The organism is Cryobacterium cryoconiti, assembly GCF_004403065.1.
In the GTDB taxonomy this organism is placed as follows: domain Bacteria; phylum Actinomycetota; class Actinomycetes; order Actinomycetales; family Microbacteriaceae; genus Cryobacterium; species Cryobacterium cryoconiti.
Map to the genome: position 1 here is coordinate 170,841 of NZ_SOHA01000005.1, position 57,671 is coordinate 228,511.

General features: G+C 68.0%; 52 protein-coding genes (2 of these 52 cut by a window edge). 43 read left to right on the forward strand and 9 right to left on the reverse strand.

Features of this window, described 5'->3' with window-relative positions:
- From E3T49_RS02170 to E3T49_RS02180, 3 genes are all read left to right on the forward strand, one after another.
- Nucleotides 1-429, forward strand: partial view of an ROK family glucokinase gene (locus E3T49_RS02170; protein WP_134423051.1) — the 3' portion only. Its footprint begins 519 nt before the window's first position; 429 of the gene's 948 nt are visible here — the last part of the coding sequence; its start codon lies off the left edge, out of view; its stop codon occupies nt 427-429.
- A 27-nt stretch (nt 430-456) separates the two neighbouring features.
- A complete protein-coding gene (locus E3T49_RS02175) occupies nt 457-1,146 on the forward strand; it encodes a lysophospholipid acyltransferase family protein (protein ID WP_134423053.1) in 690 nt (229 codons plus the stop codon).
- Nucleotides 1,147-1,239: 93 nt separating this feature from the next.
- Nucleotides 1,240-2,610, forward strand: coding sequence for a class II 3-deoxy-7-phosphoheptulonate synthase (locus E3T49_RS02180; protein WP_420898522.1), 1,371 nt, complete (start codon nt 1,240-1,242; stop codon nt 2,608-2,610).
- 197 nt (nt 2,611-2,807) lie between these two features.
- On the opposite strand, the gene pknB is transcribed toward E3T49_RS02180, so the two are convergent.
- Both pknB and E3T49_RS02190 read right to left on the reverse strand, forming a co-directional pair.
- Complete coding sequence (gene pknB / locus E3T49_RS02185) at nt 2,808-4,727, reverse strand: Stk1 family PASTA domain-containing Ser/Thr kinase (RefSeq protein WP_420898525.1); 1,920 nt, start codon at nt 4,725-4,727, stop codon at nt 2,808-2,810.
- 112 nt (nt 4,728-4,839) lie between these two features.
- The gene (locus E3T49_RS02190; RefSeq protein ID WP_134423057.1) at nt 4,840-6,150 is read right to left on the reverse strand and encodes a lytic transglycosylase; all 1,311 of its coding nucleotides are present in this window, start codon (nt 6,148-6,150) and stop codon (nt 4,840-4,842) included.
- Between the two features lie 144 nt (nt 6,151-6,294).
- On the opposite strand from E3T49_RS02190, the gene E3T49_RS02195 reads away from it, so the two are divergent.
- Nucleotides 6,295-6,639: a DNA-binding protein gene (locus E3T49_RS02195; RefSeq protein WP_134423059.1), complete on the forward strand. Its 345-nt coding sequence runs from the start codon at nt 6,295-6,297 to the stop codon at nt 6,637-6,639.
- A 33-nt stretch (nt 6,640-6,672) separates the two neighbouring features.
- Here E3T49_RS02195 and E3T49_RS02200 read toward each other — a convergent pair whose 3' ends face one another.
- Nucleotides 6,673-7,785 carry a polyprenyl synthetase family protein gene (locus E3T49_RS02200; protein WP_134423061.1) on the reverse strand — a complete coding sequence of 371 codons (1,113 nt, stop codon included), beginning with the start codon at nt 7,783-7,785 and terminating at the stop codon, nt 6,673-6,675.
- Nucleotides 7,786-7,857: 72 nt separating this feature from the next.
- Here E3T49_RS02200 and E3T49_RS02205 point away from each other — a divergent pair, with 72 nt between their 5' ends.
- The 23 genes from E3T49_RS02205 (at nt 7,858) to E3T49_RS02315 (ending at nt 34,311) form a co-directional block, all read left to right on the forward strand.
- A complete protein-coding gene (locus E3T49_RS02205) occupies nt 7,858-8,235 on the forward strand; it encodes a DUF3040 domain-containing protein (protein ID WP_134423063.1) in 378 nt (125 codons plus the stop codon).
- 254 nt (nt 8,236-8,489) lie between these two features.
- Entirely contained in the window at nt 8,490-8,921 is a 432-nt protein-coding gene (gene mraZ, locus E3T49_RS02210) for a division/cell wall cluster transcriptional repressor MraZ (protein WP_134423065.1), read from the forward strand.
- 96 nt (nt 8,922-9,017) lie between these two features.
- Nucleotides 9,018-9,971 (forward strand): 16S rRNA (cytosine(1402)-N(4))-methyltransferase RsmH, encoded by a 954-nt coding sequence (rsmH, locus tag E3T49_RS02215; protein WP_134423067.1) that lies wholly within the window; start codon nt 9,018-9,020, stop codon nt 9,969-9,971.
- On the forward strand, nt 9,968-10,588 hold the full coding sequence (gene ftsL, locus E3T49_RS02220; RefSeq protein ID WP_134423069.1) for a cell division protein FtsL: 621 nt from the start codon (nt 9,968-9,970) through the stop codon (nt 10,586-10,588). Before rsmH ends, ftsL begins: the two co-directional genes overlap by 4 nt.
- 168 nt (nt 10,589-10,756) lie before the next feature.
- A complete protein-coding gene (locus E3T49_RS02225) occupies nt 10,757-12,484 on the forward strand; it encodes a peptidoglycan D,D-transpeptidase FtsI family protein (protein ID WP_241972593.1) in 1,728 nt (575 codons plus the stop codon).
- A gap of 13 nt (nt 12,485-12,497) precedes the next feature.
- Entirely contained in the window at nt 12,498-14,042 is a 1,545-nt protein-coding gene (locus E3T49_RS02230) for a Mur ligase family protein (protein ID WP_134423071.1), read from the forward strand.
- A complete protein-coding gene (locus E3T49_RS02235) occupies nt 14,043-15,455 on the forward strand; it encodes a UDP-N-acetylmuramoyl-tripeptide--D-alanyl-D-alanine ligase (RefSeq protein ID WP_134423073.1) in 1,413 nt (470 codons plus the stop codon).
- Nucleotides 15,452-16,546, forward strand: coding sequence for a phospho-N-acetylmuramoyl-pentapeptide-transferase (gene mraY, locus E3T49_RS02240; RefSeq protein WP_134423075.1), 1,095 nt, complete (start codon nt 15,452-15,454; stop codon nt 16,544-16,546). Before E3T49_RS02235 ends, mraY begins: the two co-directional genes overlap by 4 nt.
- Entirely contained in the window at nt 16,528-18,069 is a 1,542-nt protein-coding gene (gene murD, locus E3T49_RS02245; protein WP_134423077.1) for a UDP-N-acetylmuramoyl-L-alanine--D-glutamate ligase, read from the forward strand. Before mraY ends, murD begins: the two co-directional genes overlap by 19 nt.
- A 73-nt stretch (nt 18,070-18,142) precedes the next feature.
- Nucleotides 18,143-19,363 carry a putative lipid II flippase FtsW gene (gene ftsW, locus E3T49_RS02250; RefSeq protein WP_241972594.1) on the forward strand — a complete coding sequence of 407 codons (1,221 nt, stop codon included), beginning with the start codon at nt 18,143-18,145 and terminating at the stop codon, nt 19,361-19,363.
- Nucleotides 19,360-20,448 carry a UDP-N-acetylglucosamine--N-acetylmuramyl-(pentapeptide) pyrophosphoryl-undecaprenol N-acetylglucosamine transferase gene (locus E3T49_RS02255; RefSeq protein ID WP_134423081.1) on the forward strand — a complete coding sequence of 363 codons (1,089 nt, stop codon included), beginning with the start codon at nt 19,360-19,362 and terminating at the stop codon, nt 20,446-20,448. Before ftsW ends, E3T49_RS02255 begins: the two co-directional genes overlap by 4 nt.
- Nucleotides 20,449-20,505: 57 nt before the next feature.
- Nucleotides 20,506-21,903, forward strand: coding sequence for a UDP-N-acetylmuramate--L-alanine ligase (murC, locus tag E3T49_RS02260; protein ID WP_134423083.1), 1,398 nt, complete (start codon nt 20,506-20,508; stop codon nt 21,901-21,903).
- A 13-nt stretch (nt 21,904-21,916) separates the two neighbouring features.
- On the forward strand, nt 21,917-23,020 hold the full coding sequence (locus E3T49_RS16705; RefSeq protein WP_166785445.1) for a cell division protein FtsQ/DivIB: 1,104 nt from the start codon (nt 21,917-21,919) through the stop codon (nt 23,018-23,020).
- Nucleotides 23,021-23,160: 140 nt separating this feature from the next.
- Nucleotides 23,161-24,339, forward strand: a complete 1,179-nt coding sequence (ftsZ, locus tag E3T49_RS02270; protein ID WP_134423085.1) for a cell division protein FtsZ — start codon at nt 23,161-23,163, stop codon at nt 24,337-24,339.
- A 13-nt stretch (nt 24,340-24,352) separates the two neighbouring features.
- Complete coding sequence (locus E3T49_RS02275; RefSeq protein ID WP_134423087.1) at nt 24,353-25,060, forward strand: YggS family pyridoxal phosphate-dependent enzyme; 708 nt, start codon at nt 24,353-24,355, stop codon at nt 25,058-25,060.
- Between the two features lie 35 nt (nt 25,061-25,095).
- Nucleotides 25,096-25,650, forward strand: a complete 555-nt coding sequence (locus tag E3T49_RS02280; protein WP_134423089.1) for a cell division protein SepF — start codon at nt 25,096-25,098, stop codon at nt 25,648-25,650.
- Between the two features lie 8 nt (nt 25,651-25,658).
- Nucleotides 25,659-25,958 (forward strand): YggT family protein, encoded by a 300-nt coding sequence (locus E3T49_RS02285; RefSeq protein WP_134423091.1) that lies wholly within the window; start codon nt 25,659-25,661, stop codon nt 25,956-25,958.
- A gap of 140 nt (nt 25,959-26,098) precedes the next feature.
- Complete coding sequence (locus E3T49_RS02290; protein ID WP_134423093.1) at nt 26,099-26,728, forward strand: DivIVA domain-containing protein; 630 nt, start codon at nt 26,099-26,101, stop codon at nt 26,726-26,728.
- A 28-nt stretch (nt 26,729-26,756) separates the two neighbouring features.
- Nucleotides 26,757-27,275, forward strand: a complete 519-nt coding sequence (lspA, locus tag E3T49_RS02295; protein ID WP_134423095.1) for a signal peptidase II — start codon at nt 26,757-26,759, stop codon at nt 27,273-27,275.
- Nucleotides 27,276-27,283: 8 nt separating this feature from the next.
- Nucleotides 27,284-28,204 (forward strand): RluA family pseudouridine synthase, encoded by a 921-nt coding sequence (locus E3T49_RS02300; protein WP_134423097.1) that lies wholly within the window; start codon nt 27,284-27,286, stop codon nt 28,202-28,204.
- A 107-nt stretch (nt 28,205-28,311) separates the two neighbouring features.
- Nucleotides 28,312-31,779, forward strand: coding sequence for a DNA polymerase III subunit alpha (gene dnaE / locus E3T49_RS02305; protein ID WP_134423663.1), 3,468 nt, complete (start codon nt 28,312-28,314; stop codon nt 31,777-31,779).
- An 86-nt stretch (nt 31,780-31,865) separates the two neighbouring features.
- Nucleotides 31,866-33,383 (forward strand): HNH endonuclease signature motif containing protein, encoded by a 1,518-nt coding sequence (locus E3T49_RS02310; RefSeq protein ID WP_134423099.1) that lies wholly within the window; start codon nt 31,866-31,868, stop codon nt 33,381-33,383.
- A 145-nt stretch (nt 33,384-33,528) separates the two neighbouring features.
- Nucleotides 33,529-34,311, forward strand: coding sequence for a lysophospholipid acyltransferase family protein (locus tag E3T49_RS02315; protein WP_134423101.1), 783 nt, complete (start codon nt 33,529-33,531; stop codon nt 34,309-34,311).
- Here the strand turns inward: E3T49_RS02315 and E3T49_RS02320 are convergent.
- A complete protein-coding gene (locus tag E3T49_RS02320) occupies nt 34,308-34,850 on the reverse strand; it encodes a flavin reductase family protein (protein WP_134423103.1) in 543 nt (180 codons plus the stop codon). The two genes, E3T49_RS02315 and E3T49_RS02320, sit on opposite strands and share 4 nt — an antisense overlap.
- A 72-nt stretch (nt 34,851-34,922) precedes the next feature.
- Between E3T49_RS02320 and hisD the strand changes: the two genes are divergently transcribed.
- The 3 genes from hisD to E3T49_RS02335 are packed head-to-tail and all read left to right on the forward strand — an operon-like array spanning nt 34,923 to nt 37,807.
- A complete protein-coding gene (gene hisD / locus E3T49_RS02325) occupies nt 34,923-36,236 on the forward strand; it encodes a histidinol dehydrogenase (RefSeq protein WP_134423105.1) in 1,314 nt (437 codons plus the stop codon).
- Nucleotides 36,237-36,248: 12 nt separating this feature from the next.
- Nucleotides 36,249-36,761 carry a transcriptional regulator NrdR gene (gene nrdR / locus E3T49_RS02330; protein ID WP_134423107.1) on the forward strand — a complete coding sequence of 171 codons (513 nt, stop codon included), beginning with the start codon at nt 36,249-36,251 and terminating at the stop codon, nt 36,759-36,761.
- A gap of 8 nt (nt 36,762-36,769) precedes the next feature.
- A complete protein-coding gene (locus E3T49_RS02335) occupies nt 36,770-37,807 on the forward strand; it encodes a quinone-dependent dihydroorotate dehydrogenase (RefSeq protein ID WP_134423109.1) in 1,038 nt (345 codons plus the stop codon).
- Between the two features lie 13 nt (nt 37,808-37,820).
- Here the strand turns inward: E3T49_RS02335 and E3T49_RS02340 are convergent, their stop codons facing one another.
- Nucleotides 37,821-38,846: an App1 family protein gene (locus E3T49_RS02340; protein WP_134423111.1), complete on the reverse strand. Its 1,026-nt coding sequence runs from the start codon at nt 38,844-38,846 to the stop codon at nt 37,821-37,823.
- A 234-nt stretch (nt 38,847-39,080) separates the two neighbouring features.
- On the opposite strand from E3T49_RS02340, the gene E3T49_RS02345 reads away from it, so the two are divergent.
- From E3T49_RS02345 to E3T49_RS02365, 5 genes are all read left to right on the forward strand, one after another.
- A complete protein-coding gene (locus E3T49_RS02345) occupies nt 39,081-39,734 on the forward strand; it encodes a TetR/AcrR family transcriptional regulator (RefSeq protein WP_134423113.1) in 654 nt (217 codons plus the stop codon).
- Between the two features lie 92 nt (nt 39,735-39,826).
- Nucleotides 39,827-40,681 (forward strand): ABC transporter ATP-binding protein, encoded by an 855-nt coding sequence (locus tag E3T49_RS02350; RefSeq protein WP_134423115.1) that lies wholly within the window; start codon nt 39,827-39,829, stop codon nt 40,679-40,681.
- Nucleotides 40,678-41,364: an ABC transporter permease gene (locus E3T49_RS02355; protein ID WP_134423117.1), complete on the forward strand. Its 687-nt coding sequence runs from the start codon at nt 40,678-40,680 to the stop codon at nt 41,362-41,364. The genes E3T49_RS02350 and E3T49_RS02355 overlap by 4 nt, the downstream gene beginning before the upstream one ends.
- Entirely contained in the window at nt 41,361-42,101 is a 741-nt protein-coding gene (locus E3T49_RS02360; protein ID WP_134423119.1) for an ABC transporter permease, read from the forward strand. The genes E3T49_RS02355 and E3T49_RS02360 overlap by 4 nt, the downstream gene beginning before the upstream one ends.
- A complete protein-coding gene (locus E3T49_RS02365) occupies nt 42,101-43,024 on the forward strand; it encodes an ABC transporter substrate-binding protein (protein WP_134423121.1) in 924 nt (307 codons plus the stop codon). The genes E3T49_RS02360 and E3T49_RS02365 overlap by 1 nt, the downstream gene beginning before the upstream one ends.
- Before the next feature lie 14 nt (nt 43,025-43,038).
- On the opposite strand, the gene E3T49_RS02370 is transcribed toward E3T49_RS02365, so the two are convergent.
- On the reverse strand, nt 43,039-43,977 hold the full coding sequence (locus tag E3T49_RS02370; protein ID WP_134423123.1) for a M56 family metallopeptidase: 939 nt from the start codon (nt 43,975-43,977) through the stop codon (nt 43,039-43,041).
- A gap of 34 nt (nt 43,978-44,011) precedes the next feature.
- Nucleotides 44,012-44,398 (reverse strand): BlaI/MecI/CopY family transcriptional regulator, encoded by a 387-nt coding sequence (locus E3T49_RS02375; protein WP_134423125.1) that lies wholly within the window; start codon nt 44,396-44,398, stop codon nt 44,012-44,014.
- 95 nt (nt 44,399-44,493) lie between these two features.
- On the opposite strand from E3T49_RS02375, the gene E3T49_RS02380 reads away from it, so the two are divergent.
- Genes E3T49_RS02380 through cydC form a run of 4 tightly spaced genes read left to right on the forward strand, consistent with a single transcriptional unit; the run spans nt 44,494 to nt 50,310 of the window.
- Nucleotides 44,494-45,906 (forward strand): cytochrome ubiquinol oxidase subunit I, encoded by a 1,413-nt coding sequence (locus E3T49_RS02380; protein ID WP_134423127.1) that lies wholly within the window; start codon nt 44,494-44,496, stop codon nt 45,904-45,906.
- Nucleotides 45,907-45,915: 9 nt separating this feature from the next.
- Complete coding sequence (cydB, locus tag E3T49_RS02385) at nt 45,916-46,932, forward strand: cytochrome d ubiquinol oxidase subunit II (protein ID WP_134423129.1); 1,017 nt, start codon at nt 45,916-45,918, stop codon at nt 46,930-46,932.
- 5 nt (nt 46,933-46,937) lie between these two features.
- Nucleotides 46,938-48,593 (forward strand): thiol reductant ABC exporter subunit CydD, encoded by a 1,656-nt coding sequence (gene cydD / locus E3T49_RS02390; protein ID WP_134423131.1) that lies wholly within the window; start codon nt 46,938-46,940, stop codon nt 48,591-48,593.
- Nucleotides 48,586-50,310: a thiol reductant ABC exporter subunit CydC gene (gene cydC, locus E3T49_RS02395; protein ID WP_134423133.1), complete on the forward strand. Its 1,725-nt coding sequence runs from the start codon at nt 48,586-48,588 to the stop codon at nt 50,308-50,310. The genes cydD and cydC overlap by 8 nt, the downstream gene beginning before the upstream one ends.
- A gap of 28 nt (nt 50,311-50,338) precedes the next feature.
- Here the strand turns inward: cydC and E3T49_RS02400 are convergent, their stop codons facing one another.
- A complete protein-coding gene (locus tag E3T49_RS02400) occupies nt 50,339-50,995 on the reverse strand; it encodes a DedA family protein (protein ID WP_134423135.1) in 657 nt (218 codons plus the stop codon).
- A 59-nt stretch (nt 50,996-51,054) separates the two neighbouring features.
- Nucleotides 51,055-51,666 carry a hypothetical protein gene (locus E3T49_RS02405; RefSeq protein WP_134423137.1) on the reverse strand — a complete coding sequence of 204 codons (612 nt, stop codon included), beginning with the start codon at nt 51,664-51,666 and terminating at the stop codon, nt 51,055-51,057.
- 121 nt (nt 51,667-51,787) lie between these two features.
- Between E3T49_RS02405 and E3T49_RS02410 the strand changes: the two genes are divergently transcribed.
- The 4 genes from E3T49_RS02410 to E3T49_RS02425 all read left to right on the forward strand — a co-directional run.
- Nucleotides 51,788-53,296 carry an anthranilate synthase component I family protein gene (locus tag E3T49_RS02410; protein ID WP_134423139.1) on the forward strand — a complete coding sequence of 503 codons (1,509 nt, stop codon included), beginning with the start codon at nt 51,788-51,790 and terminating at the stop codon, nt 53,294-53,296.
- A gap of 77 nt (nt 53,297-53,373) precedes the next feature.
- Complete coding sequence (gene leuS, locus E3T49_RS02415; protein ID WP_134423141.1) at nt 53,374-55,956, forward strand: leucine--tRNA ligase; 2,583 nt, start codon at nt 53,374-53,376, stop codon at nt 55,954-55,956.
- Nucleotides 55,957-56,047: 91 nt separating this feature from the next.
- Nucleotides 56,048-56,761, forward strand: a complete 714-nt coding sequence (locus tag E3T49_RS02420) for a ComEA family DNA-binding protein (protein WP_134423143.1) — start codon at nt 56,048-56,050, stop codon at nt 56,759-56,761.
- A 63-nt stretch (nt 56,762-56,824) separates the two neighbouring features.
- Nucleotides 56,825-57,671, forward strand: partial view of an endonuclease/exonuclease/phosphatase family protein gene (locus tag E3T49_RS02425; RefSeq protein ID WP_134423145.1) — the 5' portion only. 14 nt of this gene lie beyond the right edge of the window; only the first 847 of its 861 coding nucleotides appear in the window; its start codon is at nt 56,825-56,827; its stop codon lies off the right edge, out of view.

The following is a 57,671-nucleotide window of genomic DNA, read 5'->3' on the forward strand; positions in this document are numbered from 1 at the left end:
TGCATCGAACAATACGGTTCGGGGCGCGCCCTGCTTCGGATCGCGACCGAGTTGGCGGATGCCGGTGGAATCGGCCTGGGCCTCGCCGCGGCTCGTGAGCGCAAGGGCAAGCTCACCGGCAAGGAGGTCGGCCGCCTGATCCAGGAGGGCGACAACGGAGCCCTCGCCGCACTGCGCCAACTGGGCAGTTCGCTCGGCGCGGCCTGTTCGAGCCTCGCAGCCGTGCTCGACCCGCAGATCTTCGTTTTCGGCGGGGGAGTGGCCGCTGCCGGCGACCTGCTGCTCGAGCCGATCCGCGCCGCTTACCTCGAAAACCTGCCCGCAAGGGGCTACCATCCGGAGGCGGAATTCGCGATCGCCCAGCTCGTCAACGACGCCGGAGTCGTCGGCGCGGCCGACCTGGCGCGGAAACACGTCTTCGCGCAGTAGGCTTTCCGGGTTACCGAGGGAGCAACGATGTTCTACTGGCTCATGAAAAACATTGTCATCGGCCCTCTGCTGTTGGCAATTTTCCGACCCTGGGTGGTCGGGCTCGAGAACATCCCCAAAGAGGGCGGTGTGATTCTGGCGAGCAACCACCTGTCGTTCATCGACTCGGTTTTCCTGCCCCTGGTGGTGCCGCGGCGGGTCGTATTCCTGGCCAAGAGCGAGTACTTCACCGGTAAGGGGCTGAAAGGCTGGGCGACGCGCCAGTTCTTCAAGGCCACCGGCCAGCTGCCGATCGACCGGTCGGGCGGTAAAGCCTCCGAGGACTCCCTCAACACAGGCCTGCGCGTACTGGGCTCCGGCGGGGTGCTCGGCATCTATCCGGAGGGCACCCGCAGCCCGGACGCCAGGATGTACCGCGGCCGCACGGGCGTGGCACGGATGCTGCTCGAAGCCGAGGTTCCCGTCATCCCCGTCGCGATGATCGACACGGAGAAGGCCATGCCGACCGGCACCCGGATTCCCAAGGTGCGCCGGATCGGCATCGTGATCGGCCAGCCCCTCGACTTCAGCCGGTTCGACGGCATGGAGGGCGACCGGTTCGTGCTCCGGTCGGTGACCGACGAGCTGATGTACGAGTTGCAGGCGCTCAGCCGGCAGGAGTATGTGGACGTCTACGCGACGAGTGTGAAAGAAAAGCGGGCCAGCCTGACCCGATAGAATCAAGGGGTTGTCCGGGGGCCAGCAGGCCCCAGCCCCACAGTGCGGTTCGCGGTATCTTGCGTGCCGCACCAGAACAAAAGGAATAGTCCCGTGGTAGACCCCACCGAACCCGTCGTCCTCGCAGATCGATCTGTGGTTGCCGGCCTGGACTATTGGCGCACCCTCCCGATCAAGCAGCAGCCCACCTGGCCCGATGCGGACGCGGTTTCCGCGGCATCCGCGGAGTTGTCCACGCAGCCTCCGCTCGTCTTCGCCGGCGAGGTCGACATCCTGCGCGACCGCCTGGCCGAGGCCGCCAGCGGCCACGCCTTCCTGCTTCAGGGCGGTGACTGCGCCGAGACCTTCAGCGGGGCCACGGCGGAACAGATCCGCAACCGGGTCAAGACCGTACTGCAGATGGCGGTCGTACTCACCTACGGCGCGTCGATGCCCGTGATCAAGATGGGTCGGATGGCCGGCCAGTTCGCCAAGCCGCGCTCCAGCGACTTCGAGACCCGGGGCGGCGTCACCCTGCCGGCCTACCGCGGCGACATCGTCAACGGCTACGACTTCACGCCCGAATCACGGGAGGCCGACCCGGCCCGTCTGGTCAAGGGTTACCACACGGCTGCGTCCACGCTCAACCTGATCCGGGCCTTCACCCAGGGTGGGTTCGCCGACCTGCGCCAGGTGCACAGCTGGAACCAGGGATTCGCTGCCAACCCGGCGAACCAGCGCTATGAGAAGGTGGCCAAGGAGATCGACCGCGCGATCAAGTTCATGATCGCGTGCGGAGCGGACTTCGAGGCCATGCGCCGCACGGAGTTCTACACCAGCCACGAAGGTCTGCTGATGGACTACGAGCGTCCGATGACCCGGATCGACTCCCGCACCGGCACGCCCTACAACACCTCCGCGCACTTCATCTGGATCGGGGAGCGCACGCGTGACCTCGACGGCGCCCACGTCGACTTCCTCTCCCGGGTGCGCAACCCGATCGGGGTCAAGCTCGGCCCGACCACGTCCACCGACGACATGCTGCGCCTGATCGACAAGCTCGACCCGAACCGCGAGCCCGGCCGCCTCACGTTCATCACGCGGATGGGTGCCGGCAAGGTGCGCGACGCCCTCCCGCCGCTGCTGGAGGCCGTCAAGGCCAGTGACGCCAAGCCGCTCTGGGTCACGGACCCGATGCACGGCAACGGCGTGACCACCCCGACCGGCTACAAGACGCGTCGCTTCGACGACGTCGTCGACGAGGTGCGCGGCTTCTTCGAAGCCCACCGCAGCGTCGGCACGCATCCCGGCGGCGTTCACGTGGAGCTCACCGGTGACGACGTCACCGAGTGCCTCGGCGGGTCCGAGCACATCGACGAGGCGGCTCTGGCCACCCGGTACGAGTCGCTCTGCGACCCGCGCCTCAACCACATGCAGTCGCTCGAGCTCGCCTTCCTGGTGGCGGAAGAACTCGCCGCCCGCTAAAACGCCTGACCGCCGTACCCGTTCCGGCCCGGAGTGCCCGTTCCGGTCGAGTGTGACCGTTCCACCGGTCACTCTGGGCCGGAACGGGCACTCTCGCGTCGTGCAGGCTGGTGTGGGCCGGCACTCGACGCCAGGCGCTGCGCGGCAGGCACTGGGCGCCAGGCGCTGCGGAGCAGGCGCTGGGGCAGGCGCTGGGGTCAGCCGAAGGGGTTCGTCGGTTTGAGGGTGATGGTGCTGCCCTTCTCGACGGCGGTGCCGGCCACGGGATCCGTGGTCGCCACGTTGAGGAGCGCGGCGATCGCGTCCGCTCCGAGGTTGTAGCTCAGTTTGAAGCCGAGATCGGTGAGCGCCTGCTTGCCTTCGTTCCACGGCAGGCCGACGACGTCGGGGATGACTACCGGTTCCGGGCCTCGGGAGATCGTCAGGGAGTACGTGTCGCCGACCCGCACCGGTCCCTCGTTCACGGGAGCGGCGCGGATGACGTCGCCGGCGTCGACGGAATCGCTGTAGAGCTCCTCGCCGGAGGTGGCCAGCAGCCCCTTGTCGGACAGGATCGCGGTCGCATCGTCTACCGTCTCACCGGAAACGTCCGGCACGGGTCCGAGCGACACCACGAGGTTGACGTTCATGCCCTGGAAGTAGTCACCACCCTGGGAGACGTCGCCACCGTCCGATTCGCGGCTGGCCGAGATGACCAGGCCGGATTCCACGGTGTCGTCGAAGATGGAATCGGTTGCGCCGATGCCTGCCGACAGATCTGTGACGGCCGCGGCCGCGGCGTCGCTGGACAGCCCGGCCAGAACGGGAAGCGTGATCGGCTGGGGACCCTGAGAGACGAGGAGGGTCACCGTGCTGCCCTTGTCGACGCGGGTGCCCGAGTCGGGATCGGTGCTGGAGACCAGGCCGGCGGGGATGGTTCCGCTGAATTCTGTGCCGAGTGCCACCTCCAGCCCGAGCGCCGTCAGTTGGCTGGTGGCGTTCTCCGGAGAAGACGAGGTGAGGGACGGAACGGGAACGTCCGAGCCGGGTCCACTGCCGAAGTACCAGCCCGTTCCGCCGGCCAGTGCGGCCAGGATGAGCACGAGCGCGAACAGCAGGTAGCCGCGGTGCTTGCGCTTCCGTGCGTTCTCGGTCAGGACGGTGCTATTGGCCGGGGCCTCGGCCGGGGTGTCGTTCACCCCGCCGGCGGGAATGAGCGGAGCGGCACCGAGGATCTGTGTGTCGGCCTCGGCCACCGCGGTGGTCAGCCCGCCGGGCATCACCATGGTCGACGCGAGGCCGCTTGCGGCGGGGGCCGGGCGCACCAACGTGTCGAGGTCGAGCAGTTGGTCGAGCATGACGCGGGCATCGCGCGGGCGCTGTTCCGGGTCGCGCGCGGTCGCCCACAGCACCAGCTCGTCAAGTTCGTGCGGAATCGTCGGAACGCGCACGCTCGGCATCGGCACCGTGTCGTTGGCGTGCTGGTAGGCGATCTGCATGGGTGCTTCACCTACATAGGGCTGCTCGCCGGTGAGCATCTCGTAGGTCATGATGCCGAGGGCGTAGATGTCGCTGCGGGCATCCGCGATGCCCCGCGTGACCAGCTCGGGGGAGAGGTAGGCGATCGTGCCGAGCAGGGCCTGGCCGGTCGCGGTGTTGTTGTTGACCGCACGGGCGAGACCGAAGTCGCCGATCTTGATGCGGCCGTCGTCGGCGAGCAGCACGTTCTCCGGCTTGAGGTCGCGGTGCACGATCCCGGCCTTGTGCGCGGCGGCGAGCCCGGAGAGCACGGCCTCCAGGATGTCCATGGTCTGCTCGCTGGTGAGGCGGCCGTAGTCCTTGAGCAGGTCGCGCAGCGTGATGCCGGGCAGGTACTCCATCACCAGGTAGGCCATGTCGGCGTCCTGGCCCTGGTCGTAGACGTTGACGACGTTGGGGTGCGCGAGGCGGGCGGCCGAACGGGCCTCCTGCACGAACCGGGCCTTGAACGTGTTGTCGTCGGCTAGGTGGCCGTGCATGATCTTGATCGCCACCCGGCGCTCGAGGCGCAGGTCGGTGGCGAGATAGACCGTGGCCATCCCGCCGCGGGCGATTCGCGAGCGCACCTGATAGCGGCCGTCTATCAGACGGCCGACCATCGGATCGGCAGGGGTATCGCTCACTAGTCGATTCTAGGGATCGTCGAGCCGTTCCTCGCGCCGGGACACCCGAAAGTCAGGGTTTTCGGGGTCGAACGGATGCCGATGAGCCTCAGCCGAGCTCGTCCAGCCACGCCCGCGCGGACGTTTCCCACTTGGCGTAGTGGTTCGGATAGGCGGAGATCTGCACCGCCTGGGCGGCCTCGGTCACCGTCATCGACTCCCATCCGGGCACATCCAGGAGCCCGCGGGTGACGCCCGGGTTCGGGTTCACGGGGCCGCCGAAGAAGGCGAGGCTGGCTCGCACCGGGTCGAGGACCTCGTCGCGGGAACCCCAGCCGGAGCTGGGCCGCTGCTGGAACAGCCCGAGGGAGTCGCGGTCACCGTGCTGGACGTTGCGGAGTCCGGATTCCTGGGCCGCGGCGGCCAGGGCGATCACGATGCCGGCGTCGGCGGCACCCGCTGTGCGTCCACTGGCGATGATGATCTCGGCGTGGTGCCGCATCTCCTCGGTGAGGGGCGTGACCCGGCCGACCTCGGCCGACGGCGACGGCGCCGGCGCAACCGGTTCGAACAGGACTGCCGGATCGATCGGAAGAGCCGCGGGGGAGGATCCGGACGGCATGCTGAGCACCTGCCCGGGGTAGATGATGCTGGACCAGCCGAGGCCGTTGGCGTCGAGCACGGACTGCACCGACACCCCCGCAGCGGCCGCGAGGCCGCCGATGGTCTCGCCGGCCATGATCGTGTGCGTTCCGGCACTGCTCTGCACCGCCGCGACCGCCGCGACCGCGGCGACCGGGGCGGGCTCTGCAGCGTTGCCCGGCGGCAGCACCACGGCCTGACCGGGGAAGATGATGCTGCTCGCGTCGAGGCCGTTCACCTGCAGCAGCGCGGAGAGGGGCAACCCGTGGGCGGCGGCGACACCGGAGAGCGTGTCACCGCTCTGGATCAGATACCGGGTGATCTCCGCCGCAACCGGTGCGGGGGCCGGCGCCGGTGTGGCCGCCTGCGCCGACAGGGTCAGCGTCTGGCCGGGAAAAATGACCGCGGACCAGCCCAGTCCGTTGAGGGCGAGCACGGATGCCGTGGAGAGGCCGAACCGTCCGGCAACGGCGCTCACGGTGTCGCCTTCGACGACCTGATACTGGGTCGGCGCCGTGGCGGCGGACACGTTCGTCGGGAGCACGGCCGGAACGGCGCCGGGCAGCAGACTCTTGCTCTTGAGCGGTTTCTTGGCACTGGTGGCCGCATCCGCCGGCGAGGCCAGGTTCAGGCTGATCGCGATCGTGCTGATCAGAACGAGCGGCACCGTGACCAGCAGGCCCAGGCCGCGCCGCTCGGTCGATGCCGTGTGACGGTGGCGCCCCTCGGTGGTCGATGGTGTGGCCCTGCTGCTGTTTCTGCTGGATCGTGCCGACATTCAGCTCCCGTCGAGTGCGTGCGACAGCGACGCTGACACAGTTGACCCCACCAGCTAATCAGGTGGCCCCCGTTCTGGGCGACACCACGCGCGAAACCGGGCCAGGAGTTTGTCCAGTCTCCGGAATCATGGGAGGCTGGAATCGTGACCGAATCGCTTTCAGATCAAGAGTGGCTGTCCATCCCCGACCTCGTTCGGCTGCTCGGCGTCAGCCAGAGCCGCGTGCGCCAGCTGATCGACGACAAGCAGTTGCTTGCCATCCGCCGTGACAACGGCCCGCTGCAGGTTCCGGCGTCCTTCATCAGGGACGGGGTCCCGCTGCCCGAACTCCGCGGCACACTGATCGTGCTCTCCGATGACGGCTTCACCGACGAGCAGGCGATGCGCTGGCTCCTCGAGGTCGACGACAGTCTCGGTGTGCCCCCGGTCCAGGCTCTCCTGGCCGGACGCAAGGCCGAAGTACGCCGGGTGGCTCAGGCGCTCGCCTGATGCCGACGGCACGTGCGCGCTGAGGTGTGCGCGTTAGAACGTGCGGCGGGTCACCGTCTCGGCGAGCTCTTCCAGTTTCGCAGTGACGGCGTCGCTGATCGGTGAGCCCTCCAGTGCGTCGAGGGCCTCGGCCACGCTTGCCACGATCAGTTCCTCGATCCGGTCGACGGCACCGCTCTCGATGATCGTCTGCTGCAACACGCCGATCTGCGCCTCCGTCAGCTGAGGGTCGCCGAGCAGTGCGTCCAGTTCGGCGCGCGCCGGGTCCGACAGCTGCGGACGGGCCAGCGCGATCAGCACGGTGCGTTTGCCCTCACGCAGGTCATCGCCGCTCGGTTTCCCGGTGACTGCGGCGTCGCCGAACACGCCGAGAAGATCGTCCCGGAGCTGGAAGGCGACTCCGAGCGGCAGCCCGAAGGCGCGCAGGGCGTCGAGGTGCTCCGGTCCGGCGCCGGCGAGTGCCGCGCCGATCAGGAGCGGCGCCTGCACGCTGTACTTGGCGGATTTGAACACGATGACGCGCAGCGCCCGGTCGAACAGTTCCGCCTCGGGCTGGGTCAGCCAGGCGCGTTCTTCGAGGATGTCGAGGTACTGGCCCACGGTGACCTCGGTGCGCATCCGGTTGAATTCCGCCCGCGCCCGGAGTGCTGCCGACGCGTCCGGGGCTGCCGCAAGGCCTTCGTCGAGCAGTTCGTCGCTCCAGCCCAGGAGAAGGTCGCCGAGAAGGATGCCGGCGGCCCGCCCGAACTCGATCTGGCTGCCTGCCCAGCCGCTCTGGCCGTGCATGCCCTCGAAGAGCTTGTGGGCGGAGGCGGCTCCGCGCCGGGTGTCGGAATTGTCGATGATGTCGTCGTGCACGAGTGCGGCCGCGTGGAAGATCTCCAGGGCCGCGGCGGCAGAGATGATCGGCTCCGAAACGACCGTGGAAACACCGGCATCACCGGCCGTGACACCGGCTCCGACGCTCTGCCAGCCCCAGTAACAGAACAGTGCCCGGAAGCGCTTGCCGCCACTGAGAAACTGCCGTGAGAAGTCCACCAGTGGCGTGAGATCCGCGCCGATAGCGGTCACAATTGGTTGACGGGTTTCGAGGAATTCGTCGATGCGGGAATGAACCAGATCGATCACTTGATTGCTTTGCGCCACCTGCCTAGCCTAGCCATCTCGGCGGGGTTAGACTCGGTGTAGCACAGCGCGATCCCAAACAGGAGGAATGAGATGCCGCTTTCGGAACAAGAGCAGCGACTCCTCGAAGAGATGGAGCGCGGTCTCTATCACAACGACGCAGACTTCGTGGCGAACGTCGGAGGGACCTCCCTGCGACCCAACTACCGTTCGATTTCTCTCGGGGTTCTGGCCGCGGTAGCGGGTATCGGCGCACTCATCGCCGGCGTGGCCATTCAGCAGCTGTGGCTGGGAGTTCTGGGCTTCATCATCATGTTCGCCGGCGTGCTGATCGCGACCACTCCGAGCAAGAACGCCAAGCGGATGTCCGCAGCCCCCCGCGCGCGGCCCACTCAGCAGCGCTCCCCGGACCGTGGCTTCATGGATCGCATGAACGAACGCTGGGATCGTCGCCAGGACGGCCAGCAGTAAACCTCCACTTCGCACCACCTCGCTCCACCCGTCACTGACTGTAGGGCCGATCATCCGATCGGCCCTTTTTTTGTGCCCAAAAACGACGCGGATCAACCTCAAGTCACGAATTTCCCTCCACTTATGCTTCCCAGTGTTTATAAGGCGTTCAAGAGAATGTTTCTCGAGTTTTCTCGCTATTTCCTGACTGAGTGGATCAAAGTGGAGTAAAGTGGAGCACAATCTGGACCTTGGCCGGAAGAGAGGGGGGATAGATGTTTTTCGGCACCTATGCTCCCAAGCTCGACGAAAAAGGGCGCGTCATCCTTCCCGCGAAGTTCCGCGATGAGCTGTCTCCGGGAATCGTCATGACCCGCGGCCAGGAGAACTGCCTGTACGTGTTCACGACTCAGGAGTTCGAGGCGTACTACACGCAGTTCTCACGGGCACCGCTCACGGACCAGGGTGCGCGCTCCTTCAACCGGCTGATCTTCTCCGGTGCGAGCGCCGAGATGCCGGACAAGCAGAACCGGGTGACCATTCCGGCGAACCTGCGCAGCTACGCCGGGCTCGACCGGGACCTGACCGTCATCGGTGTGGGCACCCGGGTCGAGATCTGGGACACCACCGCGTGGGAAACCTACCTTGCCGGGCAGGAAGACTCATTCGCCAACATCGCCGAGGAGGTGATTCCGGGACTCATGTAGCTCCTGACGCCTGACTCCCAGCCGTTCCGCCTGACACACTTCCCCGGTGCCAGAGACGAATGGATGGGGATCAGGAATCAGGAACCACCCGGGACTATGGACATCAACGACATCCACACCCCAGTACTGCTGGACCGCTGCGTCGAGCTGCTCGCTCCGGCGCTGGAACGACCGGGCGCTGTTCTCGTCGACGCCACGCTCGGAATGGCCGGCCACGCCGAAGCGTTCCTGCAGCGATTCCCCGAGTTGGTCCTGGTCGGACTCGACCGGGACCTCGACGCTCTCGCGATCGCCGAGGAACGGCTGAAACCGTTTCGCGACCGGGTTCACCTGGTGCACACCGTGTACGACGGCATCCAGGACGCTCTGGACGGCCTCGGCATCCCCGAGGTGGCCGGCGTGCTGTTCGACCTCGGCGTCTCGTCGCTGCAACTCGACCGGGTCGAGCGTGGATTCTCCTACTCCAAGGACGCACCGCTGGACATGCGCATGGACAACACCAGCGATCTGACGGCCGAGCGCATCCTTGCCACCTACAGTGAGCAGGAACTGCGACGGATCTTCCACGAGTACGGCGAGGAGAAGCTGGCGGCACGCTACGCCAAGGCCATCGTCGAGGCGCGGGAGACCACCCCGTTCGTGCGGTCGGCCCAGCTCGTCGCCGTGATCACCGCCGTGACGCCGGTCGTCGTGCAGCGCGCCGGGCACCCGGCGAAGCGGGTCTTCCAGGCCCTGCGCATCGAGGTCAACCAGGAACTCGCCGTTCTGGAACGGGCCATCCCGGCCGCGCTCGAGTCGGTCGCCGTCGGCGGACGCATCGTCGTGATGGCCTACCAGTCCCTCGAGGACCGGATCGTCAAGAAGACCCTGGCGAAGGCATCCGGCTCCACCGCCCCCGCCGGCCTACCGATCGAACTCCCCGAACACAAACCGCTGTTCAAACTTCTGATCCGGGGTGCCGAACTGGCCTCGGACGAGGAAAAAGCACTCAACCCGCGCGCAACGCCGGTTCGTCTTCGCGCCGCCGAAAGACTCAGGAGAGCCTCATGAGCGACAACCTCGCCCGCGTCCTACGACCCACCTGGGAGAACATCCCGGGCCCAGCCGCGGCGGAGCCGACTCGTCACATCGAGATCGTGTCCCCGCGCAGTCAGCAGAAGGCGCGTCCGAAGATCGTCTACGCGCTCTCGGCCGTCACGGGCGTGGCTGTCATCGTCATCGCTCAGCTGCTGCTCAGCGTGGGGATCTCCCAGTCCGCGTACGAGGTGTCGCGGCTGCAGGCCAGCCAGGTCGAACTCGGTCGAACGGCCGAAAGCGTGACCGAAGACCTCGTCCGGGTGTCCTCGCCGCAGAGCCTGGCTGCCAACGCTGAAGCGCTCGGCATGGTCACCAACTCGAACCCGCTCTTCCTGCGACTTTCGGACGGCGCCGTGCGCGGCGCCCCGGCCTCGGCCATCGGAAGCCAGGCCGGCACGGCGAGCCTGGTGCCGAATGCGCTGCTCGCCGGCGTACCGTTGATCACAGAACTGCCGCAGAACACCGGCCAGGGCGCCAGCCTCGGCGGGTCGGCCTCCAGCCAGGCGGCGGAACCGGTCGCCGCGGCATCCGTGCCCACTGTCGTGCCCGAAGCTGTGCCCGACGCTCTGCCGACACCCACGACCCGCTAGCCGGTTCGTTCCCCGGGTGGCGTCCACCACCCGATTCGTCCCGTCACGTCCGTTCCCAGAACGTTCCACACCCGCGGCCCAGGCCGCAGTCAGGATTCGCAGGTGACGAGCAGCAGCCGGCCCCCCAGCACCCGGTCGAGCCGGCGCCGAAGTGCAGCGACGATGGTCATGCTGCTTCTTTTCGTGACAGTGTTCGTGGTTCGGCTCGTCGACATCCAGGTGGTGCGTGCCGAAACCCTCAGTGCCGATTCGCTCGGCAATCGCTCGGTCGAGCAGCCCGTCTACGGTTCCCGCGGTGACATCGTCGACTCCAACGGGGTCGTCCTGGCCGGCACGGTGATGCGCTACAACATCACCCTGTCACCGCGGAACGCCAAGGAATTCGAACGCACCACCGACACCGGCGACGTGACCGTGACGCTTGCCCAGGCGGTCGCGGAGGTGGCTGCCCTGACCGGGCAGACCGGCGATGAGATCCTCACGATCATCTCCGACGCCCTCGCCGCCGACAAGGACTCCGACTACGCGGTCGTCGTGCGGGCCGTGGACGTGTCGGTGTTCCGTGCCATCGACGCGCTCGACATTCCGTGGATGTACGCCGAGAAGAACCCCAGCCGGGTCTACCCCGACGGCGCCGTGGCCGGCAACCTGGTCGGCTTCGTCTCGTCCGGGGGAGAGGCGCAGGCCGGAATCGAGCTCGGCCAGGACTCCTGCCTGGCGAGCACCAACGGCACGGAGACCTACGAGAAGGGTGCGGACGGCGTGCGCCTGCCGCAGAGCACCGTCACCACCAAGACGGCCAAGGACGGTGGTGACGTCGTCACGACCATCGACTCCGACCTGAACTGGTTCGTGCAGCAGGCGCTGGCCAAGCAGGCGATCGCGACGGGCGCCGCCTGGGGAAACGTGGTGGTGCAGGAGGTCAAGACCGGCAAGCTCGTCGCCGTCGCCGACTACCCCTCGGTCGACCCCAACAACGTCAACGGGACCGCCAACCCCGATGACCGCGGGTCCCGGGCGTTCACGGCCTCCTTCGAGCCCGGTTCGACGTTCAAGGCGCTCACCACGGCATCCGTTCTCGACGCGGGCGCGGCCACCCCGCTCAGCCGTGTCGTTGCGCCGTACCGGTACCTGCCGCCCAACGGCGCCAACGTGAACGACAGCTCCGGCCACGCCGACCTGAACCTCACCCTCACAGGTGTGATGATCGAATCGTCGAACACGGGCATGTCCAAGTTCGGCGAGTTGATCAGCGACCAGCAGCGCTACGACTACATGACCAAGTTCGGTGTGGGGTCGACCACGGAATCCGGGTTCCTCGCCGAGGACTCCGGCATCCTGCATCCCTATGAGGACTGGGACAACCAGACCAAGTACGCCACCATGTTCGGTCAGGGTCTGACAACCACGGCCATCCAGGTGTCGAGCATGTACCAGACCCTGGCCAACAACGGCGTCCGGATGCCCGTGCAACTGATCGCCGGTTGCCGCCACGCCGACGGAACCATGACCGATGTCCCGGAAGCGGTCGGCACGCCGGTCGTCTCGGCCACCGCGGCCCGCGACACCGCCGACATCCTCGAGATGGTCTACCAGAAGGCGTGGCTGGCCAAGACGTGGGAGATTCCGGGCTACCGGGTCGCCGCGAAGACCGGAACGGCGCAGATGCCCGACGGTCAGGGCGGCTACACCAAGGGGTACCTGGTGTCGGTCTCCGGCTTCGCTCCCGCCGACGATCCGCAGTACGTCGTTTCGGTCAGCCTCGCCGATCCTGTTAAACTAAATTCTTCCGCCGCATCTGCTCCGATCTTCCAGGAGGTCATGAGTCAGGTGCTGAAGAAGTACCGGGCAGTTCCTTCGGGCGCCACCGCGCCTGCGCTCCCCGGTACCTGGTAAGAAAGCGAGCCCCGTGACCGAAGTGGCACCCTCGGCTCTCCGTCCTCAGCATCCGGTCCCCAGATCGTTGTCGGGACTGGTCGATGAATTCGAACTGTATGTGCACGGCGACGTTGATGGCCTCGAGGTCACCGGCGTGAGCCTGAGCTCCCGAACCGTTCAACCCGGAGACCTGTATGTCGGCGTTCCCGGACGGGCCAGCCATGGCGCGTCCTACGCCGCCGGCGCCCGTGAATCAGGCGCCGTCGCGATCCTGACCGACGAGGCTGGCGCGATCCTGGCGGCCGAGTCCGGCCTGCCGATCCTGGTGACCCCGGACGCCCGCGCCGCTCTCGGAGCCGTCGCCGCGTGGATCTACCGCACCGACGCGAACCCGGCCACGCTGTTCGGCGTCACCGGCACCAACGGCAAGACCAGCGTGGTCTACCTGCTCTTCGCCCTGCTGAATCAGCTCGGCGTCGTGTCCGGTCTCACCTCCACGGCCGAGCGCCGCATCGGCGACCTCGCCGTGGTGAGCTCCCTGACGACCCCGGAGGCGACCGAACTGCACGCCCTGCTCGCCCGCATGCGGGAAGCCAAGGTTCGCGCCGTCGCCATCGAGGTCTCGGCCCAGGCGCTGAGTCGCCACCGCGTGGACGGCCTCGTCTTCGACGTCTCCGGGTTCACGAACCTCAGCCACGACCACCTCGACGACTACGCGAGCCTGGACGAGTACTTCCAGGCCAAACTCGAGCTCTTCCAGCCCGACCGGTCCAAGCGCGGCGTCATCACGGTCGATTCCCACTGGGGCCGTCGGATCGTCGACGAGTGCCGCATCCCGGTGACCACGCTGAGCAGCGATCCGGCGACCCCAGCCGATTGGCACATGTCCATCGTCTCCGAGAGCGCCCTGTACACCGAGTTCCTGCTCGAGGGACCGGAGGGCCGCCGGCTGCAGACCCGGGTGCCCCTGGTGGGCTGGTTCATGGCCGCCAACGCGGCCCTCGCCATCCTGCTGCTGGTCGAGTCCGGTTACGACCTCGAGGCGATCGCCCATTGCCTCGACCGCGACGGCGGCATCGACGTGTACATCCCCGGCCGCGCCGAGCGCATCTCCGGGGACACCGGGCCGCTGGTCTACATCGACTACGGGCACAGCCCGGACGCGTTCCTGAACACCCTCGCCGCCATTCGCAAGTTCACCCCCGGCCGCCTGATCATGGTCTTCGGCGCCGACGGCGACCGCGACACGACCAAACGGGCCGACATGGGCGCCATCGCGGCCCGCGGAGCGGATGTCGTCGTCGTCACCGACTTCCACCCCCGGTTCGAAGACCCCGCGGCCATCCGTGCGACCCTGCTGGCCGCGGCCAGGGAGGCCGTTCCCGATGGTGAGTTCCACGAGGTGCCGGACCCCCGGACGGCGTTCCGAACGGCGCTCTCCCTAGCGAAAGAAGGCGACGCGATCTTGTACGCGGGACCAGGCCATGAAAATTATCACGAGGTTGCCGGCGTGAAGATTCCCTATTCCGCCCGGGACGATTCCCGTCAGGCGCTGCGAGACGCGGGGTGGCTGTAGATGATCACTCTCACCCTCGAACAGATCGCCCTTGCCGTCAACGGCACCCTGCACCTGCAGGGCAGCGACCTCACGGCTGACTCGGTCACCGACGGCATGGTGCACACCGACTCGCGTGACACGGTGCCCGGCTCGATCTTCGTCGCCAAGCCCGGCGAGGTGACCGACGGTCACCTCTTCGCCCCGGCCGCCGTCGACCGCGGCGCCACCCTGCTGATCGTCGAACGCCACCTCGACCTCCCCGTGGCCCAGATCGTGGTGCCGGATGCCGTCACCGCCCTCGGCGACCTGGCCACTTTCGTCGTGGCCCGCGTCCGCGCGGCCGGCAACCTCAAGATCGTCGCCGTCACCGGGTCCAACGGCAAGACCACCACAAAGAACCTGATCCGGGCGGTGCTCGAACGGGTGGGACCCACCGTCGCCGCGCGCGCATCCTTCAACAACGAGGTCGGCGCACCGCTGACCATGCTCGAACTGACCCAGGACACCCGGTTCCTGGTGGCCGAGATGGGTGCCAGCGGCAGGGGCGAGATCGCCCGGCTGATCCGCATGGCGCGGCCCGACGTGGGCATCGTGCTGAAGGTCGGGCTCGCTCACGCCGGCGAGTTCGGCGGCATCGAGGCCACAGTTCTGGCGAAGACCGAGATGGTCACCGACCTGCTCGAGACGGATGTCGCCATCCTGAACACCGACGACCCGCGCGTCGCCGGTATGGCCGCCCACACCGCGGCCCGGATCGTCTGGTTCGGCCAATACGGCGATGAGGGTGTGCGCGCCACCGAGGTGCACGCCTCGGCGCGGGGCACCACGTTCACCCTGCAGCTGGCCTCGGGGGAGAAGCGTCCGGTTGCGTTCCGTGTGCTCGGCGAGCACCACGTGATGAACGCCCTGGCCGCCGCCGCCGCGGCCGAGGTGCTCGGCGTCGGAATCGACGACATCGTCTCGGCCCTCGAATCCGTGCAGACCGCCGAACGCTGGCGGATGCAGGTGCTGGGCGGTCGTGACGGGGTGACGGTGATCAACGACGCCTATAACGCCAGCCCCGACTCTATGACGGCGGCGTTGAAGACCCTCGCCCAGATCAACATCCCCGGCCGGCGCACGATCGCCGTGCTCGGCGAGATGAGCGAACTGGGTGAACTGGCCGGTGAAGAGCACGACCGCGTCGGGCTGCTCGCCGTACGCCTGAACATCTCCCAGCTCATCGTGGTCGGGCGGGCGGCGCGGCGCATGCACATCAGCACGATCAACGAGGGGTCCTGGGACGGAGAATCGGCATTCGTCGAATCTGCGGACGAGGCCTTCGAATTGCTGCGTGACACCGTGCAACCGGGAGACACTGTACTAGTGAAATCATCGAATTCCGCGGGCCTGCGCTTCCTGGGCGACCGTCTGGGAGAGTGGTTCTCGTGAGAGCGCTTCTGATGGCGGGTGCCTTCTCCCTCGTCTTCACCCTGACCCTGACGCCGCTGTTCATCCGGCTGTTCCACAAGTTGGGCTGGGGACAGTTCATCCGCGACGACGGCCCGCAGAGCCACCACGCCAAGCGCGGAACCGCCACCATGGGTGGCATCATCATCATCGTCGGAACCGTGGTCAGCTACTTCTCGGCCATGTGGATCACCGGGACGCACATTCCGATCTCGCCCCTGCTGGTGCTGTTCATGATGGTCGGCCTCGGCCTGGTCGGCTTCGTCGACGACTTCCTGAAGACCCGCAACCAGCGCAGCCTCGGTCTCGGCGGCTGGGCGAAGGTCACCGGCCAGGTCATCGTCGCTGGCTCCTTCGCCCTGCTCTCGATCCAGTTCCCGAACGTCAACGGCGTCACTCCTGCGTCGACGCAGATCTCCTTCCTGCGTGACCTGCCGCTGGACTTCATGAAGCTCGGCACGATCGTCGGCATCTCGCTCTTCGTGCTCTGGATCTGTCTGATCGTGACCGCCACCTCCAATGGCGTCAACGTCACCGACGGGCTCGACGGGCTCGCCACCGGGTCGTCCATCCTCTCGATCGGCGCGTTCATCGTGATCGGCTTCTGGCAGTCCAACCAGGCCCGCTACGGCGGAGCCGACGTGGCGGACCTCTACCGGTCCTACGACGTGCGGGACCCGCTCGACCTCGCCATCGTCTCCGCCGCCATCGTCGGAGGCCTGATCGGCTTCCTGTGGTGGAACACCTCCCCGGCGAAGATCTTCCTCGGCGATACCGGGTCGCTGGCCATCGGCGGAGCCCTCGCCGCGCTGGCCATTCTCAGCCGCACCGAACTGCTGCTGGTGCTGATCGGTGGCCTGTTCGTGATCGAGGCCGGGTCCGTCATCGTGCAGCGCGCCTACTTCAAGGTGACCCGCGGCAAGCGCATCTTCCTGATGAGCCCGATCCACCACCATTTCGAACTCAAGGGCTGGGCCGAGGTCACCGTGGTGGTGCGCTTCTGGATCATCGGCGGTCTGCTGGTGGCCGCCGGCGTCGGCACCTTCTACCTGGAATGGCTGACGAGCCAGTGACCGACGGTCACTCCGTGCGCCTGGACTCTCTGACCAGCTGGCACGCCGACTGGTCCGGCCTGCGGGTGGCCGTTCTCGGCCTGGGCGTGACCGGCTTCGCGGCAGCCGACACCCTCGCCGAACTGGGCGCAGACGTGCTCGTCGTGGCCGGCAACGCCCCCGCGGATACCATCCGTCTGCTCGACGTGATCGGGGCCGGACTGGTGCAGGACGCCGCGGGCGTCGTCCCGGACGAACTGATCCGTCACCGCCCCGAACTGGTCATCGCGTCGCCCGGCTACCACCCCGACCACGCCCTCCTCGTCTGGGCCGCGGAGACCGGCATACCGGTCTGGGGCGATATCGAGCTGGCCTGGCGGCTGCGCGACAAGGTCGGCCCGGCCGCCGAGTGGATCCTGGTGACGGGAACCAACGGTAAGACCACGACCGTGCAGCTCACCGCCACCATGATCGCCGCCGCCGGCCTGCGTGTCGCGCCGTGCGGCAACATCGGTGTGCCCGTTCTCGACGCCGTCCGCGATCCGCAGGGTTGGGATGTGCTGGTGGTCGAGCTCTCCAGCTATCAACTGCACCACCTGCCCCGCACCGGACCGGGCTCCCTCACGCCGTTTTCCAGCGTGTGCCTCAACATCGCCGACGACCACCTTGACTGGCACGGCTCAGCCGAGGCCTATCGTGACGCGAAGGCCACCGTTTACGCCAACACGAGGGTGGCCTGCGTCTACAACAAGGCGGACGCCGTGACCATGCGGATGGTCGAGGACGCCGACGTGGCGGAGGGTGCCCGGGCGATCGGTTTCGGGCTCGGCGTGCCGGGTCCCAGCGACTTCGGCCTGGTCGAGGACATTCTCTGCGACCGTGCCTTCCACGAGGACCGGTTCGAGACCGCGGTCGAGATCACGACCGTGCCCGAGCTGCGCGCCCGCGGGCTCAGCGCCCCGCACCTGCTGGCGGACATCCTGGCGGCCAGCGCCCTGGCCCGGTCGTTCGGCGTCTCCCCGGCCGTGATCCACGATGCGTTGGATTCCTTCCGTCTCGACGCGCATCGGATCGAGGTCGTGGCGGAGTCGGCCGGCATCCGCTGGATCGACGACTCGAAGGCCACGAACCCGCATGCGGCGGATGCCTCGCTCACCGCCTTCGATTCCGTCGTCTGGCTGGTCGGCGGCCTGCTGAAGGGCGTTGACGTCGACGACCTGGTGGCCCGGCATGTCGGTCACCTGCGCGGGGCCGTCATCATCGGCCGGGACCGCTCGGTGCTGCGGGACGCATTCCGGCGACACGCGCCCGAACTGACCGTGTTCGAGATCGAGTCCGACGACACTGGACAGGTGATGCCGGGGGCCGTGCGTCGTGCGGCCGGCCTGGCCGAAACCGGTGACGTGGTGCTGCTCGCCCCGGCTGCGGCATCCATGGACCAGTTTCGAGACTATGCAGAGCGGGGCCGGCTGTTCGCCGACGCCGTGCACGAACACCTGGGAGGTGAGGCGGATGAAGACTCCGCCCAGGCCCCCGGCGCCTAGGCAGGTCGCGCCGAAGCCTGTCGCGCCGAAACCGGTTGCGCCCCACACGACTGGGCCGCGTTCGGTCGATTCCGTGGCAGACCCGTCCGCGGAAGCGGGCGCGGGCGCCGGCTCCGCGACCCGCATCCACTTCGGGCGCGTGTTCAAGGTCGAATCCACGAGCTACTTCCTGCTGCTGGGCACAACACTGTTCCTCGTCGTCTTCGGCCTGATCATGGTGCTGTCCTCGTCGTCCGTCGATTCCTACCTGGAGAACACGGGATTCTTCGGCACGGTGCTGCGGCAGGGTGGATTCGCCCTGATCGGCGTTCCCCTGATGCTGATGATCAGCCACCTGCCGCTGAAGTTCTGGCAGCGCGTGGCCTGGCCGATGCTCATCGTCGCCTGCCTGATGCAGGCCCTGGTGGTCTTCACGCCGCTGGGGTACGAGGTGGCCGGCAACACCAACTGGCTGTCGATCGCGGGAGTCCAGTTCCAGCCGTCCGAAGCGATCAAGCTGGCCCTCGTCGTCTGGCTGGGCGTGATCCTCTCGCAGAAGCAGAACAAGCTCGACGACTGGCGACACGTGTACATTCCGGTCTTCGGCGTCGGCGGCGGCGCGGTGATGCTCGTCCTCATCGGCGGGGACCTCGGAACGGTCATGATCATGGCCGGAATCCTCTTCGGTGCTTTGTTCTTCGCCGGGGTGCGCCTGCGCATGCTGGCTGTTCCCCTCGCCGTGGGAGCGGTGCTCGCGCTGCTCATGGCGGTGACCAGCTCGAACCGGATGACGCGCATCCTGAGCTTCATGGGCGCCGGGTGCGACGAACTCGACGGTCCCATCTCGGCGGCGTGCTGGCAACCGCTGCACGGCACCTGGGCACTCGCCAGCGGCGGTGTCTTCGGGGTGGGGCTCGGCAATTCCAAGGCGAAGTGGTCCTGGCTGCCCGCCGCCGACAACGACTACATCTTCGCGATCATCGGCGAGGAACTCGGACTGATCGGCGCCATCGTCGTTCTGTTCATGTTCATCCTCCTGGCCGTCGCCTTCCTGCGCATCATGCGCACGAGCACCAGCATGCAGGCCCGCGTCTCGACGGCCGCCGTCCTGGTCTGGCTGATCGGCCAGGCTTTCGTCAACATCGGCGTTGTCCTGGGGGTGTTCCCGGTCCTGGGCGTCCCGCTCCCGCTGGTCTCCGCCGGAGGAACCGCCCTGCTCACCACGCTCGGCGCGATCGGGATCGTCTTGTCGTTCACCCGGGGCGACCGACCGACCACCGCGCGCCGTACCGCACCATCTGGAGACGACGAATGACCACCTATCTGCTCGCCGGCGGCGGCACCGCCGGCCACGTGAACCCGCTCCTGGCGGTCGCCGACACCATTATGAGCCGGCAACCGGATGCCACGGTGATCGTTCTCGGCACCCACGAAGGCCTCGAGGCGCGGCTGGTTCCGGCCCGCGGCTACGAACTCGTCTTCACGCCGCGATTGCCGTTCCCACGCCGGCCGAACCGTCAGGCGCTGACCTTCGTGCCCCGCCTCAACCGGGCCGTCGGTGATCTGGTCACCCTCATCCGCAACCGGAACGTGGACGTCGTCGTCGGCTTCGGCGGCTACGTGTCGACACCGGCCTACCTGGCGGCTCGGCGTGCCGGTGTGCCGATCGTGATCCACGAGGCCAACGCCCGGGCAGGTCTGGCGAACCGGCTGGGTGCCTGGCTCACCGGACACGTCGGCGTGGCCTTCCCCGGCACCCGGATCCGCCACCCCCACGTGGTGGGCATGCCGCTCCGCCCCGAGATTGCGGGGTTGGACCGGGCGCAGGCCCGTCCGGAAGCCCTGGCCTTCTTCGGCCTCGACGCCGACCGGCCCACCCTGCTGGTCACCGGCGGCTCGCTCGGTGCGCGCCGATTGAACAACACCATCGTCGGGTCGGCCACGCACCTGATCGACGCCGGCTGGCAGGTGCTGCACATCACGGGAGACCGGTCGGAGGTGCAGGACCCTGCCCTTGCCGACTACCGCGTGGTCTCCTACTGTGACCGGATGGACCTGGCGTTGGCGGTCGCCGACTTCGCGGTGTCGCGAGCCGGGGCCGGCACGGTCTGCGAACTGAGCGCTCTCGGCATCCCGGCCGTATACGTGCCGTATCCCGTGGGCAACGGCGAGCAGCGCTTCAACGCAGCGGACGTCGTCGGCACCGGGGGAGGGATCCTCGTCGACGACGCGGACTTCCTGCCTGCCTGGGTTCAGGCCGAGCTCATCCCGGTGCTCACCGACCGGGATCGCGTGCGCCGGATGGGCGTCGCCGCTGCATCCGCCGGCGGTCTGGACGGCTCGGCCAGGATGGCCGACTTCATCGCTGCGGCTCTACCGCAGCGCCAGCGGCTAACGTAGGAGCGCACTCGCGTGCGCACACCAGCATTTGTCTCCAACTGAGAAGAGCCAGCAACCGTGATCAAGCCCGACCTGAACCTCACCATTCCCCGTGACCTCGGCACGGTGCACTTCGTGGGCATCGGCGGTTCGGGGATGAGCGGGATCGCACGGCTCTTCCTCGCCGCCGGTCACACCGTGACCGGGTCGGATGTGCGCGAATCCGACAATGTGCTGGCCCTGCGGGAACTGGGCGCACACATTGCCATCGGCCACGCCGCCGAGAATGTCGGCACCGCCGACAGCCTGGTCGTCACGGGGGCACTCTGGCAGGACAATCCGGAATACGTCCTTGCGAACGAACGCGGGCTTCCTGTACTGCACCGATCCCAGGCCCTGGCCTGGCTGATCGAGAAGCACCGACTCGTCGCTGTCGCCGGCGCCCACGGCAAGACCACCTCGACCGGCATGATCGTGACGGGCCTGCTCGGTCTGGGCACGCACCCCAGCTTCGTCAACGGCGGCGTGATCGAGTCCCTCGGCGTGTCCGCGGCCGCCGGCACCGACGATCTCTTCGTGGTGGAAGCCGACGAATCCGATGGCTCGTTCCTGCTCTACAACACGGCTGTCGCCCTGGTCACGAACGTCGACCCCGACCACCTGGACCACTACGGATCGCTCGAGGCGTTCGAGGCCGCATTCGTCGAGTTCGCCCAGAAGTCCACCGAATTCGTGGTGATCTCCTCCGACGACGCCGGGGCGGTCAGCGTCACGAAGAAGCTCACCGCCAAACGGGTCATCACCTTCGGCGAGGATGCCGCGGCGGACGTGCGCGTGCACTCGGTCGTCACCGACGGACCCGTTCGCTTCGGCGTGGCCTGGGCCGGCCACGACTATTTCGCCACCCTTCGCATCCCGGGCCGCCACAACGCCGTGAACGCCGCCGGCGCCTTCGCCGTGCTGGTGGGACTCGGATTCGACCCGGAGGCGTCACTGGCCGCCATCTCGGAGTTCGGCGGCACGGAGCGCCGGTTCGAGCTGCACGGCACCGTCGGCGGGGTGAGCGTCTACGACGACTACGCCCACCACCCGACCGAGGTGGCCGCGGCGCTGACCGCCGCCCGCACCGTGGTCGGCACCGGCCGGATCATCGCCGTGCACCAGCCGCACCTCTACAGCCGCACGCGCCTGTTCGCCCAGGAGTTCGCCCAGACACTCGAGACCACGGCGGACCAGACCATCGTCCTCGGCGTCTACGGCGCCCGGGAAGACCCGGAACCCGGCGTGACCGGCGCCCTGGTCTCCGAGAAATTCACGGACGCCTCCAAGGTCGTCTACGTGCCGGACTGGAAGGAAGCCGCCGACTACGTGGCGCAGATCGCCCGCGACGGCGATTTCGTCATCACCCTCGGCTGCGGTGACGTATACCGGATCGTGCCCCAGCTCCTCGCCTCGCTCACCCAGGCGCGCGGATGACCCGCAGCCGCGCATGAAGCGGCCCCAGGGCTACGACGCTCAGTCGCGGGGTCCGGCCCAGCCGACCCCCGCGGGGACGTCTGATCCCCAGACGGGCGCGGCCAAGACGGGCGCGGCCAAGCCGGCCGCGGCCAAGCCGGCCGTACCGAGAATCGGAGCCGCCAAGACGCGCGCCGCGAAACCCGGTGCCGCGAAACCCGGTACCGCGAAGCCCGGTGGCGCGAAATCGGTCGACCAGACGACCACTGAGCCGATCACTCTTCCGGCACACCCTGGATCCGTCGCACCCGTATCGCCGTTACGAGCGCCGTCCACGACGCTGCCGCCCGAGCCGCTTCCGGCGCCGCTGACCCCGGCCGGGGCGAGGCGCAAGCTTCGGGCGGCGCGCCGTGCTCGCAAGCTCTACGAGCGTGAGGAAGTGCGGCGCTTCACCTGGCGGTCCCGCCGCCGTCGCAACGTCTGGTTGGGCTCCCTGGGCATCGTGGCCGCCCTGGTCGCCTTCGTGCTGCTCGGAACGTTCTCGCCTCTGATGGCTCTGCGCACCATCGAGGTAGTCGGAGCGAATCGGGTGCCGGCAGAGCAGATTCAGTCTGCCCTCGACGGCCAGCTCGGCACCCCGCTCCCGCTCGTCGACTTCGCCGAGGTGAAGCAGGAACTGTCCGCCTTCACACTGATCCAGAGCTATGTCACCGAGAGCCGCCCGCCGAACACCCTCGTCGTGCGCATCGTCGAGCGCGAACCCATCGGCGCCCTCGTGACCGCCTCCGGTTTCGACCTTGTCGACGCTGCCGGGGTGGTCATCCAGAGCAGTGCGGAACGCCCCGCCGGGTACGCGACCATCGATGCGCGGGCCGGGGTGGGCAGCGCCGGCTTCCGGGCGGCGACCGCCGTGATCGCCGCCCTGCCGGCGGACATCCGTTCGTCGCTGGACACGGTCACCGCCGCCACGAAAGACGACGTGACTCTGACCCTGGCGGGTGGGGCGCGCGTCGTCTGGGGGAGTGCCGAGCGGAGCGACTTCAAGGCCGTCGTGCTCGCTGCCCTGATCGTCACCAATCCGGTCGGCAGCGTGGGCGAGTACGACGTGTCGTCACCGGACAGTGCCGTTCTTCGCTGAGAACTTGGCGGATCTTCGCGACACGCGGGCGCGCCTCCCCAAGCCTGATCGGCTGGCGCATAACTTTCTAAACAGGAATTGCATACTCAGCATAACTTTAAACTTCGAGTAGAGGTTTAGGGTTCCACCGGAGGCCGGACGTGTCAACAACAAATCAGAACTACCTCGCAGTCATCAAGGTTGTTGGAATCGGTGGCGGCGGTGTCAACGCCGTCAACCGCATGATCGAGCTCGGCCTCCGCGGCGTCGAGTTCATCGCCATCAACACGGATGCCCAGGCGCTCCTGATGAGCGACGCGGACGTCAAACTCGACGTGGGCCGCGACCTCACCCGCGGCCTCGGCGCCGGCGCCGACCCTGAGGTCGGCCGCCGTGCCGCCGAGGATCACGCCGAGGAAATCGAAGAGGCCCTGGCCGGCGCGGACATGGTCTTCGTCACGGCCGGCGAGGGTGGTGGAACGGGCACCGGCGGTGCGCCGGTCGTCGCCCGCATTGCCAAGTCGATCGGCGCACTCACCATCGGTGTCGTCACCAAGCCGTTCGGCTTCGAGGGCAAGCGCCGCCAGGCGCAGGCCGAAGCCGGCGTCGCCTCGCTCAAGAACGAGGTCGACACCCTCATCGTCGTGCCGAACGACCGGCTGCTGGAGATCAGCGACCGCGGAATTAGCATGCTCGAGGCCTTCGCCACCGCCGACCAGGTGCTGCTCGCCGGTGTGCAGGGCATCACGGACCTGATCACCACCCCGGGCCTGATCAACCTCGACTTCGCTGACGTCAAGTCCGTCATGCAGGGGGCAGGTTCGGCGCTCATGGGCATCGGTTCCTCCCGCGGCGCCGACCGGGCCATCAAGGCGGCCGAGCTGGCGGTGGCCTCGCCGCTGCTCGAGGCGTCCATCGACGGCGCCCACGGAGTGCTGCTCTCGATTCAGGGTGGCTCCAACCTCGGCATCTTCGAGATCAATGACGCCGCGCGCCTGGTGCAGGAAGCCGTGCACCCCGAAGCGAACATCATCTTCGGTGCCGTCATCGACGACACCCTGGGCGACGAGGTGCGGGTCACCGTCATCGCCGCCGGATTCGACGGTGGTGAGCCCGGCGCGAAGGCCGTCGAGGTTCGTCGTGCCGACCTGGTTGCCGCCGGCGTTGCTGCGGGCGCAGGCGCAACGGGCGCTGCGGCGACCGGTGCTGTCGAAGCGGCTCCGTACACGGATGCCTCCGCGTCGTCGGTCTGGTCCGGCGTCGAGCCCGGTGCGGCCGTCGCCGACCCGGCCTTCGAAGAAGACCCGGACGACCTGGACATCCCGGACTTCCTGAAGTAAGCGCTGCACCACGATGAGTGATAGCGTCCTGCCCGACGCCCAGCCTGCCGGTGGCGGACTCCCGGAGCGACTGAGCACGGTTCGTTCCGGGATCGCTGCCGCGGCTGCGGCGGCCGGGCGGGACGTATCCGAGCTCACCATGATCGTGGTGACCAAGTTCCAGCCGGTCTCCCTGATCGAGGAGCTCGCAGCCCTCGGCGTGCGGGACTTCGGCGAGAGCCGGCACCAGGAGGCGCAGGGGAAAGCCCAGAGCCTGGCCGGGCTCGACCTGACCTGGCATTTCGTGGGCCAGGTGCAGGGCAAGAAGGCCCGGCAGGTGCGGGCCTACTCCGACGTCATCCATTCCGTCGATCGCGTCTCGCTCGTCGATGCGCTCGCCTCGGAGGACTCCGGCATCGACTGCTTCGTGCAGGTCAACCTGACGGAGGACCCGGCCCGGGGCGGCGTGGTCCCCGCAGAGCTGGATGCGCTGGTCGAGCGGGTGCTCGGCACGAGCGGGCTGCGTCTGCTCGGGCTGATGGCTGTCGCTCCGATGGGCATCCCGCCGCGTCGCGCCTTCGCCCAGGTCAGAGAACTGGGCGAGCGCACGCGGCGTCTGGCGCCTGGCGCCACGTCCCTGTCCATGGGCATGTCGCAGGACTACGCGGAGGCGATCGCCGAGGGAGCGACACACCTTCGAATTGGCACAGCAATCACCGGGAATCGCCCGGTATCCGGTTAATCTGAATAAGTAGAATCACCAACACGGAGGTCGAGATGTCCAACCCGCTCAAGAAAACCATGGTTTACCTGGGTCTGGCAGACGAGGAACTCGAGTACGAGGCGCCTGCTGCTGCGCCTGCGTCGACGGGCCCCCACTCGACGGTGTCCAACGCTGCGGCGTCCAAACCGGCCGCTCCCCACTCCGCTGCGACCCCGTCGCACACTTCGTCTTCGCACTCCAACGGCGCATCCGCTTCGACCGGTCGCGCCCCGGTGACACCGCTGCGCAAGACCTCCGCTCCCAAGAATGTGGCTGCCTCAGACATGAATGAAATCCTCACCGTCCACCCGCGCCAGTACAAAGACGCCCAGGTGATCGCAGAATCCTTCCGTGACGGGATCCCGGTCATCATCAACCTGTCCCAGATGAGCGACGCCGACGCGCGACGCCTGATCGACTTCGCCAGCGGCCTGTCGCAGGGTCTGTACGGCAAGATCGAGCGCGTCACGGCCAAGGTGTTCCTGCTCTCCCCGTCGCACGTTGTCGTGTCCGGCGACAACGCCGCGGAGGACTCCGACGCCGAGGCGTCCTTCTTCGCACAGTCGTAGCCCCCACCGTGTTCCTCGTGAACGTGATCGGAACGATCGCCTACTACGCGCTCCTGCTCTACTTCTTCGTGATGTGGGGGAGGTTCATCATCGACCTCGTGCGCAGCGTCAACCGGTCCTGGCGGCCGCAGGGCTTCCTGCTGGTCCTGATCGAGCTGGCCTACTCGCTGACCGATCCGCCCATCAAGTTCTTCCGTCGGCTGTTGCCGCCGTTGCGTGTGGGGCCGATCGCCTTCGACTTCGGCTGGAGCATCACCATGCTCTGTGTCATCGTCGCGATGTCGATCACCGGGTTCATGCGCCTGTAGATACCGTTCGTCCCGGGCTTGGCATGTATTCTGGTCCGACGGCGTGCTGGGCTGACGCGGTTCGACTCGTCGTCGGACCTTGATAGCGTTGGTTGAACGCAAACAAATGTTCGCAATCTAAGTTTTAAGGGTGGAAAGCCATGGCGCTAACTCCGGAAGATGTAGTCAACAAGCGGTTCCAGTCGACTAAGTTTCGCGAAGGATACGATCAGGACGAGGTCGATGACTTCCTCGACGAGGTCGTCGTTGAACTTCGGCGACTGACTGCGGAGAACGAAGAGCTCAAGGCTCGCGTTTCCTCCGGTGGCGGCGCAGCTGAGCCTGTTCTCGAGTCCGCACCGGTCCCTGAGGCCGTCGTGGAGCCCGTTGCGGCTCCCGTCGTCGTTGCCGCACCCGTGGCCGCTCCGGTCGTCGCCGAGCCGATCGACGAGACCGCCGGCACGACGAACCTTCTCCAGCTGGCGCGCCGCCTGCACGAGGAGCACGTCAAGGAGGGTGCCGAGAAGCGCGATGCACTCATCGCCGAAGGCCACGCCACCGCAGCCCGTCTCGTGGCCGAGGCCGAAGCCAAGCAGCGCGCCCAGCTCACCGTTCTCGACCAGGAGCGTTCCGTTCTCGAGACCAAGATCGATGACCTGCGCACCTTCGAGCGTGAGTACCGCCAGAAGCTGAAGAGCTACATCGAGACCCAGCTGCACGACCTCGACGCCACGTCGCCGGTCGAGGCGAGCAACGCCTCGAAGCCGAGCTACCAGAGCTTTGGCGCCTAGGGTTCCAACGAAGAAGCGCCACGGTGCGTTGATCCTCCTGGCCGTGGTGGCCATGGGGATCTACGCTCTGGATCAGATCAGCAAGTACCTCGTCGTCAGCACGCTGACCGAGGGTGACATCGTCCGGGTTCTGGGAGACGTGCTGTACATGCACTTCGTCCGGAACCCGGGCGCCGCCTTTTCCATGGCTTCCGGCATGACCTGGATCTTCTCCATCATCGCCGTCGCGGTGGTGGGACTCCTCGTCTGGTTCGCCGGGCGCATCCGTTCGCTGACCTGGGCTGTGGTCTTCGGGCTGCTGCTCGGTGGGGTTCTGGGAAATCTGACCGACCGGCTGCTGCGGGAGCCGTCCTTCGGTCTCGGGCATGTCATCGACTTCATCTCCACGCCCTGGCTGATCCCCGCCATCTACAATGTCGCCGATATGGCGATCGTGTCGAGCATGATCATCTTCATGTACCTGACCATTCGCGGGATCGGTCTCGACGGGCGCCGCGCCGACGCGTCGGACTCGTCCGAGGCCACCCCCACCCAGATAGCACCCTGATTCTCCCCATGGAAACACGCTCTCTTCCTCTCCCGGACGGCCTCGCCGGAGTTCGCGTCGACGCCGGAATCGCCAAGCTCCTCGGCTTCTCGCGCAGTTTCGCCGCTGATGTCTGCGAGGCCGGCGGGGTCACCCTCAACGGTGTCGTGGTCGGCAAATCCGACCGGCTGCACGGGGGAGCCTGGCTGGAAGTGTCCTGGCAGCCCCGGGAAGCCCTGGCGATCGTACCTATCGCGGTCCCGGACCTCACGATCGTGCACGACGACGAGAGCATCGTGGTCATCAACAAGCCGTCCGGGGTCGCGGCCCACCCGAGCGTGGGCTGGACCGGTCCCACCGTGGTGGGTGCGCTGTCCGCCGCCGGCTACCGCATCGCGACCTCCGGGGCGAGCGAGCGGGCCGGGGTCGTGCACCGCCTCGACGCCGGTACCAGCGGCCTGATGGTCGTCGCCAAGTCGGAGACCGCGTACACGGCGCTCAAGCGTGCTTTCCACGACCGCGAGGTCGAGAAGATCTATCATTCCGTCGTCCAGGGGCACCCCGATCCGAGCACGGGAACCATCGACGCCCCGATCGGCCGCCACCCACGGTCGGATTGGAAGTTCGCGGTCATCGCGGGCGGCAAGGATTCCGTCACCCACTACGAGACGCTCGAAGCATTCCCGTCAGCGTCGCTGCTGGAGGTACACCTGGAGACAGGACGCACCCATCAGATCCGGGTGCACATGGCCGCCCAGCGGCATCCGTGCGTCGGCGACGCCATGTACGGCGCCGATCCCTCCATCACGGCGCGTCTCGGCCTGACGCGGCAGTGGCTGCACGCCAAGCAACTGGCCTTCCACCACCCGGACACCCGGGAGTGGGTCACCTTCACCACCGACTACCCGACCGACCTCGCGCACGCCCTCGACGTGCTGCGCGACGCCTGACCCGTAGCGACCAATTCCAACACCACGGAGCCGTTTTGTCCTCTCAGAATAAGTCGGGCGGATCGAAGGATTCCTTCGTGCACCTGCATGTGCACAGCGAGTACTCGATGCTCGACGGCGCGGCGCGGGTCAAGCCGCTCATCAACGCGGCCATCGAGCAGGGGATGCCCGCGGTCGCCATCACCGACCACGGCAACATGTTCGGTGCGTTCGATTTCTGGCGCACCGCCACCGAGGCCGGCATCAAGCCGATCATCGGCACGGAGGCGTACATCACCCCCGGAACCAACCGGCGGGACAAGACCCGGGTGCGGTGGGGCACCAGCGGCCAGAACCGCGACGACGTCGGTGGCGCCGGTTCCTACACGCATATGACGCTGTTGTCCGAGACCACGGCCGGCATGCACAACCTGTTCCGCCTGTCGTCGAAAGCCAGCCTGGAGGGATACTACTTCAAGCCCCGGATGGACCGGGAACTGCTCTCTGAGTTCTCCGGGGGACTGATCGGCACGACCGGGTGCGTGGGTGGCGAGGTGCAGACCCGACTACGCCTCGGCCAGTACGACGAGGCGAAGAAGGCCGCTGGGGAGCTGCAGGACATCTTCGGCAAGGAGAGCTTCTTCTGCGAGATCATGGATCACGGCATCGACATCGAGCGCCGCACCATGACCGACCTGCTCAAACTCGCCGGTGAACTGAAGATGCCGCTCGTGGCCAGCAACGACCTGCATTACACCCACGCACATGATGCGACGGCTCATGCGGCCCTGCTCTGCGTGCAGTCGGCCTCGACACTCGACGATCCCAACCGCTTCAAGTTCGACTCCAACGAGTTCTACCTGAAGACCGCCGCGCAGATGCGGCACCTGTTCCGGGACCACCCGGAAGCCTGCGACAACACCCTGCTGATCGCTGAGCGGTGCCAGGTGGAGTTCAACACCAAGGCCAACTACATGCCCCGGTTCCCCTGCCCCGAGGGGGAGAACGAGGAGAGCTGGTTCGTCAAGGAGAACGAGATCGGGCTGGCCAAGCGCTACCCGAACGGCATCCCGGACGAGGTGCGGAAGCGCGCCGACTACGAGATCGGCATCATCATCCAGATGGGGTTCCCGGGCTACTTCCTCGTCGTGGCCGACTTCATCATGTGGGCCAGGCAGCAGGGCATCCGGGTGGGTCCCGGGCGTGGTTCGGGCGCCGGCTCGATGGTGGCCTACGCCATGGGAATCACCGACCTCGACCCTCTCGTGCACGGACTGATCTTCGAGCGGTTCCTCAACCCCGACCGCGTCTCCATGCCCGACTTCGACGTGGACTTCGACGAGCGCCGCCGCGGCGAGGTCATCCACTACGTGACCGACAAGTACGGCGAGGAGCGCGTCGCGCAGATCGTCACTTACGGCACGATCAAGGCCAAGCAGGCACTGAAGGACGCCTCCCGCGTGCTCGGCTTCCCCTTCGGCATGGGCGACAAGCTGACCAAGGCCATGCCGCCGGCAATCATGGGCAAGGACGTGCCGCTGACCGGCATGTTCGACAAGGACCACGCGCGCTACCGTGAGGCCGCTGACTTCCGCGCCGTGATCGAGTCCGACCCGGAGGCCCGCACCGTCTTCGACACCGCCCTCGGCCTGGAGAACCTCAAGCGCCAGTGGGGCGTGCACGCGGCGGGCGTGATCATGAGCTCCGACCCTTTGATCGACATCATCCCGATCATGAAGCGCGAAGCTGACGGCCAGGTCGTCACGCAGTTCGACTACCCGGCGTCGGAGGCCCTCGGCCTGATCAAAATGGACTTCCTGGGGCTGCGCAACCTCACCATCATCGATGACACGCTCGACAACATCGCGGTGAACCGCGGGCACCGCCCCGTGCTCGAAGAGCTCGGCCTCGAAGACCCGGCCGCCTATGAACTGCTCGCCCGCGGTGACACTCTCGGAGTGTTCCAGCTCGACGGCGGTCCCATGCGATCGCTGCTGCGGCTGATGAAGCCTGACAACTTCGAGGACATCTCGGCCGTTATCGCGCTGTACCGGCCCGGCCCCATGGGCGCCAACTCCCACACCAACTACGCGCTGCGCAAGACCGGGCAGCAGGAGATCATCCCGATCCACCCGGAACTCGAGGAGGCGCTGAAAGACGTCATCGGCACCACCTACGGCCTGATCGTGTACCAGGAGCAGGTCATGTCGATCGCGCAGAAGCTGGCCGGGTTCTCCCTCGGCCAGGCCGACCTGCTACGCCGGGCAATGGGCAAGAAGAAGAAGTCGGAGCTGGACAAGCAGTTCGAGGGCTTCTCCGGCGGGATGGTCGCCAACGGGTACTCCATGGAGGCCGTGAAGACCGTCTGGGACATCCTGCTGCCGTTCTCCGACTACGCCTTCAACAAGGCCCACTCGGCCGCCTACGGGGTGCTCTCCTACTGGACGGCCTACCTCAAGGCGAAATACCCGGCCGAGTACATGGCCGCGCTTCTCACCAGCGTCGGCGACTCCCGCGACAAGCTGGCGCTGTACCTGAACGAGTGCCGACGGATGGGCATTCAGGTGCTGCCGCCCGACGTGAACGAATCGATCGGGTACTTCGCCGCCGTGGGCACGGACATCCGGTTCGGGCTCGGCGCGGTGCGTAACGTGGGCTTCAACGTGGTCGACGCGATCCGCGCCGCCCGCACCGAGAAGGGCGCGTTCGAGTCATTCCACGACTTCCTGCGCAAGGTGCCGATTCCGGTGGCCAACAAGCGCACGGTCGAGTCCCTGATCAAGGCCGGCGCCTTCGACTCGCTCGGATCGACCCGCCGGGCCATGTTCGAGATCCACGAGGGCGCGGTGGAATCCGCGGTCAAGATCAAGCGCGACGAACAGCACGGCATGGTCGGTTTCGACTTCGACAGCCTGTTCGACGACCCGCAGGAGACCGAGCAGGTCCCTGACCGACCCGAGTGGAGCAAAAAGGAAAAGCTCGCACTCGAGCGCGACATGCTCGGCCTGTACGTGTCCGACCATCCGCTGGCCGGGCTGGAAATCCCGCTGGCCAAGCACGCCAGCACGACCATCGTGGACCTGGTGGGGTCGGAGCAGACCCAGGATGCCGACACGGTCACCATCGCCGGGCTGATCACGAGCGTGCAGCACCGGATCGCGAAGAAGTCGGGCAACCAGTACGGCATCATCCAGGTCGAGGACTTCGGCGGCGAAATCGCCGTCATGTTCATGGGCAAGGCGTACCAGGAGTTCTCGCCCGACCTGATCAGCGACTCGGTCGTGGTCGTGCGGGGCCGGGTGAGCCTGCGCGATGACGGCATGAACCTGCACGCGTACAGCATCTTCGCACCAGATCTGGGCCAGGCCGCCGATACGGGAACGCTGACCATTACCCTGGCCGAGTCGCGGGCGACGACCGACACCGTGACGGCGTTGGGCGAGGTCATCACGCGCCATATCGGAGAGTCGGAGGTGCGACTCAAGCTGGTGAAGGGCACTGTGGCGCGGGTCTTCGAACTGCCCCACCAGGTGAAGGTCAGCGCCGATCTGTTCGGGGAGCTCAAGAGCCTGCTCGGGCCGAACTGCCTGACCTAGACCAGTGATCGTCTTTATCTTCGAAAATTAATGAACCTGTTCGCGTGACTCTAGATTCTATGTTCTAACTGAGCTAGAATCATCTTGTGACCGACCCCACAGAAACGCTCGCAGCGGATGCCGCGCCCGGCCCGTCCGCTGCCGCGCGGGTGGTCGCCGAGCTGCATGCTCTGGCGGGTGAACTCGGGTCGACGCTGGCGTGTGCGGGGGTGCGGAGCTTCGACGACGACGGGTTGCTGCAGGTGGCCACGGCGGTCGAGGCGCTCGGCCGACGGGTCGACGCCCTGCGGGTCGCTGCGGCCGGGGAGGTCGCCGACCGGTCCCGCCCGGAGTTCGGCACTGCTCAGCTGTCGGCGACGAAGGGCTGCCGCACCGCCGGCGAACTGCTCGAGCGCGTGACGCTGGTGTCCGGGCCGACCGCGGGGCGACGGATGCGGCTGGGCAAGCAGCTCCGCACCGGCCTCTCCCTGGGCGGCGAACCCGTGCCACCCACCTTCCCCGCCACCGCGGCCGGCCTCGCCTCCGGCGCGATCGGGGTCGACACGGCCGACGCGATCCTCACGGCGTTGACGCCCACGCTGCGCTGCACCGACCTGGACTCGGTGCAGGCGGCCGAGAGCGAGCTGGTGGCCGCAGCCACCGGAACGAGCGAGGAAACCCCGGTGCCTGTGTCGGCGGACGAGATCCGGCTGCAGGGCTCCGTGTGGAGGGCCGTGCTTGCGCCCGACGGGTCCCGGCCCGACGACCACGCCGTGGTCGCGCGGTCGTTCCGGCTCGGCCGGGAACGGGAGGGGGTGGTGCCCGTCTCGGGCGCCCTGATGCCGGAGATCGCCGGCAAGCTGCGTCGCCTGTTCGACGCGTATCTCTCGCCCAAGAGCGCTCCGGTCGCCTTCCACACCGAGGAAGACGCCGACACAAACCGGGAGGGGCTCACACCGGAGCAGGCGCGGGAGCAGGCGCTGCTCGAACGGGACGACCGCACGCCCGACCAGCGCCGGCACGACGTGCTCGCCGTGATCCTCGACGTCGCCTCCCGCGCCGGCGAGGCACCGACCATCGGCGGCGCCCCCGCCACGGTGCTGGTCAGCGTGCGGGAACAGGACCTCAACGCGGACTTCGGTCAGGGCCGCGGCGTCGGCTGGATCGACGGCGTCGATTCCCCGATCCCGATCACCGCCGTCAAGGATCTGATCAGCACCGGCGGACAGCAGAAGGTCGTGATCAACGACGAGGGCCGCATCATCAAGCTCGGCTCACCCGAACGCTGCTTCACCCCGGCACAACGCCGGGCCATCCAGCTCCGCGACGAACGATGCATCATCCCGGGCTGCAAGATCCCGGCCGGCATGACCGAGATCCACCACGTCATCCCGCATTCCGAGGGCGGGCCCACGCACACCGACAACGGCGTCTGCCTGTGCTGGTGGCACCACCGCTACCTCGCCGCCTCCGGCTGGGCGATCCGCATGGTCCGCGGCGCCGTGCAGATCATGGCACCACCCTGGCTCGAAACGGGGGCACGCAAGTGGCGGAGCGTGACGAAGTCACGCACCCGGATGACCGACGCCATCGAACGCAAGAACATGACGCGGAGAGACCAGTAGCCGGCGGCGCAGGGTACGGAAGCCGGCGCACGCTGGAAAGTGCGCCGGCTTCCGCAGGGGACTCTGCGAGGGGGAACTCTGGCAAAAGTGCGGAACCGCGTGGATCGCGTCGGGGAAAACCGTTCACACGTCGTAGCCTTGAATCATGAGCACAGGCACGCGGGAACCTCTGTACGCAACGGCGATTCTGGCGGGTCGGACCGTCTTCGGGCTGCTCCGGCTGAAGCCGTCCGTCACCGGGCTGAAGAATCTGCCTGACACCGGGGGAGCGGTGCTCGCCATCACCCATTTCGGCTACATGGATTTCGCCCTGGTCGAGTGGATGCTGTGGCACAAGAACCGGCGCCACATCCGCTTCATGGCCAAAAAAGGCGCTTTCGACCAGAAGCTCGTCGGCGTGCTGCTGCGGGGCATGCGGCACATCTCGGTCGATATGAAGGCCGGCGCCGCGGCGTACGCCCAGGCCGTGGCCGCATTGAGAGAAGGAGAGCTGCTCGGGGTCTTCCCGGAGGGCGGCGTGAACGCGTCCTTCACGGTGCGTGAGCTGAAATCGGGTGCCATCCGGATGGCCGCCGAGGCCGGGGTCCCCGTCATCCCGATCGCCGTCTGGGGTGGTCACCGCGTGCTCACCAAGAATCACAAGCCGGCCCTGCGCGAGGTGTTCGGCGTGCCGGTTCGTTTCGCCGTGGGCGAGCCCTTCACGGTTGCCGAGGGAGAGGACCCACAGACTCTGACCGCGGCGCTGCACGAGACGTTGCAGGGGCTCGTCGACGGCCTGCAGAAGGCCTACCCGGTGGATGGGAGCGGCCAGTGGTGGCAGCCCCGGCACCTGGGCGGCACGGCCCCCACGCCGGAGGAGGCCGCCGTGGTCGAGGCCGAGCGACGCCGCCTGCGGGACGAGGCCAAGGCGGAGCAGGCCGGAAGCTAGACCTCGGCGCCGGGCACGCGGTAGGTGCGGTCGTAGTACAGCAGGGCCTCATCGTTCTCGCCCAGGCCGCCTTGCTCGATCTTGACCACAACGACGGCGCTGGTGTGCACGAGGGTGCGCTCGATGATGCGCCCGACCATCCACGAGGTGACGCCCCGGAGCACGGGGAGACCGTGCGGCCCCGGTTGCCAGTGGTCGCCGACGAAGCGCTGGTCGGCGGGACCCGACATGACCTCGGCCACGGCGCGGCTCCGCGCCCCGAGGATGTGGATGACGACCCGCTCGCTCTCGGCGATCGCCGGCCATGTGCTGGCCGACCGGGCCATGTTGAAGGTGGCCAGCGGCGGAACCGACGACAGTGACGCTAGGGAGGTTGCCGTGAATCCCACCGGGATCCCGTCCGGCCGCAGCGCGGTGATCACCGCGACACCGGCGGCGTGACGCCGGAAAGCGTGTTTGAAAGCGGCCAGATCCAGGGGTGCGTTGGGATCTTCGGCCAGGGGTACGGCGCCGGTCTGGGGTACTTCGGTGTCACTCATCTGAATGGATCAATCTCCTCGACGTTCAGCCTATTCCCGGCCAGTGCGAGTTGATGGCTAGGCTGGAACGCGATGATCCAGATTATTGACCTCCGAGGGACCCGGCCCACTCCGGCGGAATTGCTTGCAGCCGTACCCCGTGCGCTCACCGACGTGACCGCCGCGAGTGATGTCGCAGCCAAATTGATCGATGACGTACGGGCCAGGGGCGAGGAAGCCCTCCTCGACCAGGCGGAACGTCTCGACCGGGTTCGTCCGGCCCAGGTGCGTGTTCCCGCGTCCCACATCAGCGAAGCTCTGGCCGGGCTCGACCCGGCCGTGCGCACGGCGATCGAGGAGACCATCCGTCGCGTGCGCATCGCCAGTGCCGCCCAGGTTCCGCCCCTCTGCACCACCACCATCGCGGACGGCGCGACCATCACGCAGCGCTGGCAGCCGATCAACCGCGTCGGCCTGTACGTTCCCGGTGGCAAGGCCGTCTACCCGTCGAGCGTCGTGATGAACGTCGTTCCGGCCCAGATCGCCGGCGTCTCCTCCATCGCCCTTGCGTCGCCGCCGCAGAGCGACTTCGACGGCCGCGTGCACCCCACCATCCTCGCGGTGGCGGGCCTGCTCGGCATCGACGAGATCTACGCCATGGGCGGTGCCGGCGCGGTCGGCGCGTTCGCGTACGGCGTCCCGGGTCTGGGCCTCGATCCGGTGCAGCTCGTCACCGGCCCCGGCAACGTCTACGTCGCCGCCGCCAAGCGTCTCGTACGCGGTGTGACCGGAATCGACTCCGAAGCCGGGCCCACGGACATCCTGGTGATCGCGGATGCCTCCGCCGACGCGCGTTTCGTCGCGGCCGACCTGGTCAGCCAGGCCGAGCACGACGAACTGGCCGCGGCCATGCTGGTCACCGATTCGGCCGAGCTCGCCGACGCGGTCTCCCGGCACCTGGTCGACCTGATGCAGAGCACGACCCACAGCATCCGGGTCACCGCCTCCCTGAACGGACGCCAGTCCGGGATCGTGCTCGTGGACGACCTGGCCGCCGCAGCCGCGTTCAGCAACGCGTTCGGCCCCGAGCACCTCGAGATCCAGACGAGCGACCCGGATGCCGTACTCGCCCTGATCGAGAACGCCGGCGCCATCTTCCTCGGCCCGCATTCGCCCGTGAGCCTCGGCGACTATGTTGCCGGCTCGAACCACGTGCTGCCGACGGGGGGTCAGGCCCGGTTCTCCTCCGGACTCGGCGCCTACACGTTCCTCCGCCCGCAGCAGGTCGTCTCGTACAGCCGGGAGGCCCTGCGCGAGGTCGCCGACCACATTGCCGCCCTCTCCACGGCCGAGGCGCTGCCCGCGCACGGTGACGCCGTCACGGCCCGCTTCACGACAGCGCTGTAGGCTGGCCACACCATGTTCTGCCCGTTCTGCCGCCACCCGGATTCCAGAGTCATCGACTCGCGCACCAGCGACGACGGACTCTCCATCCGGCGGCGTCGGCAGTGCCCCGAATGCGGCCGGCGTTTCAGCACCACCGAGACCGCCAGCCTCAACATCGTCAAGCGCAGCGGGGTCGTCGAACCGTTCAGTCGCGACAAGATCGTGGCCGGCGTGCGCAAGGCCTGCCAGGGTCGCCCGGTGACGGATTCGGACCTGGCCCTGCTCGCCCAGAGGGTGGAGGAGACCATCCGGCAGACGGGTTCGTCGCAGGTGAAGGCGAACGAGGTCGGGCTCGCCATCCTGCCGCCGCTGCGCGAACTCGACGAGGTTGCCTACCTGCGATTCGCGAGCGTCTACCAGGACTTCGATTCACTCGAGGACTTCGAGGCGGCGATCGCCGTGCTGCGCACCGAGCACGGTTCCCGCACCGAGTCGGCCTCCGACGCCGCCCCTGCGGCCGGCGCCGTCCACTCGACCGAACTGTAGGAGCCCCGGTGTACCCGCTCGTTTTCAGGATCGTTCTGACCCGCCTCGATCCCGAGCGGGCGCACCACCTGGCGTTCACCGTGATTCGGGCGCTGCCCGCGCTCGGGGTCGGCAGGCTGGTCCACCGCTTCACGCGACCGCGCACGGACCTGTCGGTGCACACCCTCGGCCTGCGCTTCGAGTCTCCCTTCGGTGTCGCCGCGGGGTTCGACAAAGACGGCGAGGCCGTCATCGGGCTGGGTCAGCTCGGTTTCGGGCACGTCGAAGTCGGAACGATCACGGCCGTCGCCCAGCCCGGCAACCCGAAACCGCGACTCTTCCGCCTGGTCGCTGACCGTGCGGTGATCAATCGGATGGGCTTCAACAACTCCGGTTCCCGTGCCGCCCGGGTGCGTCTGGCGCACGTTCGTTCCGTTGCCGGTCGGCCCGTCCTCGGCATCAATATCGGCAAGAGCCGCGTCACCGCGGTCGAGGACGCCACGGCCGACTACCTGGTCAGCGCCGCACTGCTGGCCCCCCTGGCCGACTATCTGGTGGTGAACGTCAGCTCGCCGAACACCCCCGGCCTGCGAGGACTGCAGGAACTCGACCAGCTGGCTCCGCTGCTGCGGGCGGTGCAGGCCGAGGCCGGCGCCACACCGCTACTCGTGAAGATCGCCCCCGACCTGGACGACGACGAGGTGACGCGCATCGCCGCCCTCGTCGTGGAGCTGGGCCTCGACGGCATCATCGCCACGAACACCACCGTGTCCCGCGCGGGCCTGACGACGGATGCCGCCACGGTCGTGGCCGCCGGCGCCGGCGGCCTTTCCGGCGCTCCACTGCGAGAACGTTCGCTGGCCGTTCTGCGGCTGATCCGCCAGGCCGTGCCTCGCGAGCTCTGCGTGATCTCCGTGGGCGGTGTGGAGACCGCGGAGCACGTGGCCGAGCGCCTCTCCGCTGGCGCTACGCTCGTGCAGGGCTACACCGGGTTCCTCTACCGCGGGCCGCTCTGGGCGCGCCAGATCAACCGGGGCCTCGACCGCATCCTCTCGTCCGCGCCCTAGCCTCGACGCTGCCTCAGATCAGGCCCTGTTTGGCGAGCTGGCTGGCCAGTGCGGAGCCGTCCGGACCGTACATCCAACGCTCACGCGGTTCGCCCGGGCCGTCTTTCATGCGTCGTCCGGCCAGCACGGCCTCACTGGGCGAGAGTTGCCGGATCGCGACGGCCTCCACGCTGCCCGGGAACTCGCGCTGGAACTCGCTATAGATTGCTTCGTCGTGCTGGCCGTCGTCGCCGATCAGGATCCAGCGGATGTCCGGGAACTCCAGTGCCAGCCGGCGCAGGTTCGCCCGCTTGTGATCCTGGCCGCTGCGGAACCAGCGGTCGTGGGTGGGACCCCAATCGGTGAGCAGAAGCGCGCCAGCGGGGTAGAGGTTGCGGGACAGGAACCGGGTCAGCGTCGGCGCGACGTTCCACGCTCCGGTCGACAGGTAGATCATCGGAGAACCCTCGTTCTCCGCCGCGAGGCGGTCCAGCAGAACTGCCATCCCGGGCGTGGGAACGCGGGCGTGCTCGTCGAGGACGAACGTGTTCCACGCGGCCAGCAGCGGGCGGGGGAGCGTGGTCACCATCACGGTGTCATCGACGTCGGAGAGGATGCCGCGGGTCACCGCAGGGGCCACGATGAACACCGGCGCCTCGACCGGGGCGGCGGTGTCGTCCGTGTGCAGCTGGGCCGTGTGCCAGCCGGGTGTGAGGCTCACGGCGATGACCGTGTCGACGACCCCGCCGCGGTCGGCCTGCACTCGGTGCGAGAATCCGTTGATCTCAATGGTCACCGTCACGTCGTTGACCGGCACGCTGGTGAAGCTGCGCCAGCCGCGGATGCTTCCGTCCCGACGGTCCGAGCGCCAGTGTCGGCGAGTCAGGGCGGGCGTGGCCTTGGTCGGCTTGGCCAGAAGGACCCGGCATAGGATGCGCACCCACTCGGTCGACCCATAGCCCGCATACGGGATGACTGTGGGCAGGTACCCGCGCTTGCGGGCCGCCCGTTCACGTTTGAAGTGCAACCAGTCCTCGATCCGGGCGGCACGGTGCATCATCTTTGCTGGCGTGCCCGGGGGCAGTATTCGAGGAGACTTCGACTTCGGCACCCCCCTAGTCTGACATGCGCGCGCGGGTGGTCGGCAGCACGCGTGTGCCGGAGAGCGCCCGGGCCGGCGACGCGCCCGGCCTCGAAACGGGTTTTTCCCGCCAGTCCGGGCCGAATTGCGCGCCGAGAACCGGCGAGGCCGATTCGCACCCTAGTATTAGTCACTTACTCTCAAGGAGGACAAGTGTCACTCAGTGACCTTTTCGGTGGGGATCCTTTTGTGCCGGCCCAGCAGGTCCGCATCGAGCCGATTCAACAGCGCAGCACAGCACGTCTGTCCGGTCTGCTCGACGCAGCCGCCATTGTCGTGGACGAGGTGGGCTTCGACCGCATCACCACCGCCATGGTGGCCGAGCGCGCGGGAGCGTCGATCGGCACCGTGTACCGGTATTACCCCGACCGCGTTGCGGTGCTGCAGGCCTTGCGGGAGCGGGCCGTGCTGCGCTTCCGTCGCCGCGTGTCCGAGCAACTCACGCTCAGCGCTTCGAAGGACTGGTCGGCGATCGTCGACGTGGCCATCACCGCCTTCGTTGATCTGTACCGCTCCGAGCCGGGCTTCCGCATCATGCATTTCTCCGACCGCGAAGGCGCGACCAACGTTGAAGATTCCGAATCGGGCTACTTCGCCCGCCGGGTGGCCGGAATGCTGGTGGAAGAGTTCGGTCTGGTCGGCGGTGACGAGCTGATTTTCCGGCTCGAGGTCGCCGTGGAGATGGGCGACTCGATCCTGTCCCGCGCGTTCCGTTCCGATCCTCAGGGCGACGAGCGCTTCATTGCGGAGTGCCGCGTCGTCACGCGCGACTACCTTGCCGGGTACTACGGGCCGAACGTTCGCTAGGAATACCGGTATCCGGTTGGTCGGCGCCGCCGGGTGATGGTTGGGTGGTGTACCGCCCCGTGTCGACTGCCGTCGAGGAATGAGCCATTTCTATGATCGAGTTCCGCTCGGTGAGCAAGCAGTTCCCGGATGGCACCCTCGCTGTCGATGATTTCAGCCTGACGTTGCCCTCGCATCAGACCACGGTGCTGGTGGGGTCGTCCGGGTCCGGCAAGACCACGCTGCTGCGCATGATCAACCGGATGGTCGACCCGAGCGCCGGAACGATCGAGATCGACGGGTCCGACATCGCAGCGCTGGAACCGGTGAAGCTGCGGCGCAGCATCGGGTATGTGATGCAGAACTCCGGCCTGCTCCCGCACCGCACCGTGATCGACAACGTCGCCACCGTGCCCCTTCTGCGCGGGGTACCTCGGAAGACGGCCCGCACGGAGGCTCTGTCCCTGCTCGACACGGTGGGGCTGGACCGTACCCTGGCCGATCGGTACCCGAGCCAGTTGTCCGGCGGGCAACAGCAGCGGGTGGGCGTGGCGCGCGGGCTGGCCGTCAACCCGAACATCCTGCTGATGGACGAACCCTTCGGCGCCGTCGACCCGATCGTGCGGGCCGAGCTGCAACAGGAGCTGATCCGGCTGCAGAGCGAGCTCGGCAAGACGGTCGTGTTCGTCACGCACGACATCGAGGAGGCGTTCCTGCTCGGCGATCAGGTCGTCATCCTCCGCGACGGGGGGCGGATCGCCCAGGTCGGGTCGCCGTCGGACATCCTCTCGAACCCGGCCGACGACTTCGTGGCCAGCTTCGTCGGCGCGGACCGAGGCAAGCGAGCCCTGCACGTCGAACGGCGCGGCGGCTCGGACATCCTGGTCGACACCGAGGGTCGCCTGGCCGGCGTGCTCGTGGCGCCGACCGGGCCCGAGGCCTCGCCGGACCACCGAGCGCCGCAGTGACCTGGATCTGGTCGAACCTCGACCTGCTCTGGGATCGCACCCTGGATCACCTGGTGCTCAGTGTGCCGCCCATCCTGCTCAGCTTCCTGTTCGCGGTGCCGCTGGGCTGGCTGGCCAACCGGTACCGGCTCAGCCGCGGTGTGATCCTGACGGCCAGCGGACTGCTCTACGCGATCCCGTCGCTGCCGCTGTTCTTCGTGATCCCGGCCGTCGTGGGAACCAGCCTGCGGTCCCCGCTCAACCTGATCATCGCCCTCACCCTCTACGGGGTTGCACTGATGGTGCGCGTCGTTGCCGACGGCCTCGCATCCGTGGACAAGGATGTGCGGCAGTCCGCCGTGGCCGTGGGATATTCCGGCTGGAGCATCTTCTGGCAGGTGGAGCTCCCGATGGCCGGCCCCGTGCTCCTGGCCGGTCTTCGCGTCGTAGCCGTCAGCACCGTCAGCCTGGCCACGGTGGGGGCCGTGATCGGTGCGCAGAGTCTGGGCAGTCTGTTCACGGATGGCTTCCAGCGCGGCATCCAGGCCGAGATCATCGCCGGAATCGTGCTGACGGTGGCACTGGCGCTGCTGCTCGACGGGGCGCTCGTTCTGCTCGGCCGGATTCTGCTGCCCTGGACCCTCCTCGCGGCGGCAGGGCGTCGTGCGCTCCGCGTCGCCCGTGCCGCGGAGGTGTCGGCGTGAACCTCTTCGTGGACGCCCTGAACTGGATCCTGGACCCAGCCAACTACGTCGGTCCCGGCGGCATTCCCGTGCGCCTCATCGAGCACCTCGGGTTCACGCTCGTGGCGGTGTCGTTGGCCGCACTGATCGCGGTGCCCATCGGGTTCCTGATCGGGCACACGGGCCGCGGCCGCGGTCTGGCCGTGGCCGTTTCCGGAGGCCTTCGAGCCATCCCGACCCTCGGTCTGCTCACTCTCGTGGCGCTGTGGGTCGGCATCGGACTCGGGGCGCCGTATGTGGCGCTCACGATCCTGGCCATCCCGCCGATACTCGCGGGCGCCTATTCCGGATTCGAGGTCATCGATCGGGCCGTGATCGATTCGGCCCGGTCGGTGGGGATGTCCGAGGCGCAGATCGTGCGCACGGTCGAGGTGCCGCTGGGGTTGCCCCTGCTGATCGCCGGCATCCGCTCGGCCACCCTACAGGTCGTGGCCACAGCGACCCTGGCTGCCTATGTGGCGGATTTCGGTCTCGGCCGATTCCTGTTCGCCGGGTTGAAAACCCGCGACTACGCGGAGATGCTGGGCGGGTCGCTGCTCGTCATCCTGCTCGCCCTCACCCTCGAGGGAATATTCACCGTCGTGCAGCGACTTGTCGTTCCCAGAGGCGTCGCAGCCGGACGCCCCCCAGTCGACCGTTCCAGGTCAGCCCGACCTGGACCGGGGATGGATCCCGCCATCACGAAAGGAACCCACTAATGTTCACAGCAAACAAAGGCCGGCTCGCGGCGGTTGCCGCGGTCGCGGTTGGGGCCGTCGTAGCCCTTGCAGGGTGTGCGTCCGGTGATCCGCTGGACAGCGGAAATACTGACGAGGGCTCAGCAACCCTGGTGATCGGTTCGCAGGACTACTACTCGAACGAGATCATCGCCGAGATCTACGCCCAGGCGCTGGAAGAGAACGGCTTCACGGTCGAACGCGACTTCAAGATCGGTCAGCGCGAGGTGTACCTGCCCGAGATCGAGTCCGGCGCCATCGACGTCTTCCCCGAATACACCGGCAGTCTGCTGCAGGCCCTGAACGCAGACGCTGCCGGAGGCACCGCCGACGAAACCTTCGAGCAGCTGAAAGACCAGCTGCCGGACGGGCTGAACGTGCTGGACATGGCCGAGGCGACCGACCAGAACTCCTGGACCGTCACGCAGGCCTTCGCCGACAAGTACAGCCTGACCGACATCGCCTCGCTCACCAACGTCACCGAGCCGATCACCGTGGGCGGCCCGTCTGAACTCGAGACCCGCCCCTACGGGCCGACAACCCTGACCGAGAAGTACGGCATCCCCATCGCCGGCTTCACGCCCATCGAGGATGGCGGCGGCCCGCTCACGATCAAGGCCCTGGTGGACAACGCGATCCAGATCACGAACGTCTACACGGCCAGCCCGAACATCAAGTCGGACAACCTCGTCGCCCTGGACGACCCCGATGGCCTGTTCTTCGCCGACAACGTCGTACCGCTGGTCTCCGACAAGGTCGACGCCAAGGCCGGCGAGGTACTCAACGCCGTCAGCGCCGCCCTGACCGCCGAGGATCTGGTCAGTCTGAACTCCGAGAGCGTGAATGACGAGCTCTCGGCCGAGAAGATCGCCACCGCCTGGCTCGAGCAGGCGAAACTCTTCTAGAGCGCGGTCCGCCCTCAGCCGAGGAGCAGGAGCAGCGTCGGCAGCAGCAGAAGCGTTGCTGCCGACGCCGCAACCGCCAGCACCGCCTCTGCGGGCAGAGGCGGCGGCGGCGAGATCAGCCGGCGCACACGGGGCGTGACGAGATCGAACGGATGGTCCGGGCCGTCGGCGAGTTCGACATCCGTTCCCAGCGGGTCCACCTGATGTGCCGACCCGACCAGCGCGATCGCGGTGGCCAGCGTTCGGTCGTCGACCACGCGCCGCGCCTGATCGTCGGCGAGCATCTCCACCAGCAACGCAACCGCATTCTCGGCCCGATTGGCGATCGGGAACCACGGCAGCGCACTGTGCCAGGATTTGAACGCGAGCAGCACCAGGTGATGCTTCTGGATCAGGTGCGCATGTTCGTGCGCGATCACCGCCCGAAGTTGCTCGGCGTCGAGCAACTGCAGGAGCCCGCGCGACAACACCGTCGCCGACCGGGTCGCGCCGGGCAGGCAGTAGGCCACCGGAGCGTCGTGCTCGATCACGCGAGTGCCGGAATGGTCAGCCAGCGGCTGGCTGAGCAGACCGATCAGGTGCCGATGCCGTCGGTGCTGCCTCTCGGCGCGGGAGAAAGTCGCGGCCAGGTTCAGCAACAGGTGGCTGCCGAGAATCATGGCTGAGCAGAGCATGAGGACCGCGACGAACGACGGTTCGTCCGGCAGCGTGCCGGCCACCAGATGCCCGCCCAGCGACCGGATGCCGTCGAACAGGTTCACCCCGAAGGGGATCAGCCCGAAACTGAGCAGCGAGCCGATCATGGACAGCCCGCCGGCCAGGGCGATGGACTGCCACAGCACCAGGGCCACGGCGGGGGAGCGGGCCGGCCAGGCTGCAGCGGAGAGCCAGATGGGGACCGGGCCGGCGAGCAGCACGGCCAGCACCCCGAGGATCACCGCCGTGGCGAACACGACGCCTCCGACCGGTTTCCCTGCGGACGGCGAATCACTCGTGAACGACGGGCGCGGCGTCAAGGAGCCGGCGCAGCGTCGCGGCCTCCTGCGGGGTGACGTCTCCGATGAAGCGGGCCAGGGCGGCCTGTCGGTCGGGAGCCGAGCCGAGCACCTCGTGCATCAACTCGGCAGTGTGCTCGGCCCGGGTCGACATGGCCTGGTAGCGGTGCGGTCGACTCCCACGGTCACGGCTGACGAAGCCCTTGATCTCGAGGCGGGACAGGACCGTGAGGACGGTCGTGGTGGCGAGCGGTTTGCGCCGCGCGGCGGCCGCGGCGGGGGTGAGCAGCCGGTCCCGGAGGTCGGTGGCGGCGAGAGGCTCCTCGGAGTCCCACAGCACATCCATCAACAGTCGCTCCAGCGCACCCAAACTCCCCATAAGGGGGAGTCTAGCGGGCGATTCCGCGCAATTCTACGGTCTGTAGAAGAGTAATGTTCTACACAGTGTAGAAACCCGATGACGCTGGAGGGCGCATGAACGAGTGGCTGGATCCGTTACTCCTGTCGAGATGGCAATTCGGTTTGACCACCGTGTACCACTTCCTCTTCGTCCCGCTCACGATCGGCCTGGCGTTCACGGTCGCCCTCTTCCAGACCGCCTGGGTGCGCACGGACAAGGCGAAGTACCTGCAGCTCACCCACTTCTTCGGCAAGATCTTCCTGATCAACTTCGCCATGGGCGTCGTCACAGGAATCGTGCAGGAGTTCCAATTCGGCATGAACTGGTCGGACTACTCCCGCTTCGTCGGTGACGTGTTCGGCGCGCCTCTCGCCTTCGAGGGAATCACGGCGTTCTTCCTGGAAGCCACGTTCATCGGACTCTGGATCTTCGGCTGGGACAAGTTGCCGCGCGGCCTCCACTTGGCCACCATCTGGCTGACCACGGCCGGCTCGATCGCCTCCGCCTACTTCATCCTCGCGGCGAACGCGTTCATGCAGAACCCGGTCGCCTTCCGCATCAACGAGGAGCGCGGACGGGCCGAGCTGACCAGCATCGGCGAGCTGCTGACCAACCCGATCGCCCTGGCGTCCTTCCCGCACACGATCTTCGCCTGCTTCATGGTGTCGTCGGGCCTCGTCATCTCGGTGGCCGCCTGGCACCTCCTGCGCAAGCAGAACGAGGACACCATGCGTCCGGCGCTCAAACTGGGCATGTGGATGATGGTGGTCTCCGGTGCGATCACCACCTTCTTCGGCGACTCCCTGAGCCTGGCCATGACGGCGGCGCAGCCCATGAAGATGGCCGCGGCCGAGGCGATGTACAAGACGTCGACAGGTGCCGAGGCATCCTTCTCGATCTTCACCCTCGGCACCCCCGACGGTGTGAGCGAGCTGTTCTCGATCCGCATCCCGTACCTGCTGTCGTTCCTCTCGACCCACACCCTCAACGGCACCGTCGAAGGCATCAACAACCTGCAGGCGCAGTACGAGACCCTCTACGGCCCCGGCGACTACACACCGACCATCTGGATCACCTACTGGGCCTTCCGCTGGATGATCGCCCTGGGCATCGCGCACATCATGGTTGCCGTGGTCGGCCTCTGGCTGACCCGCAACGGGCGCAGCCCCAAGGCCACCTGGGTCTGGAAGATCGCGATCTGGAGCTTCCCGTTCTCGCTGATCGCCATGAGCGTCGGCTGGATCTTCACGGAGATGGGGCGGCAGCCCTGGCTCGTCTTCGGACTCCTGCGCACCCAGGACGGCGTGTCACCCAACGTCAGCGGCCTCGAGATCCTGATCTCGCTGATCGCCTTCACGCTGATCTACGGCGCCCTCGCCGTCGTCGAGTTCAAGTTGATCCTGCAGGCCGTGCGGAAGGGGCCTGCCCCGCTGGCGGAACCCGACCCGGTGTCCGGCAAGATCAAGCCACAGGTCACGGTCTACTAGGAGCGCATGATGGATCTCACAATTCTCTGGTTCTGGATCATCGCCGCACTCTTCATCGGCTACTTCGTTCTTGACGGCTTCGATTTCGGCGTCGGTATGTCCCTGCCCTTCCTGGGTAAGGACGACCTCGACCGCCGGGTCATCATCAACACGATCGGGCCCGTCTGGGACCTCAACGAAACCTGGCTGATCGTGGCCGGGGCGGCTCTGTTCGCCGCGTTCCCGGAGTGGTACGCCACCCTGTTCAGCGGTTTCTACCTGCCCCTGCTGCTGATCCTCCTCGCGCTCATCCTGCGCGGGGTGTCGTTCGAATACCGGCACCAGCGGCCGGAACCGGAGTGGAAGAAACGCTTCGACCTCATGATCGTGATCGGGTCCGCCGTTCCCGCCCTGCTCTGGGGCGTGGCGTTCTCCAACATCGTGCGCGGCGTGCAGCTGGACGCCGACTTCAACTACATCGGCTCCTTCTTCGACCTGCTGAACCCGTATGCCCTCCTCGGCGGCATCACCACGCTGCTCCTCTTCTTCACCCACGGCGTGGTGTTCATCTCCCTGAAGACCGAGGGGGACATCCGTCAGCGCGCCCAGAAGCTCGCCGTGAAGAGCGGGGTCATCACCATCGTGGTGGCCGCCTCGTTCCTGGTCTGGACCACGTTCGCCTACGGCAGTCTGGCGACCGCGGCCCTGGCCGCCGGTGCCGCCGTCGCCCTGATCGCCTCGTTCCTCGCCAACCTGCGCGGGTTCGAAGGATGGGCGTTCACCCTGATGGCCGCGACCATCGCCCTCGCGGTGCTGGCGCTCTTCGCCTCCCTGTTCCCCGACGTGATGCCGGCGAGCAATGACGCGGCGAACAGCCTGAACATCGAGAACGCCTCCTCCTCGCCGTACACGCTGCAGGTGATGAGCTGGACGGCCCTGTTCGCCATGCCGGTCATCTTCCTCTACCAGGGGTGGACCTACTGGGTGCTCCGTAAGCGCCTCAGTCGCACGACGGTCTCGGCCGACGTCGAGTCCGCCGTACACTGAACCAGATGCGCCCCTTCGATCCACGGCTTCTCCGCTATGCGACCGCCGCCCGGTGGTTTCTCTCGGTCGGCGCCCTGCTCGGACTGGCGCAGACCGTCACGATCATCGCGTTCTCCTGGCTGCTCAGCCAGAGCGTGACCCTCGCGCTGACGGGTGCCTCGCTGGACACGCTGTCCCGCACCATCGGCACCCTGGCCGGTGTCATCGTGGTGCGGGCCGTGCTGGTCTGGCTGCTCGAGGTGGCTGCCACCCGCGGGGCGGCCCAGGTGAAGAGCCAGCTGCGGCGCCAGGTTCTCGACCGGGTTGCCGAGCGGGGTCCGGATTGGCTCAGCGGCCGGGCCAGCGCCGGCGTCTCCACCCTGGTCACCCAGGGGTTGGATGCCCTCGACAACTACTTCGCCCGCTACCTGCCCCAGCTCCTGCTGGCGGGGATCAGCACACCTCTTCTCGTTCTCGTGATGCTCTGGCAGGACCTGCCGAGCGGCATCACGGTCATCGTTGTGCTGCCGCTCATCCCCGTCTTCATGGTGCTGATCGGCCAGGCCACGCAGGCCGTGCAGCGCAAGCAGTGGGACTCCCTGCAGCGACTGTCGACCGGGTTCCTCGACCTTGTCGGCGGGCTGGGCACCCTCAAGATCTACGGGAGGGAACGTCGCCAGTTCGCCCGCGTGCAGAGCATCACCGAGGACTACCGCACCCGCACCATGAAGGTTCTGCGGGTGTCGTTCCTCAGCGGCTTCGTGCTCGAATTGGCGGCCAGCCTGTCGGTCGCCCTGGTGGCCGTGTCGATCGGCCTGCGGCTCGTCGACGGCAGCCTCGCCCTCGGTGTGGGTCTGTTCGTGCTGCTGCTCGCCCCGGAGGCCTTCCTGCCCGTGCGGCAGGTCGGCGCCCAGTTCCACGCCGCTGCCGATGGCCTCGCTGCCGCCGAAGAGGTGTTCGCCCTGCTCGAGGATGACGGCGCGGCACCATCGGCGCCGGCGCCGTCCTCGGCCCCGGCTGCCGCTGCCTCCTTCGGTCGTGCGGATGCCGGTGCGCTCCGGTTCGAGCACGTCACGATCCGGCGTGGCACGGATGTCCCGGTGCAGGGCTTTTGCGCCGTGTTCCGTCCCGGTGAACTCGCCGTGGTCGTTGGCCCGAGCGGTGCCGGAAAGTCGACGCTGGTTGCCGCCCTCCAGGGATTCGTTCCGTACGACGGGCGGATCCTGCTGAACGGTGCGGTGCAGACCCCGGGCGCACCGCGACCCTGGCTGGCGTGGGCCGGGCAACGGCCGGGGCTGTTCCAGGGAACGATCGCCGACAACCTGGCGCTCGGCGACGCATCCGTCGACCTGGGTACCGTGCGACGCTCTCTGGAGAGTGCCGGTGCCGGCGATCTCCACCCGGCCACCGTTCTGGGAGTCGCCGGCCAGGGGCTCTCCGGCGGGCAGGCCCAGCGGGTGGCGGCCGCCCGCGCCGTCTACCGTGCCACGACCCATGACTGTTCCGTGCTGGTTCTCGACGAGCCCAGCTCGGCCCTCGACGAGGCGGCGGAAACCGCTCTCGTGGCCGGCCTGAGCCGGCTCGCGCGGGAGGGTCGGATCGTGATCGTGGTCAGCCACCGGCCGGCCCTGCGGGACGCCGCCGACCAGATCGTCGCCCTGAACGAGGTTGCCCATGTCTGATGACCGTACCGGCGCCACGCAGAGGGCGGTCGCGGCCCCGGATGAGGTGCGCGCCGTGCTGCGCCTGGCCCAACCGCCCGCCCGACGCTTCGCGCCCGGGCTCGCCGCGGGTGTGCTGAGCGCATTCTTCGCGGTGGCTCTGCTGGCGTCGTCGGCGTGGCTGATCACCCGTGCCGCCGAGCAACCGCCGATCATGTTCCTCTCGATGGCGGTCGTCGGCGTGCGTGCGTTCGCGCTCGGTCGGTCCGCGTTCCGTTATCTGGAACGGCTGGCCAGTCACGACGCCGCGTTCCGCCAGCTGGCCGACCTGCGTCTGGGCGTGTTCGCCCGCATTCTGCCACTCGCTCCGGCCGGCCTCGGGGGTACGAGCCGCGGCGATCTGCTCAGCCGGCTGGTGCGCGACGTGGACGACCTGCAGGATTTCCCGCTGCGTGTGGTTCAGCCGCTGGCCACGGCGGGGATCCTGGCGATCGTGAGCGTGGTCGGCGTCTGGTTGGTGCTGCCCGCCGCCGGCGTCACCCTCGCGCTCGCGCTGCTCGCCGGTGGACTGCTCGCCACCATCGCCTCCACTGTGCTGTCCGCCCGGTCGGAGCGGCAGCTCGCACCCCTCCGAGGGACGCTCGCCGACGAGGTGCTCGAGGTGGTGGAGAACCTCGACGTGCTGACCGCGTTCGGTGCTCTCGACGCCCGTCTCGCCACTCTCGCGGCCGCCGACGACCGGCTGCGCCGGGCCTCGCTCCGACGGTCGCTCGGTGTGGGCGTGCAGGGTGCCGTGCTGTCGCTGTTCGCGGGACTGGCCACGGTTGGCGCACTCTGGGTCGGCATCCCGGCTCTGTCCGGGCCGGCCGGCATCAGCGGACCGGGTTTCGCCGTGGTGGTGCTCGTGCCCATGGCCGTGTTCGAGGTGTTCGCCATGATCCCGCTCGCGCTCGGTGTGTGGCGCCAGGTGCGCTCCAGCGCCCAGCGCGTCGCCTCGGCCGTGCCCACCGTGGTGCCCGCGGAGATCCCGGAAGAGGCGGCTGTCGGGGCGACGGATGCGGCGGTCGTCGCGGCCATCGGTGCGCGCCCCGTTCTCGAACTCACCGACGTCGGGGCGCGCTGGCCGGGTTCCCCGACCCCGGCGGTCTCCGGCGTGACACTGAGGCTGGCGCCGGGGGACCGCGTGCACCTGGCCGGCCCGAGCGGGGCAGGCAAGACCACCCTGGCCCAGACGTTGGTGCGGTTCCTCGACTACACGGGCTCCTACCGGCTCGACGGCGTCGAGGCGCGCACGCTGGCCCCGGCCGAGGTGCGCAGCCGGGTGGGACTGTGTGAGCAGAGGCCCTGGCTCTTCGACGACAGCATCCGTCAGAATCTGCTCTTCGCTCGCGAGACGGCCACCGACGAGGACCTGCTGAACGTGCTCGACCGGGTCGGGCTGGGCGAGTGGGCCAACCGGCGCGGCGGACTCGACGCCCGGGTCGGCGAACGGGGCGCCCTGGTCTCCGGCGGTCAGGCGCAGCGGATCGCACTGGCACGGGCCCTGCTCGCGGACTTCCCGGTGCTCATCGTCGACGAGCCCACCGCCAACGTCGACGAGGCGCAGGGCGACCGGCTTGTGCGGGACATCCTGGTCACGGCCCGGGAGGACGGCCGAGCGGTGTTGCTCATCTCGCACACGCCCGTGCCGGACGACCTGATCACCGCACGGGTTGTCGTGCCCGGCCCGGCCCACTGACCGAGCGCGCCTGACCCGTGGCGCACGGTCAGCCGACCGGGGGACCCGGCTGTTCCATGTGGCGTTCCTCACGCCGGTGCAGCCACCGCTTGACCAGGAAGACAAGCAGCACGAAGACGGTGATCGCACCGACGAAGAGGTACCCGGCGAAGTGCAGCCGGTCGGAGAGTTCCCGGTAACCCTCGGCGGCGGCCGATCCGATCGAGACGTACGCCACCGCCCAGATCACGCAGGCCGGCACGGTCCACTTCATGAAGGTGCGATACGGCATCGGACTCATGCCCACGGTCAGCGGGATCAGCGAGTGCAGCACGGGCAGGAACCGCGACAGGAACACGGCGATTCCGCCGCGCCGCGCGAGGTAGACCTCGGCCCGGGCCCAGTTGCGCTCCCCGAGCCGCCGACCGAGACGGCTCATCCGGATCCACGGTCCGAAGTGGCGACCGAGCATGAAGCCGATGCTCTCCCCGATCAGGGCACCCACGATCACCGCCACGACGAGTCCCAGGAACTCGGCCACGTTGCTCACCGCCGTGCTCGCCACGATCACGATGGAATCGCCCGGCACGACCAGGCCGACGAGAACGGATGTCTCCAGCAGCATCCCGAAACCGGCCAGCAGCGTGCGCAGAACGGGGTCCACGCTGGAGACCGTATCGAGGATCCAGCTGAGGATGTCGTTCACGTGTCACAGCCTAGGCCAGCACGTCCGGCCGACCCTGAGCGCCCGCGGCGACGCCACACCTACTGGAGCGGTGCTTCCATGATGGCGACGTCGATGCTGTAGTCGGTCGCGGTCAGGCTGGTCACCACGACGTTGGCTGCGTGCCGCACACCGTCGTCGGTGGTGGCGACGCAGGTGATCCGGGCGTCCAGGTAGATCGGAATGGGCTCGGTCCCGCAGTCGATCGCCGGCTCGTAGCCCAGCTTCTCTCCGAGGGCCGGTGCGGCGATCCCGGCCAGAGCAGCTCCGGTCACGGTGGGTGCATCGGCGCCGGTGACGGGCTCGTCGGCGTCGGTGTCGGGCGTGAGGGGCGATCCGGTGACCACCGAGACGGTGTACTTGCCGCCGTCGATCGTCTTCAGGGTCACGGTGGCCGGGTAGTCCAGGCCTGATTTCGGGTTGAAGGCCGTGCACTCCACTTCGGTACCCTCGACCGAGTCGACGCTGCCGTCACCGCAGTCCATGGTGGCGACGGTGTCCCACTGGGTGCTCAGCGCCTTGGCCCCGACCGTCGCGACATCCTCGGCGGCGACGGTGAGATTCGCGCTGGCGGTGCAGCCGGACAGCAGGACGGCGATTCCGGCCACAACCGAGAATGCGCCGAGGCGCGTGGTGATCGTCGATGTGCGCATGTGTGAAATCCCCCTGGACGTCTGTCGACGCCGACAACCACGGACGGCGTTCGGCAAGCGTATCGGCCGGGGCGGCGGACCGGTGCACCGGCGGCGGAATCGGGGCATCTAGGCTGGGACCGTGAACGGGTCGATCCACAGCATCCCCCTGCCCGGGTGGTGGGACCCGGCCCGGGTCTTCGGCGCCCTCTACCGGGACAGCCCGTACGCCTTCTGGTTGGACGCGGGCGACGGCGCCGAGACCGGACTCAGCTACCTCGGCGCTGCGTCGGCCGGGTCTCGGTTCGTGACCGCCTCGGTGCAGGAGGGGACCGTGACGGTCTCGTCCGCCGTGCACCCGTCGCAGCCGGCCCAGACCTCACCCGGCACGATCTTCGACTTCTTGCACGCGGACCTCGCCGGTGCCCGCGCCGACACCTCCACCCCCCTGATCCCCGCCGACGGCGTCCGGGCGCGCAGCAACGCCGCCGGCTTCCGGCTCGGCTGGATCGGCTGGCTCGGCTACGAACTCGCCGCGCAGACCGTCGGCACCCCGGTGCACCCCTCGCGCTACCCGGATGCGGCCCTGCTCGAGGTGCACCGGGTGCTCGTGTTCGACCATGCGGCGCACAGCGTGACGGCGCTCGTGCACCGCGGTCCTGACGAGGCGACGGATGCCCCGCGGGCCTGGGTCGACTCCGTGCTCAAGGCCCTCGCCGCGGCGCAGCCGGCACACCCGACAGCCGTCAGCCGACCTGTCCCGCCGCAGCCTGCGGTCGCAGCCGGCGGTATCGGCGCGGCGCGGTGGCGGCACGACCCGCACCGCTACGCCGCGCTGATCGACGACTGCCAGAGCTTCATCCGGGCCGGCGACGCCTACCAGCTCTGCCTCACCAACGAGATCCTGGTCGACGTGCGGCCGCACCCGGTCGACGCCTACCTCGGCCTCCGCACCGGCAGCCCCAGTCACCACGGCGGGCTTCTCCGCTTCGGGGAGACGGCCCTGCTCAGCGCCTCACCCGAACAGTTCCTGGCCGTGACGGTCGACGGCCGGGTCACCACCAAACCGATCAAGGGCACCCGGGCGCGGTCCTCGAGTGCGGTGCGCGACCGCCAGCTGCGCGACGAGCTCGAAGCCAGCGAAAAAGAGCGCGCCGAGAACCTGATGATCGTCGACCTCATGCGCAACGACCTGGGGCGGATCGCCGAACTCGGCAGCGTGCAGGTCACGAACCTGCTGGCCGTGGAGAGCTACGCGCACGTGCATCAGCTGGTCAGCACGGTCGAGGCGCGCCTGGCCGCGGGGTTGACCGGGGTGGATGCGGTGGCGTCCTCGTTCCCGGCCGGTTCCATGACCGGCGCCCCGAAGATGAGTGCGCTGACCATCCTCGACGCGCTGGAGGGCGGTCCGCGCGGCCTTTACGCCGGTGCCTTCGGCTATTTCGGGCGGGACGGCGCGGTCGACCTGGCCATGGTCATCCGCAGCATCGTGCTCAGCCCGGACGGGGCGTCCATCGGCACGGGCGGCGGCATCACGGCGCTGTCCGACCCGCTCGAGGAGATCGAGGAAACCCGGCTGAAAGCGGCGGCGCTCCTGGCCGTCCTCGGCGTGCACCCGGCCGGCGCCGACACGGGCCAGGGCCAGGTTTAGTAACCTAGGGAACGGACGCCGCCTCCGCGCGGCCCTGTGCCTGTTGGCGCAATCCCCACTGCAACGAAGAGAGTCACGTGGCACACGAGTACGAGCACACCCGCACCGGCCAGGACAGCGACGAAGAAGTCTACGATTTCGCCGCCATCCAGGCGAAGTGGCAGCCGATCTGGGAAGAGCTCGAACCCTTCCGCACCAACGATCCCGGCGACACCCGCCCGCGCAAGTACGTGCTCGACATGTTCCCGTACCCGTCCGGTGACCTGCACATGGGGCATGCCGAGGTCTACGCGCTCGGCGACATCGTGGCCCGCTACTGGCGCCAGCAGGGCTTCAACGTGCTGCACCCGATCGGCTGGGACTCCTTCGGGCTGCCCGCGGAGAACGCCGCGATCAAGCGCGGAATCGACCCTCGCGGCTGGACCTACGACAACATCGCGCAGCAGAAGAAGAGCATGAAGCTCTACGCGGCATCCTTCGACTGGTCACGCGAACTGCACACCAGCGACCCCGAGTATTACAAGTGGAACCAGTGGCTGTTCCTGCAGCTCTACAAGAAGGGCCTCGCCTACCGCAAGGACAGCTGGGTGAACTGGGACCCGGTAGACCAGACCGTGCTCGCCAACGAACAGGTGCTCGCCGATGGCACCTCCGAGCGCAGCGGCGCCGTGGTGGTCAAGAAGAAGCTCACCCAGTGGTACTTCAAGATCACCGACTACGCCGACCGCCTGCTCGATGACCTCAACCAGCTCGAGGGCACCTGGCCGGCCAAGGTGCTGAACATGCAGCGCAACTGGATCGGCCGCTCCATCGGAGCCGACGTCGACTTCGTGATCGAGGGCCGCGAAGAGCGCATCAGCGTCTTCACGACCCGCCCCGACACCCTGTACGGCGCGACCTTCATGGTCGTCGCCCCCGACGCGGACCTCGCCGCCGAGCTGGTGGCGGATGCCGCACCCGCCGTGCAGGAACGGTTCCGGGACTACCTGGTGAAGGTTCAGAACAGCACCGAGATCGAACGTCAGGCCACCGACCGCGAGAAGACCGGCGTGTTCCTCGAGCGCTACGCGATCAACCCGGCCAACGGCGAACGCCTGCCGATCTGGGCCGCGGACTACGTGCTCGCCGACTACGGCCACGGCGCCGTCATGGCCGTGCCGGCCCACGACCAGCGTGACCTCGACTTCGCGCGCCGCTTCGACCTGCCCGTGATCGTGGTCGTCGATACGACCGCGCCGGTCACCGGCATGATCCCCGTGATCACACAGGACATGATCGACGGCACGGAAGAGCTCCCGTCGCTCGACCCGGCCCGCACCGGAATCGCGCTCACCGGGGAGGGCCGCCTGATCAACTCGGGCACGCTCAACGGTCTGAGCAAGAACACCGCGGTCAAACGCATGATCGAGCAGCTGGCCGCCGCCGGAACCGGGCGCGCAGCCAAGAACTACCGGCTGCGCGACTGGCTGATCTCCCGGCAGCGCTACTGGGGCACGCCGATCCCGATCATCCACGGCCAGGACGGTGCGGAGATCCCCGTGCCGGAGGACCAGCTGCCCGTGCTGCTGCCGCCCACCGACGGCCTCGACCTCAAGCCCAAGGGAACGTCGCCGCTGGGCGGCGCGACCGATTGGGTCAACGTGCCCAACCCGATCGACGGCACCCCGGCCCGCCGGGACGCGGACACCATGGACACCTTCGTGGACAGCTCCTGGTACTTCCTGCGCTTCCTGAACCCGACCGACGACACGAAGGCGTTCGACCCGAAGGAAGCCGAGAAGTGGGCGCCCGTCGACCAGTACGTCGGCGGCGTCGAGCACGCCATCCTGCACCTGCTCTATGCCCGGTTCATGACCAAGGTGCTCTTCGACCTCGGCTACGTCAGCTTCACCGAACCGTTCACGGCCCTGCTGAACCAGGGCATGGTCATCCTCGACGGCGCCAAGATGTCCAAGAGCAAGGGCAACCTGGTCTACTTCACCGAGGAGGTCGACCAGTTCGGCGTCGATGCGGTTCGCCTCACCATGGCGTTCGCCGGCCCGCCGGAAGACGACATCGACTGGGCCGACGTCTCCCCGGTCGGATCGGCCAAGTTCCTGGCCCGCGCCTGGCGCGTCGCCCGTGACGTCACCAGCGCGCCCGGCGTCGAATGGAAGTCCGGCGACGCCGCCCTCCGCCGGGTCACGCACCGGTTCCTGGCCGACGCACCCGGCCTGGTCGAGTCATTCAAGTTCAATGTTGTCGTGGCGCGCCTGATGGAACTCGTCAACGCCACCCGCAAGGTGATCGACACGGGCGCCGGCGCCGCGGATGCCGCGGTGCGCGAGGCCGCGGAGGTCACCGCCATGGCCCTCAACCTGTTCGCGCCGTACGCGGCCGAGGACATGTGGCAGCACCTCGGCTATGAGCCCTGTGTCGCCCTCGTGCAGTGGCGGAAGGCCGACCCGACCCTGTTGGTGGAGGAGTCGGTCACGGCTGTCGTGCAGGTCGACGGCAAGGTGCGGGACCGTCTCGAGGTGTCGCCGAAGATCTCGGGTGAAGACCTGGAGCGCCTGGCGCGCACGTCGGCCGAGGTCATCCGCCGGATCGGGGACCGCGAGATCGTGAACCTGATCGTGCGGGCACCCAAACTGGTCAGCATCGTCACCCGCTCCGTCTAGCCTCGCCTCCCCAGGGCGGCGCCCTCCGGCGTCGCCCACAGCGGACCCGGTCGTGCCGGAGAACAGGCGGGCACCGGCCTAGCCTGTCCGGATGGAGCCTGACCCGGTTGTCGCGGCGCTCGACCGTCTCGCCCCCGGCGCACGGGGGCGTGCACCCGTGCGCATGCGCATCGGGGTGGGCGCCGCCGTGCTGCTGCTGATCCTCGCGCTGGCCGCGGCCGTGGTCGTGTCCGCCGTCGGGCAGCAGTCCGGGCACCGGATCGTGGCGCCGTCGGACACAGGGGAGGGGCAGTCAGGCGGCGCGGAGAGAGATGCCGACGCCGGTGGCCCGTCCGATTCCCTGGCGTCTCCGGAGTCCGCTGCGATCATCTTCGTGCACGTGCTCGGCGCCGTGCGGCGCCCGGGACTCTTCGAACTCTCCACCGGGGCCCGGGTGATGGACGCCGTGGCCGCCGCCGGCGGTTTGACCGAGACGGCCGACCCCTCGGGGGCGAACCTGGCCCGCAAACTCACCGACGGGGAACAGCTCTATCTGCCGCAGGTCGGCGAGCTGCCGCCGGGGCCGCCTGCCGGCGCCGGATCTGGCGGCGGTGCCGCCGCCGGCGGTGCGGCGACCCTGGTCAACCTCAACACGGCCACCCTGGCCGACCTCGACACCCTGCCGCGCATCGGCCCGGCCATGGCGCAGCGCATCCTCGACTATCGCGAGGCCAACGGTCCATTCGCATCCGTCGACGACCTACGGAATGTCACCGGTATCGGGGAGAAGACCTTCGAGGGTCTCAGCACCCTGGTCACGGTGTGAGCGTGCACTCGGTGCCTCGGCGGCGACCTGACGCATCGGTGCGGCGAGCGTATCGTGTGCGGCATGACGGATGGCGCCCTGATCGGTCCGGTGACCGCACCCGACCTGCACGTGATGACGTACAACATCCGTCGGCGCTTCCCTCCGCTCCGGCCGCGGAGTCCCGACCGCTGGGGTGACCGGAAGCAGCTCCTGCGACGCCTCCTCGACGCGGAGCAGCCGACCCTCCTCGGCGTGCAGGAGGCGCTGGCCGACCAGGTCGACTTCGTCGCAGACGCCCTTGGATCGCACTATCGGTGGGTCGGCCACGGCCGCAATGCCTCCGGCGGCGATGAGAGCTGCGCGGTGTTCTACGACGCACGCCGGTTGGAACTGACCGATTGGCGGCAACGGGCTCTGTCGAAGACGCCGCACCTCGCCGGCTCCCGATCGTGGGGCAACCTGGCTCAGCGCGTGGTCGTGTCGGCCGAATTCACGGATACCGCAACGGGCGCGCGGCTGCACGCCTTCAACACACACTTCGACCACCTCTCGTGGCGGTCGAGGCGAGAATCGGCGAACTTCATCCTGGACCTCGTCGACGCCTCCCGGGAGGCCGAGCCGGAGGCCGCGATCATCGTGACCGGTGACTTCAACGCGGATGCGCGTGCGGCCGTCTACCGCCCGCTCCTGGCCGAGGGAGCGCTGCGGGACTCCTGGGAGGCGGCGGAAGAGCGTCTGACACCGCAGTGGGGTACCTTCTCGAACTACCGGCGGAGCCGCGAGGGAGGCAAGCGCATCGACCTCATCCTGGTGGGTGGTGGAGTCGACGTGATGACCACGGGCATCAATGCCGCCCGGTTCGAGGGGCGTGCCGCCTCCGATCACGAACCCGTGCAGGCGGTCCTGCGCTACGCGTCCGTCCGGCCGG

Bases quoted from the DNA above. Each gene is read 5' to 3' on its own strand.
- E3T49_RS02175 (WP_134423053.1), top strand. From the start codon at position 457: ATGTTCTACTGGCTCATGAAAAACATTGTCATCGGCCCTCTGCTGTTG.
- pknB (WP_420898525.1), bottom strand. From the start codon at position 4,727: ATGGTCGGCCGTCTGATAGACGGCCGCTATCAGGTGCGCTCGCGAATC.
- E3T49_RS02190 (WP_134423057.1), bottom strand. From the start codon at position 6,150: ATGTCGGCACGATCCAGCAGAAACAGCAGCAGGGCCACACCATCGACC.
- E3T49_RS02205 (WP_134423063.1), top strand. From the start codon at position 7,858: ATGCCGCTTTCGGAACAAGAGCAGCGACTCCTCGAAGAGATGGAGCGC.
- mraZ (WP_134423065.1), top strand. From the start codon at position 8,490: ATGTTTTTCGGCACCTATGCTCCCAAGCTCGACGAAAAAGGGCGCGTC.
- rsmH (WP_134423067.1), top strand. From the start codon at position 9,018: ATGGACATCAACGACATCCACACCCCAGTACTGCTGGACCGCTGCGTC.
- ftsL (WP_134423069.1), top strand. From the start codon at position 9,968: ATGAGCGACAACCTCGCCCGCGTCCTACGACCCACCTGGGAGAACATC.
- E3T49_RS02225 (WP_241972593.1), top strand. From the start codon at position 10,757: ATGCTGCTTCTTTTCGTGACAGTGTTCGTGGTTCGGCTCGTCGACATC.
- E3T49_RS02235 (WP_134423073.1), top strand. From the start codon at position 14,043: ATGATCACTCTCACCCTCGAACAGATCGCCCTTGCCGTCAACGGCACC.
- murD (WP_134423077.1), top strand. From the start codon at position 16,528: ATGGCTGACGAGCCAGTGACCGACGGTCACTCCGTGCGCCTGGACTCT.
- E3T49_RS02255 (WP_134423081.1), top strand. From the start codon at position 19,360: ATGACCACCTATCTGCTCGCCGGCGGCGGCACCGCCGGCCACGTGAAC.
- E3T49_RS16705 (WP_166785445.1), top strand. From the start codon at position 21,917: ATGAAGCGGCCCCAGGGCTACGACGCTCAGTCGCGGGGTCCGGCCCAG.
- E3T49_RS02275 (WP_134423087.1), top strand. From the start codon at position 24,353: ATGAGTGATAGCGTCCTGCCCGACGCCCAGCCTGCCGGTGGCGGACTC.
- E3T49_RS02280 (WP_134423089.1), top strand. From the start codon at position 25,096: ATGTCCAACCCGCTCAAGAAAACCATGGTTTACCTGGGTCTGGCAGAC.
- E3T49_RS02290 (WP_134423093.1), top strand. From the start codon at position 26,099: ATGGCGCTAACTCCGGAAGATGTAGTCAACAAGCGGTTCCAGTCGACT.
- E3T49_RS02300 (WP_134423097.1), top strand. From the start codon at position 27,284: ATGGAAACACGCTCTCTTCCTCTCCCGGACGGCCTCGCCGGAGTTCGC.
- dnaE (WP_134423663.1), top strand. From the start codon at position 28,312: ATGCTCGACGGCGCGGCGCGGGTCAAGCCGCTCATCAACGCGGCCATC.
- E3T49_RS02315 (WP_134423101.1), top strand. From the start codon at position 33,529: ATGAGCACAGGCACGCGGGAACCTCTGTACGCAACGGCGATTCTGGCG.
- E3T49_RS02320 (WP_134423103.1), bottom strand. From the start codon at position 34,850: ATGAGTGACACCGAAGTACCCCAGACCGGCGCCGTACCCCTGGCCGAA.
- hisD (WP_134423105.1), top strand. From the start codon at position 34,923: ATGATCCAGATTATTGACCTCCGAGGGACCCGGCCCACTCCGGCGGAA.
- nrdR (WP_134423107.1), top strand. From the start codon at position 36,249: ATGTTCTGCCCGTTCTGCCGCCACCCGGATTCCAGAGTCATCGACTCG.
- E3T49_RS02340 (WP_134423111.1), bottom strand. From the start codon at position 38,846: ATGATGCACCGTGCCGCCCGGATCGAGGACTGGTTGCACTTCAAACGT.
- E3T49_RS02350 (WP_134423115.1), top strand. From the start codon at position 39,827: ATGATCGAGTTCCGCTCGGTGAGCAAGCAGTTCCCGGATGGCACCCTC.
- E3T49_RS02365 (WP_134423121.1), top strand. From the start codon at position 42,101: ATGTTCACAGCAAACAAAGGCCGGCTCGCGGCGGTTGCCGCGGTCGCG.
- E3T49_RS02375 (WP_134423125.1), bottom strand. From the start codon at position 44,398: ATGGGGAGTTTGGGTGCGCTGGAGCGACTGTTGATGGATGTGCTGTGG.
- E3T49_RS02380 (WP_134423127.1), top strand. From the start codon at position 44,494: ATGAACGAGTGGCTGGATCCGTTACTCCTGTCGAGATGGCAATTCGGT.
- cydB (WP_134423129.1), top strand. From the start codon at position 45,916: ATGGATCTCACAATTCTCTGGTTCTGGATCATCGCCGCACTCTTCATC.
- cydD (WP_134423131.1), top strand. From the start codon at position 46,938: ATGCGCCCCTTCGATCCACGGCTTCTCCGCTATGCGACCGCCGCCCGG.
- cydC (WP_134423133.1), top strand. From the start codon at position 48,586: ATGTCTGATGACCGTACCGGCGCCACGCAGAGGGCGGTCGCGGCCCCG.
- E3T49_RS02405 (WP_134423137.1), bottom strand. From the start codon at position 51,666: ATGCGCACATCGACGATCACCACGCGCCTCGGCGCATTCTCGGTTGTG.
- E3T49_RS02420 (WP_134423143.1), top strand. From the start codon at position 56,048: ATGGAGCCTGACCCGGTTGTCGCGGCGCTCGACCGTCTCGCCCCCGGC.